The sequence below is a fragment of the Roseateles chitinivorans genome, assembly GCF_002761755.1.
Taxonomy (GTDB): Bacteria; Pseudomonadota; Gammaproteobacteria; order Burkholderiales; family Burkholderiaceae_C; genus Roseateles; species Roseateles chitinivorans.
Genome location: NZ_PEOG01000027.1, coordinates 1 through 55,857 on the forward strand (window position 1 = coordinate 1; position 55,857 = coordinate 55,857).

53 protein-coding genes and 1 riboswitch (1 of these 54 only partly in view) are annotated in these 55,857 nt (G+C 69.9%); of the genes, 24 read left to right on the plus strand and 29 right to left on the minus strand.

Annotation, left to right across the window (positions count from 1 at the left end; all coding sequences use genetic code 11):
- Positions 1–261 precede the first annotated feature (261 nt).
- Together CS062_RS11610 and yhbY are read left to right on the plus strand one after the other, a co-directional pair.
- Positions 262–5,001, plus strand: a complete 4,740-nt coding sequence (locus tag CS062_RS11610; protein WP_143742317.1) for a hypothetical protein — start codon at positions 262–264, stop codon at positions 4,999–5,001.
- Positions 5,002–5,089: 88 nt separating this feature from the next.
- On the plus strand, positions 5,090–5,566 hold the full coding sequence (gene yhbY / locus CS062_RS11615; RefSeq protein WP_099861797.1) for a ribosome assembly RNA-binding protein YhbY: 477 nt from the start codon (positions 5,090–5,092) through the stop codon (positions 5,564–5,566).
- Between the two features lie 102 nt (positions 5,567–5,668).
- On the opposite strand, the gene CS062_RS11620 is transcribed toward yhbY, so the two are convergent.
- The 5 genes from CS062_RS11620 to CS062_RS11640 all read right to left on the minus strand — a co-directional run bounded on the left by CS062_RS11620 (position 5,669) and on the right by CS062_RS11640 (position 11,976).
- Complete coding sequence (locus tag CS062_RS11620; protein ID WP_099861798.1) at positions 5,669–6,106, minus strand: DUF4149 domain-containing protein; 438 nt, start codon at positions 6,104–6,106, stop codon at positions 5,669–5,671.
- Positions 6,107–6,117: 11 nt separating this feature from the next.
- Positions 6,118–6,597 (minus strand): transcription elongation factor GreA, encoded by a 480-nt coding sequence (greA, locus tag CS062_RS11625; RefSeq protein ID WP_091733466.1) that lies wholly within the window; start codon positions 6,595–6,597, stop codon positions 6,118–6,120.
- 83 nt (positions 6,598–6,680) lie between these two features.
- Positions 6,681–9,947: a carbamoyl-phosphate synthase large subunit gene (gene carB, locus CS062_RS11630; protein ID WP_099861799.1), complete on the minus strand. Its 3,267-nt coding sequence runs from the start codon at positions 9,945–9,947 to the stop codon at positions 6,681–6,683.
- A gap of 18 nt (positions 9,948–9,965) precedes the next feature.
- A complete protein-coding gene (gene carA / locus CS062_RS11635) occupies positions 9,966–11,126 on the minus strand; it encodes a glutamine-hydrolyzing carbamoyl-phosphate synthase small subunit (protein ID WP_099861800.1) in 1,161 nt (386 codons plus the stop codon).
- A 448-nt stretch (positions 11,127–11,574) separates the two neighbouring features.
- Positions 11,575–11,976, minus strand: a complete 402-nt coding sequence (locus tag CS062_RS11640) for a GlcG/HbpS family heme-binding protein (protein ID WP_099861801.1) — start codon at positions 11,974–11,976, stop codon at positions 11,575–11,577.
- A 105-nt stretch (positions 11,977–12,081) separates the two neighbouring features.
- Between CS062_RS11640 and CS062_RS11645 the strand changes: the two genes are divergently transcribed.
- Complete coding sequence (locus tag CS062_RS11645) at positions 12,082–12,777, plus strand: Bax inhibitor-1/YccA family protein (RefSeq protein ID WP_099861802.1); 696 nt, start codon at positions 12,082–12,084, stop codon at positions 12,775–12,777.
- Between the two features lie 75 nt (positions 12,778–12,852).
- Here CS062_RS11645 and CS062_RS11650 read toward each other — a convergent pair whose 3' ends face one another.
- Both CS062_RS11650 and CS062_RS27190 read right to left on the minus strand, forming a co-directional pair.
- Complete coding sequence (locus CS062_RS11650) at positions 12,853–13,266, minus strand: hypothetical protein (RefSeq protein WP_099861803.1); 414 nt, start codon at positions 13,264–13,266, stop codon at positions 12,853–12,855.
- Positions 13,263–13,385: a hypothetical protein gene (locus CS062_RS27190; protein ID WP_259373107.1), complete on the minus strand. Its 123-nt coding sequence runs from the start codon at positions 13,383–13,385 to the stop codon at positions 13,263–13,265. The genes CS062_RS11650 and CS062_RS27190 overlap by 4 nt, the downstream gene beginning before the upstream one ends.
- 374 nt (positions 13,386–13,759) lie before the next feature.
- Here CS062_RS27190 and CS062_RS11655 point away from each other — a divergent pair, with 374 nt between their 5' ends.
- Positions 13,760–13,984 (plus strand): hypothetical protein, encoded by a 225-nt coding sequence (locus CS062_RS11655; RefSeq protein WP_099861804.1) that lies wholly within the window; start codon positions 13,760–13,762, stop codon positions 13,982–13,984.
- A gap of 90 nt (positions 13,985–14,074) precedes the next feature.
- The gene (locus CS062_RS11660) at positions 14,075–14,290 is read left to right on the plus strand and encodes a CsbD family protein (protein WP_091733455.1); all 216 of its coding nucleotides are present in this window, start codon (positions 14,075–14,077) and stop codon (positions 14,288–14,290) included.
- A gap of 173 nt (positions 14,291–14,463) precedes the next feature.
- On the opposite strand, the gene CS062_RS11665 is transcribed toward CS062_RS11660, so the two are convergent.
- On the minus strand, positions 14,464–15,762 hold the full coding sequence (locus tag CS062_RS11665) for an MFS transporter (RefSeq protein WP_233218027.1): 1,299 nt from the start codon (positions 15,760–15,762) through the stop codon (positions 14,464–14,466).
- 158 nt (positions 15,763–15,920) lie between these two features.
- Between CS062_RS11665 and CS062_RS11670 the strand changes: the two genes are divergently transcribed.
- A complete protein-coding gene (locus tag CS062_RS11670) occupies positions 15,921–16,400 on the plus strand; it encodes a carboxymuconolactone decarboxylase family protein (RefSeq protein WP_099861805.1) in 480 nt (159 codons plus the stop codon).
- Between the two features lie 178 nt (positions 16,401–16,578).
- On the opposite strand, the gene CS062_RS11675 is transcribed toward CS062_RS11670, so the two are convergent.
- The 11 genes from CS062_RS11675 to mltG form a co-directional block, all read right to left on the minus strand.
- Positions 16,579–17,127, minus strand: a complete 549-nt coding sequence (locus tag CS062_RS11675; RefSeq protein ID WP_099861806.1) for a hypothetical protein — start codon at positions 17,125–17,127, stop codon at positions 16,579–16,581.
- A 55-nt stretch (positions 17,128–17,182) separates the two neighbouring features.
- Positions 17,183–17,344, minus strand: a complete 162-nt coding sequence (locus CS062_RS11680) for a DUF1328 domain-containing protein (protein ID WP_091733447.1) — start codon at positions 17,342–17,344, stop codon at positions 17,183–17,185.
- Positions 17,345–17,612: 268 nt separating this feature from the next.
- Complete coding sequence (locus CS062_RS11685) at positions 17,613–18,317, minus strand: hypothetical protein (RefSeq protein ID WP_099861807.1); 705 nt, start codon at positions 18,315–18,317, stop codon at positions 17,613–17,615.
- A 27-nt stretch (positions 18,318–18,344) separates the two neighbouring features.
- Positions 18,345–19,010 carry an OmpA family protein gene (locus tag CS062_RS11690; RefSeq protein WP_099861808.1) on the minus strand — a complete coding sequence of 222 codons (666 nt, stop codon included), beginning with the start codon at positions 19,008–19,010 and terminating at the stop codon, positions 18,345–18,347.
- Positions 19,011–19,183: 173 nt separating this feature from the next.
- Positions 19,184–19,450, minus strand: a complete 267-nt coding sequence (locus CS062_RS11695) for a hypothetical protein (protein WP_143742318.1) — start codon at positions 19,448–19,450, stop codon at positions 19,184–19,186.
- A 279-nt stretch (positions 19,451–19,729) separates the two neighbouring features.
- Positions 19,730–20,509: an ankyrin repeat domain-containing protein gene (locus CS062_RS11700; protein WP_158238760.1), complete on the minus strand. Its 780-nt coding sequence runs from the start codon at positions 20,507–20,509 to the stop codon at positions 19,730–19,732.
- A 1-nt stretch (position 20,510) separates the two neighbouring features.
- Positions 20,511–21,296 carry a TatD family hydrolase gene (locus tag CS062_RS11705; RefSeq protein WP_099861811.1) on the minus strand — a complete coding sequence of 262 codons (786 nt, stop codon included), beginning with the start codon at positions 21,294–21,296 and terminating at the stop codon, positions 20,511–20,513.
- Positions 21,297–21,432: 136 nt separating this feature from the next.
- Positions 21,433–21,822, minus strand: a complete 390-nt coding sequence (locus tag CS062_RS11710; RefSeq protein ID WP_091733888.1) for a PilZ domain-containing protein — start codon at positions 21,820–21,822, stop codon at positions 21,433–21,435.
- A 65-nt stretch (positions 21,823–21,887) separates the two neighbouring features.
- A complete protein-coding gene (locus tag CS062_RS11715) occupies positions 21,888–22,940 on the minus strand; it encodes a DNA polymerase III delta subunit-related protein (protein ID WP_099861812.1) in 1,053 nt (350 codons plus the stop codon).
- Positions 22,934–23,545 carry a dTMP kinase gene (tmk, locus tag CS062_RS11720; protein WP_099861813.1) on the minus strand — a complete coding sequence of 204 codons (612 nt, stop codon included), beginning with the start codon at positions 23,543–23,545 and terminating at the stop codon, positions 22,934–22,936. Before tmk ends, CS062_RS11715 begins: the two co-directional genes overlap by 7 nt.
- 39 nt (positions 23,546–23,584) lie before the next feature.
- On the minus strand, positions 23,585–24,580 hold the full coding sequence (mltG, locus tag CS062_RS11725; protein ID WP_303645155.1) for an endolytic transglycosylase MltG: 996 nt from the start codon (positions 24,578–24,580) through the stop codon (positions 23,585–23,587).
- 110 nt (positions 24,581–24,690) lie between these two features.
- Here mltG and ygfZ point away from each other — a divergent pair, with 110 nt between their 5' ends.
- From ygfZ to CS062_RS11780, 11 genes are all read left to right on the plus strand, one after another.
- Entirely contained in the window at positions 24,691–25,668 is a 978-nt protein-coding gene (gene ygfZ / locus CS062_RS11730) for a CAF17-like 4Fe-4S cluster assembly/insertion protein YgfZ (protein ID WP_099861814.1), read from the plus strand.
- A complete protein-coding gene (locus CS062_RS11735) occupies positions 25,665–26,000 on the plus strand; it encodes a DUF4936 family protein (protein WP_099861815.1) in 336 nt (111 codons plus the stop codon). Before ygfZ ends, CS062_RS11735 begins: the two co-directional genes overlap by 4 nt.
- Positions 26,000–27,733, plus strand: coding sequence for a cation:proton antiporter domain-containing protein (locus tag CS062_RS11740; RefSeq protein WP_099861816.1), 1,734 nt, complete (start codon positions 26,000–26,002; stop codon positions 27,731–27,733). The genes CS062_RS11735 and CS062_RS11740 overlap by 1 nt, the downstream gene beginning before the upstream one ends.
- 137 nt (positions 27,734–27,870) lie before the next feature.
- Complete coding sequence (locus tag CS062_RS11745; RefSeq protein ID WP_099861817.1) at positions 27,871–29,118, plus strand: alpha/beta hydrolase family protein; 1,248 nt, start codon at positions 27,871–27,873, stop codon at positions 29,116–29,118.
- Positions 29,119–29,186: 68 nt separating this feature from the next.
- Entirely contained in the window at positions 29,187–29,717 is a 531-nt protein-coding gene (locus CS062_RS11750) for a GbsR/MarR family transcriptional regulator (RefSeq protein ID WP_099861818.1), read from the plus strand.
- 71 nt (positions 29,718–29,788) lie between these two features.
- Positions 29,789–30,373, plus strand: coding sequence for a thiol-disulfide oxidoreductase DCC family protein (locus CS062_RS11755; RefSeq protein ID WP_233218028.1), 585 nt, complete (start codon positions 29,789–29,791; stop codon positions 30,371–30,373).
- Positions 30,370–31,251 (plus strand): NAD-dependent epimerase/dehydratase family protein, encoded by an 882-nt coding sequence (locus CS062_RS11760; protein ID WP_099861819.1) that lies wholly within the window; start codon positions 30,370–30,372, stop codon positions 31,249–31,251. Before CS062_RS11755 ends, CS062_RS11760 begins: the two co-directional genes overlap by 4 nt.
- On the plus strand, positions 31,233–31,622 hold the full coding sequence (locus tag CS062_RS11765) for a DoxX-like family protein (protein WP_099861820.1): 390 nt from the start codon (positions 31,233–31,235) through the stop codon (positions 31,620–31,622). Before CS062_RS11760 ends, CS062_RS11765 begins: the two co-directional genes overlap by 19 nt.
- Before the next feature lie 66 nt (positions 31,623–31,688).
- Positions 31,689–32,165: a DUF2269 family protein gene (locus CS062_RS11770; RefSeq protein WP_099861821.1), complete on the plus strand. Its 477-nt coding sequence runs from the start codon at positions 31,689–31,691 to the stop codon at positions 32,163–32,165.
- A gap of 73 nt (positions 32,166–32,238) precedes the next feature.
- Positions 32,239–32,754 (plus strand): GAF domain-containing protein, encoded by a 516-nt coding sequence (locus CS062_RS11775; RefSeq protein ID WP_438270473.1) that lies wholly within the window; start codon positions 32,239–32,241, stop codon positions 32,752–32,754.
- A gap of 5 nt (positions 32,755–32,759) precedes the next feature.
- A complete protein-coding gene (locus CS062_RS11780; protein WP_199174226.1) occupies positions 32,760–34,718 on the plus strand; it encodes a bifunctional 2',3'-cyclic-nucleotide 2'-phosphodiesterase/3'-nucleotidase in 1,959 nt (652 codons plus the stop codon).
- Between the two features lie 83 nt (positions 34,719–34,801).
- Here CS062_RS11780 and CS062_RS11785 read toward each other — a convergent pair whose 3' ends face one another.
- The 3 genes from CS062_RS11785 to sbcB all read right to left on the minus strand — a co-directional run bounded on the left by CS062_RS11785 (position 34,802) and on the right by sbcB (position 37,775).
- Positions 34,802–35,107: a flagellar basal body protein gene (locus tag CS062_RS11785; protein ID WP_099861822.1), complete on the minus strand. Its 306-nt coding sequence runs from the start codon at positions 35,105–35,107 to the stop codon at positions 34,802–34,804.
- Positions 35,108–35,296: 189 nt separating this feature from the next.
- Entirely contained in the window at positions 35,297–36,226 is a 930-nt protein-coding gene (locus tag CS062_RS11790; protein ID WP_099861823.1) for a GGDEF domain-containing protein, read from the minus strand.
- Between the two features lie 91 nt (positions 36,227–36,317).
- Positions 36,318–37,775 carry an exodeoxyribonuclease I gene (gene sbcB / locus CS062_RS11795; RefSeq protein WP_099861824.1) on the minus strand — a complete coding sequence of 486 codons (1,458 nt, stop codon included), beginning with the start codon at positions 37,773–37,775 and terminating at the stop codon, positions 36,318–36,320.
- Positions 37,776–37,858: 83 nt separating this feature from the next.
- Between sbcB and CS062_RS11800 the strand changes: the two genes are divergently transcribed.
- The 4 genes from CS062_RS11800 to CS062_RS11815 all read left to right on the plus strand — a co-directional run bounded on the left by CS062_RS11800 (position 37,859) and on the right by CS062_RS11815 (position 43,434).
- Positions 37,859–38,725, plus strand: a complete 867-nt coding sequence (locus CS062_RS11800; protein ID WP_099861825.1) for a CPBP family intramembrane glutamic endopeptidase — start codon at positions 37,859–37,861, stop codon at positions 38,723–38,725.
- A 195-nt stretch (positions 38,726–38,920) separates the two neighbouring features.
- Positions 38,921–41,386 (plus strand): penicillin-binding protein 1A, encoded by a 2,466-nt coding sequence (locus tag CS062_RS11805; protein WP_099861826.1) that lies wholly within the window; start codon positions 38,921–38,923, stop codon positions 41,384–41,386.
- Between the two features lie 151 nt (positions 41,387–41,537).
- Positions 41,538–42,323 (plus strand): transporter, encoded by a 786-nt coding sequence (locus tag CS062_RS11810; RefSeq protein ID WP_158238761.1) that lies wholly within the window; start codon positions 41,538–41,540, stop codon positions 42,321–42,323.
- Between the two features lie 94 nt (positions 42,324–42,417).
- Complete coding sequence (locus CS062_RS11815; protein ID WP_099861828.1) at positions 42,418–43,434, plus strand: ribonuclease T2 family protein; 1,017 nt, start codon at positions 42,418–42,420, stop codon at positions 43,432–43,434.
- A 58-nt stretch (positions 43,435–43,492) separates the two neighbouring features.
- Here CS062_RS11815 and CS062_RS11820 read toward each other — a convergent pair whose 3' ends face one another.
- Positions 43,493–44,614 carry a beta-ketoacyl-ACP synthase III gene (locus tag CS062_RS11820; protein ID WP_099861829.1) on the minus strand — a complete coding sequence of 374 codons (1,122 nt, stop codon included), beginning with the start codon at positions 44,612–44,614 and terminating at the stop codon, positions 43,493–43,495.
- A gap of 246 nt (positions 44,615–44,860) precedes the next feature.
- On the opposite strand from CS062_RS11820, the gene CS062_RS11825 reads away from it, so the two are divergent.
- Positions 44,861–45,838: a GMP reductase gene (locus CS062_RS11825; RefSeq protein WP_099861830.1), complete on the plus strand. Its 978-nt coding sequence runs from the start codon at positions 44,861–44,863 to the stop codon at positions 45,836–45,838.
- A gap of 35 nt (positions 45,839–45,873) precedes the next feature.
- On the opposite strand, the gene metE is transcribed toward CS062_RS11825, so the two are convergent.
- Positions 45,874–48,279 carry a 5-methyltetrahydropteroyltriglutamate--homocysteine S-methyltransferase gene (metE, locus tag CS062_RS11830; protein WP_199174227.1) on the minus strand — a complete coding sequence of 802 codons (2,406 nt, stop codon included), beginning with the start codon at positions 48,277–48,279 and terminating at the stop codon, positions 45,874–45,876.
- A gap of 96 nt (positions 48,280–48,375) precedes the next feature.
- Here metE and CS062_RS11835 point away from each other — a divergent pair, with 96 nt between their 5' ends.
- Together CS062_RS11835 and CS062_RS11840 are read left to right on the plus strand one after the other, a co-directional pair.
- Positions 48,376–49,299, plus strand: a complete 924-nt coding sequence (locus CS062_RS11835; protein ID WP_099861832.1) for a LysR substrate-binding domain-containing protein — start codon at positions 48,376–48,378, stop codon at positions 49,297–49,299.
- 29 nt (positions 49,300–49,328) lie between these two features.
- Positions 49,329–49,605, plus strand: a riboswitch (cobalamin riboswitch).
- 70 nt (positions 49,606–49,675) lie between these two features.
- Positions 49,676–51,568, plus strand: a complete 1,893-nt coding sequence (locus tag CS062_RS11840; protein WP_099861833.1) for a TonB-dependent receptor domain-containing protein — start codon at positions 49,676–49,678, stop codon at positions 51,566–51,568.
- Between the two features lie 74 nt (positions 51,569–51,642).
- Here CS062_RS11840 and CS062_RS25795 read toward each other — a convergent pair whose 3' ends face one another.
- From CS062_RS25795 to acnD, 5 genes are all read right to left on the minus strand, one after another.
- On the minus strand, positions 51,643–52,086 hold the full coding sequence (locus CS062_RS25795; RefSeq protein ID WP_143742319.1) for a hypothetical protein: 444 nt from the start codon (positions 52,084–52,086) through the stop codon (positions 51,643–51,645).
- Between the two features lie 36 nt (positions 52,087–52,122).
- Complete coding sequence (locus CS062_RS11845) at positions 52,123–52,557, minus strand: hypothetical protein (RefSeq protein WP_099861834.1); 435 nt, start codon at positions 52,555–52,557, stop codon at positions 52,123–52,125.
- A gap of 166 nt (positions 52,558–52,723) precedes the next feature.
- The gene (locus tag CS062_RS11850; protein ID WP_099861835.1) at positions 52,724–53,587 is read right to left on the minus strand and encodes an isocitrate lyase/PEP mutase family protein; all 864 of its coding nucleotides are present in this window, start codon (positions 53,585–53,587) and stop codon (positions 52,724–52,726) included.
- Positions 53,584–54,837 carry a 2-methylaconitate cis-trans isomerase PrpF gene (gene prpF / locus CS062_RS11855; protein WP_099861836.1) on the minus strand — a complete coding sequence of 418 codons (1,254 nt, stop codon included), beginning with the start codon at positions 54,835–54,837 and terminating at the stop codon, positions 53,584–53,586. The genes CS062_RS11850 and prpF overlap by 4 nt, the downstream gene beginning before the upstream one ends.
- Positions 54,834–55,857 carry the 3' portion of a Fe/S-dependent 2-methylisocitrate dehydratase AcnD gene (gene acnD, locus CS062_RS11860; protein ID WP_099861837.1) on the minus strand. Its footprint extends 1,652 nt past the window's final position, so only the last 1,024 of its 2,676 coding nucleotides appear in the window; the start codon falls outside the window, past its right edge — the gene reads right to left on this strand; it ends in the stop codon at positions 54,834–54,836. The genes prpF and acnD overlap by 4 nt, the downstream gene beginning before the upstream one ends.

Here is a 55,857-nt window from a genome sequence, read left to right on the forward strand (position 1 = left end):
CTCGACCAGGCGCGCGCGCGGCGCCCGGACGGGTCCCACACCGTCTGGTGATCGGCAAGACCCTCTCAAGCGCGTCAGCGGTTGCCCGCCCGACGGGCGCTGCTTCGCCTCCCCGCTCAGCGCTGCGCCTGCCACGCCCCCCCGGCGCGACACCGCCCTAGCCTGCGATCCAGCGCGCGAGTCCTCGCGCATCGCATCCTGGAGCGCCCCGCCATGGTCACGCTGACACCCGTCGGTCCGACACCCTCTCCGTCCCCCACCGTGGACACCACGCCCCCGTCGGGCGCCTCCAGGGGCGCCCCGCCGCGTCCCGACACCGCGGGTTCGATGCCCACCGGCTCCGGAGGCCAGGCGCTGGAGCCGAACCCGCGGGCGTCGTCGCAGTCTCTGCAGCCGCCGCCCCGCGCCGACGTGACCACGCTGGCGCAGCTGATGACGAGGAATCCGCCCTCCACCGCGGTGGCGACGGGCGCCTCGTCCAGCGCCCCGGTGGCCCAGGCCCGACCCGTCCAGCGCGTCGACCCCGTCAGCGCGCTCGAAGGGGTGCTCGCCGCGGCGCCGGCCGATCCGGCGCGGCTGGCCCAGCTCAAGACCGACTACGGCGCCACCCGCGCGGACATGACCCGCTTCCTCGGCCGCTTCGAGGCGGCGCTGGTGCCCTCCGCGTCGGCGGGCGCGCAGCTGGCGGATCTCAACGACCACAGCCACGTGCTGAAGCTCACCGGCCACGGCCCGCACGGCATGACGGTGGCCGAACGCCTGCCGGTCATCAGCCAGACGCTGCCCGGCGAGACCGAGCCGCGCTTCTTCGTCAAGGGCCATGGCGACCGGCTGATCAAGCTGGCCGACCTGGAAGCGCTCGAAGGGCGGGGCATGCTCGTCGGCCGGCCGGCGCGCGGCGGCGCCGAGCCCGACCTGGAGGCCGGCCCGCCCCGCGCGGACCGTCCCTCGCTGGCCCGCGGCGACATGGAGACCTCGCTGCGCTCCGAGATCAAGCGTCTGTCCCTGGCGTCCGAGCTTCACGCCCGGCGCTCCCATGCGGAATCGGACGACCCGATCATGCAGATGCCGCCGAACCCGAGCGCGATGCCCAAGGAAGCGCAGTGGTGGTCCAGTCCGGAGACGGCGACCCTGCCGGGCTTCGGGCCGACGCTGGCCAACGGCCTGACCGCGCTCACCCCGCATTTCTACAAGTCGGAGCGCCTGTTCCTCATCACCGCGACGGAAGGCTACGAGGAGTTCCGGGGCCGCCCCACCCCGCCGTCCGACCGACCGCCGGCCCTGCGCGCGCAGACCGCCGGGGACCTGGAGCATCCACCCTCGGCGGTGAACGTCGGCGGGCCGGTGCTGGCCAAGATCCGGGGCATCAAGCAGTGGGAGGTGGTCGGCCCGACCGGGCTGACCGGCGTGAAGTCCGCCAAGGGCGCGCGCGCCTTCGAGGCGCTGATGGACGTGCTGCGCGAGTACCGCGGCCAGGCCCGCGCCGAGGGAGGTGCCGCCAAGCCCGTCGTCATCCGCTTCACCACCGACGACCAGGCCGTGCATGAGCTGACGGCGGGCACCCAGGGCGCCCGCCTGCGATTGGTCAACCCGACGCCGAGCGCCGGCCACGGCGACAGCGCCGGGATGATGCAGGCCGGCCATGGTGCCGAGGCCGACATCGACCTGTACTCCTACGAGGGCCAGTTCAACGGCCGGCGGGCCAGCAAGTCGGGCACGCCCGAACCGGCGCTGGTGCTCTCCACCGGCGAGGCGCTGCCGGCAGGTCCGCTGATCAAGCAGGCCTCGTCCGCGCCGGCCCAGGTCGCGCGGGTGGCACGCACCGCGCTGCGGCTGGTCACGTCCCAGCCGATCGTCGGCGTCGGCACGGAGCGCAGGCTGGACTGGTCGATCAACACCGCCGTCAAGGTGGCCGCCAAGACCGGCGTCGTCTATGGATTCAACATGTTGGGGCGCCTGGCCGCGGCCGGCATCGGCGTGGGCGGACTGAGCAGCCAGGGCGGCGGTGGCATCGGCTTCGACGGCCTGGCCAAGACGGTGGCCTGCATGGTGGTGGCGCAGGAGGCCACCACCTTCGCGATGGCGCAGTTCGGCAAGATGATGCCGGCGCATGTCCAGTGGCCCGAGGGCCGGCTGGGCCGGTTCGCCGTCCGCGCCATGCTGCCCGGTGCCGAGGAGATGCTGCGGCTGAGCCTCAACATGAAGCTGCAGCAGGCCATGGGACTGAACCGCGGCAACGCGGTCGACGTGATGACGCTGGCCTCGGCCTCGGTCGCCAAGGGCGGCGTCGAGTGGATGAAGTCGCGCGCCGGCGATCCCGCGCACCATGCCGCCGCCCACCTGTCGCTGACCCTGCTCTACAACACGATGTACAACGTCGCGCGCGGGGTCTCCAATGCCTTCACCCTGCCCGGCGGCGACGGGCATCCGTCGGCGCGCACCGTCGGCGCGACCCTGGCCGCGCGCTTCATCGGCCGGCTCGACACGATGTACGAGCCGATGCTGACCACGATGCTCAACAGCGCCGGCATCGTCGGCGAGAACGCCAGCGCCTACGACCACCAGATGAGCCGCGAGACGCACGGCATGGACAACCCGATCTCGATGATCGACCGGGCCATCACCGAGGTGTCCAACGCCGCCACCGGGCTGGCGGGGCGCAAGCTCGCCGAGAACCAGACCGCGCTGATGATGCTGCTGAGCGTGCGGGAAGGCATGGAGGGCACGCGGCAGTACCTGAGCCGCTTTCCGCTGGCCCATGAGGCCGGCCGCTTCAGCGAGATCGGTGCCGAGCTGGTGGCGGTCAACGCCTCGATCCAGCACGCCTCCCAGCCCCTGGATCCCGCGCGCGAGCGCGAGATGGACCAGCGCCTGCAGGAGAAGCTGGATGCGCTGATCGACGCCGTGGACGGCGGCGCGGCGACGAGCGAGGCCGCGCCGCTGCGCTACGACGTCGAGCTGCTGGACCCGAAGGACCGCGAGGCCTTCGAGCGCCAGAGCCGCGCCGCCCGGGAGCAGTGGTCCGCGCGGGGCCATTCGCCGCAGACCAGCCAGTTCCACGAGGTCGTCAACGACTACAGCAGCCGCGGCCGGCCGGTCGACGCGCGACCGAAGCTGCTGCTCGATTCGGCGGAGATCCCCCGTGACGTCACCACCTGGACGCGGCGCGGCCAGATGGCGGCCTGGCCCACCACCGACCGGATGGCGCGCGCGCCCGGCATCCACACGCCGCGCACCGACACCGGCCTGCCGCCGATGTCCGAGCTGCTGCAGAAGCGCGCCACCGAGTCGGCCTTCCTCTACACGGTCGAGTCCGGCATGTTCCACCTGCCGCTGCGCTTCGACTACGTCGGCCAGCTGCAGTACCAGCCGGTGCGGCCGGGCAGCCGCATCAGCGTGCCGCACATGGTGCTCACCGCCTCGGGCCACAAGCCCGATGGCGGCGACGGCCTGGTCGACCCGAGCGCCATCCTGGACGTCAACCTGGCGGCGCGCTATGCGCCGAAGTTCCCCGCCAACCTGGACCGCGCCGCGGTCACCGAGGCGTCCTACATCGCGCCCGGCGGGCAGACCCGCTTCGGACAGCCGGTGGAAGCCGGCAGGTCGCCCAACAAGACCGTCACCGAGGGCGAGGTGGTGGCCCTCACCGAGATGTACTCGGCCACCACCTCCAGCCGCATGGCGGCCTACTTCGGCGCCGGCATCAATGCCGGGGCGACGCGCGACCGCAGTTTGCGCATCCATGCCAAGCTCCTCAGCGGCGTCAACTTCGCCAAGGTCAGCGACCTGGCGCAGGGCGAAGTGGTCGCCGTGCCCGGCGTGCTGATGCGGGTCCGCAAGATCGACGCCGACGCGGGCAAGGGTCCGGCGGTGGACGCGCCCGGCAAGCAGGTGCAGGACCTGGGCCAGGTGGTCTATTTCGAGCAGGTCAACACCTACGAGCTGGAGCAGCGCTTCCATGCGATGAAGGGACAGCCGCGTGGCGAGCTGACGGAGGGCGCGGAGGCGATGGAGCCGCGCTCCGGCCATCTGCTGAAGGTCACCCGCCAGCCGGCGCCGGACGCCTGGGTGTTCGACCTCGGCGAGGACCGGTTCCGCCGCCTGGACGCGGTGAAGGACGCGGGCCAGCCGGTGCTCGAGTGGTCCAACAACAAGAGCTATTTCCTCGGCCGCGGGCTGGAGGACATGGATCGCGCCGGTGAACAGGGACCGCCCGAACGCGCGCGCTGGCTCCATCCGTACAGCGGCGACCAGTCGATGCGGGCCATCAAGGAGGCCACCCATGCGCTGATCCTGGGCAAGGACCCGCTGGTGACCGAGAAGCTGCTGGACCTGGCGACGGAGAACGTCCATCACGCCCACTTCCGCGAGGCCGGCGGCTATGCCGCCACCCCGGCGGCCCGCGAGGCCGCCGAGCGGCGGGAGGCCCTGCGGACGCAAGCGGGCGCGGTGGCGGCCGCCATCGGCGAGAAGGCGCTGTCCAGCCCGGTGTCGACGCAGGATGCCGCGTCCTTCAGCTGGCTCATGACCAGCCTGTTGCGCAAGCGGATCGAGCTGGTGGTGCTCGACGCGGCCGGCCAGGCCGAGCACACCCCCTTCGACATGACCTACGACAAGATCGACCTGAAGCGGGAAGCCGCGCTCAGCGACCTGTCGGACAAGCGCCACGAGCCGGCGCACCTGATCGTCGTGGCGCCCGATGGCGTGTTCACGCCGCAGGTGCGTGGCGGGCGGCGGGAGATGGTCCGGATGGACGAGGCCGGGACCGGCCCGACGCTGGGCGGCCTGGTGCATGCGCTGATCCGGCAGGCCTATCCGGAGGCCGGCCACTACGCCGAGGACGCCAGCGGCGGGCTGCGGCCCGACAAGGCGGCCCAGCGCAGCGCCCAGGACATCCTCGACACGATGAAGGACGCGGCACGCGCCGACTATCTGCCGCTGCAGGAGGCCCTGGTGAAGCAGTTCGGCGTGCCGCCGACGCCGGCAGAGCCGCCGCGGTGAGTCCGGCCGGCGGCCGCCGCGGCCCGCGATTTCCCGGGAAACCCGAGGCGGAGCGCCAGGGAGCGGTCCGCTCACGGATAATGCGCGGATGCCTGCTATTCAACTGACCCCCGCCCAGCGCAAGGAAAAGCGCGCCGACGCCCACCATCTCGACCCGGTCGTGATGATCGGCGCCGATGGCCTGACGGCCGCCGTCACCAAGGAGGTCGACGCCGCGCTCAAGGCCCATGGCCTGATCAAGGTCCGCGTGATGTCGGACGACCGCCAGGGCCGCGAGGAGATCCTGGCCACGCTGGCCGAGCAGCTCGACGCCGCCCCGATCCAGCACATCGGCAAGCTGCTGGTGCTGTGGCGCCCGGTGCCGGAGAAGGAAAAGGCGGTCAAGGAAGACGCCCGCTCCGCGCCCAAGGTCGTGAAGATCGTGAAGTTCTCGAAGAGCGGCAACAACCGTCCGCAGATCAAGAAGGTCACCGTGCTGGGCAACCAGCGCGTCACCCAGGGCGGCGAGGTCAAGCGCGCGAAGAAGCCACGTCAGACCAGCCTCAAGAAGTCCAGCCAGGGCTGAACCCAGCGCCGCGCCGCATCCGGCGGCGAATGTCGGCACCAACGAAAAGACGGCCCGCGGGCCGTCTTTGCATTGGCGCGAACGCGCTGGTCGCGCGCCAGTTCAAACGCCGCGCTGAGCGCCGACTCGCCACGCCAGCGCAACGACCGCCAGAGTCCGCAAGCCGAAACAGACCAGCGACACCGCATGCAGCTGCAAAAAGGTCCAGTTGCCCTGCCCTTGCCGCGCGGCGTCCATCATCGGCTGCAGCGCGTAATAGCCGGCCGCTGTGAAGCCGATCGCCAGCAGCGGCAGCCAGAAGCCGGGATTCATCGCCGATCCGCCGACCACGCCATCCCGATGCAGGCGGCGTTCCATCAGGATCAACAGCACGCCCGCGGCAAGCGCGAAGCGGGCATCCATCTCGAACAGCCGCGCGACATACTTGCCGGCCACCGCGCGGTCCAGCGTCGCGAACGCATTCGGCGCGGCCAGCAGCGCCACCGCCAGCAGCTCGCCGGCCCACAAGGCGGCCAGCAGGGCGCGGATCCGGAGCAGCATCGGCGAGCGCCTCAGATGTAGCGGACCTCGACGATCTCGTAGCGCTTGATGCCGCCGGGCGCCACCACCTCGGCGACGTCGCCGGCTTCCTTGCCGATCAGCGCGCGGGCGATCGGGGAGCTGATCGAGATCAGGCCCTGCTTCAGGTCGGCCTCGTCGTCGCCGACGATCTGGTAGGTGACCTCGTTGCCGGACTCTTCTTCCTCGAGGTCGACCGTCGTTCCGAACACGACCTTGCCGCCCGCGTCGACCGATGCCGGGTCGATCACCTGGGCCGACGACAGCTTGCCCTCGATCTCCAGGATGCGGCCCTCGATGAAGCCCTGCTTGTCCTTGGCGGCCTCGTACTCGGCGTTCTCCGACAGGTCGCCCTGAGCGCGCGCCTCGGCGATGGCGTTGATCACGGCATGCCGCTCGACCGTCTTGAGCCGATGCAGTTCTTCCTTGAGCTTCTCAGCGCCGCGCTTGGTCAATGGAATCGTCGTGGCCATGTCTCTAGAACCTTGAAAAACAAAACAAACCGCCGCTGCCGCTCAGGGTCGCTGAGCAGCGGCGGCGGAATGGATGGGGCAGTTTAATGCAGTTCGGCGTGCAGTTCCTGCAGCGATTGCACCAGCAGCCCATCCTTGTGCTTCATGCCCTCGACGGCGGCTTCGCAGCCGGCCATCGTCGTGTAGTACGTCACCCGGTTGGCCAGCGCCGCCTGGCGGATGTGACGGCTGTCGGCAATTGCCGTGCGCGTCTCGTCCACGGTGGTGAACACGAGCTGGATGTCCCCGCCCTTGATCATGTCGACGATGTGCGGGCGGCCATCCTTGACCTTGTTGACGACGCGCACCGGCACGCCGGCGGCCTCGATCGCCGCGGCCGTGCCCTTGGTCGCCACCACGCCGAAGCCCAGCGCGGCCAGGTCGCGCGCCAGCGCGACGGCCCGGTCCTTGTCGTTGTTCTTGACGGTGATCAGCACATTGCCTTGGCGCGGCAGGCGCGAACCGGCGCCCAGCTGGCTCTTGAGCATCGCCTCGCCGAAGGTCCGGCCAGCGCCCATGACCTCACCGGTCGAACGCATTTCCGGGCTGAGGATCGGGTCCACGCCGGGGAACTTGTTGAACGGGAAGACGGCTTCCTTGACGCTGAAGTACGGCGGCTGGATCTCGACCGGCGGCTTGCCGCCGGCGGCCTTCTGGTCCTTGAGCTTGACGCCGGCCATGCAGCGCGCGGCGATCTTAGCCAGCGGCTGGCTGGTCGCCTTCGACACGAACGGCACGGTCCGGGAGGCGCGCGGATTCACTTCGAGCACGTACACCGTGTTCTCGGCCAGGCCCTTGGTGACATCGCCCTGGATCGCGAACTGCACGTTCATCAGGCCGACCACTTTGAGCGCATGCGCCATCGCGGCGGTCTGGCGGCGCAGCTCGTCCTGCAGCTCCTTGGAGAGCGTGTACGGCGGCAGCGAGCAAGCCGAGTCGCCCGAGTGGATGCCGGCCGCCTCGATGTGCTCCATGATCCCGCCGATCATCGTGTCGGTGCCGTCGCAGATGCAGTCGACGTCGACCTCGACCGCATCCTCCAGGAAGCGGTCCAGCAGCACCGGCGACTTCTCGCTGACGCGCACCGCCTCGCGCATGTAGCGCTCGAGGTCCTTGTCGCCGTGCACGATCTCCATCGCGCGGCCGCCGAGCACGTAGCTCGGACGCACGACCAGCGGGTAGCCGATCTCGTTGGCCAGCGCGACGGCCTGGTCCTCGTTGCGCGCGGTGCGGTTGGGCGGCTGCTTCAGGCCCAGCTCGTGCAACAGCTTCTGGAAGCGCTCGCGGTCTTCAGCGACGTCGATGGAATCCGGCGTCGTGCCGATGATGGGCACGCCGTTGGCCTCGAGGTCGAGCGCCAGCTTCAGCGGCGTCTGGCCGCCGTACTGCACGATCACGCCGACCGGCTTCTCCTTGGCCACGATCTCCAGCACGTCCTCGAGCGTCACCGGCTCGAAGTACAGGCGGTCGGAGGTGTCGTAGTCGGTCGAGACGGTCTCCGGATTGCAGTTGACCATGATGGTCTCGTAGCCGTCCTCGCGCATCGCCAGCGCCGCGTGCACGCAGCAGTAGTCGAACTCGATGCCCTGGCCGATCCGGTTCGGGCCGCCGCCCAGCACCATGATCTTCTTCTTGTCGGACGGGTTGGCCTCGCACTCCTCGTCGTAGGTCGAGTACATGTAGGCCGTCTGCGTCGCGAATTCGGCGGCGCAGGTGTCGACCCGCTTGTAGACCGGACGCACATTCAGCGCATGGCGCGTCTTGCGCACCTCGTGCTGGTTCGTGCCGAGCAGCTTGGCCAGGCGCTTGTCCGAGAAGCCCTTCTTCTTCAGCAGGCGCAGTTCGTCGGCGCTGAGCGAGGCCAGCGTGCGGCCGCCCAGCGATTGCTCGATCTTGATCAGCTGCTCGATCTGGGCCAGGAACCACGGATCGATCTTGGTCTCCTCGAAGACCTCTTCCAGCGTCATGCCGATGCGGAAGGCGTCGCCCAGGAACAGGATGCGCGACGGACCAGGCTCGCCGATCTCCTGCACGATCTCCTCGCGATCGGTGCTCACCTCGCTGAGGCCGTCGATGCCGGTCTCCAGGCCGCGCAGCGCCTTCTGGAACGACTCCTGGAAGCTGCGGCCCATCGCCATCACTTCGCCGACCGATTTCATCTGCGTCGTCAGGCGCGAGTCCGCCATCGGGAACTTCTCGAACGCGAAGCGCGGGATCTTGGTGACGACATAGTCGATGCTCGGCTCGAACGAGGCCGGCGTGATGCCGCCGGTGATGTCGTTCTTGAGCTCGTCCAGCGTGTAGCCGACGGCCAGCTTCGCCGCGATCTTCGCGATCGGGAAGCCGGTGGCCTTCGAGGCCAGCGCCGACGAACGCGACACGCGCGGGTTCATCTCGATGACGATCATCCGGCCGTTGTCCGGATTGATCGAGAACTGCACGTTCGAGCCGCCGGTGTCGACGCCGATCTCGCGCAGGATCGCGATCGAGGCGTTGCGCAGCAGCTGGTATTCCTTGTCGGTCAGCGTCTGCGCGGGCGCCACGGTGATCGAGTCGCCGGTGTGGATGCCCATCGGATCCAGGTTCTCGATCGAGCACACGATGATGCAGTTGTCCGCCTTGTCGCGGACCACTTCCATCTCGTACTCCTTCCAGCCGATCAGCGATTCCTCGATCAGCAGCTCGTTGGTCGGCGACAGGTCGAGGCCGCGCTTGCAGATCTCCTCGAACTCCTCAGGGTTGTAGGCGATGCCGCCACCGGTGCCACCCAGCGTGAAGCTGGGGCGGATCACCATCGGGAAGCCGCTGCCGCCGATCTCCGCGTGGATGCGCTTCTGCACCGACCACGCCTCTTCCAGCGAGTGCGCGATGCCGGACTTGGCCGAATCCAGGCCGATCTTGGTCATCGCGTCCTTGAACTTCAGGCGGTCCTCGGCCTTCTCGATCGCCTTCTCGTTCGCGCCGATCATCTCGACGTCGTACTTCTCCAGCACACCGTGCTTGTGCAGGTCGAGCGCGCAGTTCAGCGCGGTCTGGCCGCCCATCGTCGGCAGGATCGCGTCGGGGCGCTCCTTGGCGATGATCTTCTCGACCACCTGCCAGGTGATCGGCTCGATGTAGGTGACGTCCGCGGTGTCCGGGTCCGTCATGATCGTCGCCGGGTTGCTGTTCACCAGGATGACCTTGTAGCCCTCCTCGCGCAGCGCCTTGCAGGCCTGGGCGCCCGAGTAGTCGAACTCGCAGGCCTGGCCGATGATGATCGGGCCGGCGCCGATGATGAGGATGCTTTTGATATCAGAACGCTTGGGCATAACTCGTCTCCCCCTTCATCAGGCCTTGGACATCAGACCGATGAAGCGGTCGAACAGATACGAAATGTCGTGCGGGCCGGGGCTCGCTTCCGGGTGACCCTGGAAGCAGAAGGCCGGCTTGTCGGTGCGGGCCAGGCCCTGCAGCGTGCCGTCGAACAGGCTGACGTGCGTGGCGCGCAGGTTGGAGGGCAGCGTGTCCGGATCGACGGCGAAGCCGTGGTTCTGGCTGGTGATGCTGACGCGGCCGTTGTCCAGGTCCTTCACCGGATGATTCGCGCCGTGATGGCCGAACTTCATCTTGAAGGTCTTCGCGCCCGAGGCCAGCGCCATGATCTGGTGGCCCAGGCAGATGCCGAAGGTCGGGATGCCGGCTTCGATCAGTTGCGCCGTCGCCTTGATCGCGTAGTCGCAGGGCTCCGGATCGCCGGGGCCGTTGGACAGGAACACGCCGTCGGGCTCGAGGTCGAAGACTTCCGAGGCCGGCGTCTGGGCCGGCACGACGGTGATGCGGCAGCCGCGCGAGGCCAGCATGCGCAGGATGTTGCTCTTGACGCCGAAGTCGTAGGCGACGACGTGGAACTTCGGGGCGGTCTGCTCGCCGTAGCCCTTGCCGAGCGTCCACTCGGTTTCGGTCCAGCTCTGTCGTTCGGTGCGGCTGACGACCTTGGCCAGGTCCAGGCCGGCCATGCTCGGCGCGCCCTTGGCGGCGGCGATGGCCTCGTCGATGTGGGCCTGGGTGATCTGCTCGCCGGCATTCAGCGCCAGGATGCAACCGTTCTGGGCGCCCTTCTCCCGCAGCACGCGCGTCAGGCGGCGCGTGTCCAGGTCGGCGATGGCGACGGTGCCTTCATCCTTCAGGTACTGGCGCAGCGTGCGGCCCTTGCGGAAGTTCGAATCGAGGACCGGCGCCTCCTTGATGATCAGGCCAGCGGCAAAGATCTTCGACGCCTCGACGTCCTCATCGTTCACGCCATAGTTGCCGATGTGGGGATACGTCAGGGTGACGATCTGGCGGCAATAGCTGGGATCGGTAAGGATTTCTTGGTAGCCGGTGAGCGAGGTGTTGAACACCACTTCACCAATGGTCCGGCCGGCGGCGCCGAGCGCGGAACCCTTGAAGACCGTGCCGTCTGCCAGGGCAAGAATCGCGGGGGGAGCGGAAAGCAGATCGGGCAGCACGGGGAACTCCGTTGTTGTGCGCGCGCCCGGCTCTGCTTCAGGGCCCTGGACCGCCGCCGGCACGCGCCGTGGACGGCTGGCGCGCGGGTGCGACCGGGTCTCCTGGGAGGGAGTCGATCCGTGTGGGATCCGATGCGATCGGGGGTGAAGTGTGCGGGACGCGGTAGGTTGCGGGTAAACCTGCTGAGTATAACCCGTCGGGGTATCTACGGAGAAGATTTGCGCAAACCGATCCTTCTGGGAAAGCTGGACTGCCGGCTTCGGAGCGCTTGGCCGCCAAGGCATGAGGCCCCGGCGGCAAGCGCCGAAACCTCACGCCTTGCCGTCCCTGACCCACCGAGGACTGCAAAACTGCAGACCGAGGACTGCAGACCGAGGACTGCGGACCAAGGGCTTCGTACCGGGGACTGCGGACCGAGACTGCGATGGCAGTTCGGTCGGTCGGAATTCAGCCGAGGGCGGCGATGCCTGCCTTCGCCACTTGCGCATCCTCGTTGGACTTCACGCCGCTGACGCCGACTGCGCCGACGCAGAAGCCCTCGACCATCACCGGCACGCCGCCCTCGAGCATCCCTTCCAGCGGCACGCTGAGGAAGGCATTGCGGCCGTTGTTGACGATGTCCTCGTAGACCTTCGACTCGCGACGGCCGAGCGCCGCCGTGCGGGCCTTGGCCGGCGCGATCACGGCCGAGGTCGCGGCGGCATTGTCCAGGCGCTGAAGCCACAGCAGGTGACCACCGTCATCGACGATCGCGATCGTCACCGGCCAGTTGTTCTTGAGGGCTTCGGCCTCGGCCGCGGCGGCGATGCGCTTGACATCGTCCAGGGTCAGGAAGGGCTTCTGTTTCATCTGCGGCCTCGTGGCGGTCATTGAAGGAAAGACGATCACTTTAACGAAGGCTTAAGGGCCGTGCCTACAATCGACGCCAACTCTCACTTCATGGGGCGCACGCACATGAACGACCGCATCATCGACCTCAACTCGGGCAGCTACGGCTCGTCGCTGTCCGCCGACCGCCAGCGCGTCCTGCGCAACACCTACGCGTTGCTCGCGCTCTCCCTGATCCCCACCGTCCTGGGCGCCTGGATCGGCGTGGCCACCGGCTTCATGGCCGCGATGGGCACCGGCGCCAGCATGATCCTGTTCTTCGTCGGTGCCTTCGGGCTGATGTTCCTGGTCGAGAAGACCAAGCATTCCGCCGTCGGCGTCGCCGCGCTGCTGGGCTTCACCTTCTTCATGGGGCTGATGCTGTCGCGCCTGCTCGCGGCGATCCTCGGCTTCAAGAACGGCGGCACGCTGATCATGACCGCCTTCGGCGGCACCGCCGCGATCTTCTTCGCGATGGCATCGCTGGCCACGGTGGTCAAGCGCGACCTGTCCGGCCTGCAGAAGTTCCTGTTCGTCGGCGCCGTGATCGCGATGATCGCCGGCATCGCCAACGTGTTCCTGCAGTCGACGGGCGTCCACTTGGCGCTGCTGGTGGCGGTGCTGGGCATCTTCTCGGCCTTCATGCTGGTGGACGTCAAGCGCGTCATCGACGGCGGCGAGACCAACTACATCAGCGCCACGCTGAACATCTACCTGGACCTGTACAACGTGTTCACCGCGCTGCTGCAGCTGCTGGGCATCTTCGGCGGCGACCGCGACTGACCGGGCACCCACCCAATGAAAAACGCCTCGGAATTCCGAGGCGTTTTTTCTTGTCCGGTCGCTGGCCGTGCGGCATCAGTGCGGCGTCTTGCCCTGGGCCTTGTCCAGTTCCGGCTGGGTACTGGCGGCAGCGCCGCCGCTTGCGCCTTCGTCCGCGCCTTCCCCGGACGCGTCGGGACGATGCACGACGACCGGCTTGATGGCGCCGCTGCCGATGAAGCGGGCGTACTCGCTGCGCGGCATGACGGCGCTCAGCCGGGCATCGCCATCCTGCCAGCCGATGGTCACGTCGATCTCGTTGATCTCCACGGCCACGGGTCCAGGGCGGATCGCGATCAGCGGGCCATCGCCGGTGCGGTACGAGACCTCACCGCAGACGAAGGCCTGCTGGCTCAGCGGATGCTCGTTGAGCGCCTGGCGTTCAGAGGACGCATCGCCCATCGAGGTGTCGGCGGGATGTTCGGGCGGCAGTGGGGGTCGGGCACTCATGGCAGGTCCTCCTGGGAATCGTCCCGCGCCAGTTCATCGAGCCACTGCCACAGGCGCAGCGCCAACGCGGTGCCGGTGCAGGTGGCCAGGGTCATCAGCATCAGCATGTTGTCATCCATGATGGGCCTCGAACCGGAGCGGGATCAGGTTGCGATGAACGCATCCTCGCCGCGGTCGCGACCGGGGCGAAGCAGCGGGCACCGCGAGGCGCTGTAGGTGCTGTCCCACAGCGGGCGCGACGCGCCTCGGCGCGTCCCCACAGCCATGGAGCAAGGCGCTCGCCAGCCCTGGCGCAAAGCTCTGTGAAGCTCGGCGCGGACACCGCGCGCACCGTCAACGTCGATGAAACGCCTTCCGTTGAGCCCACACGCTGTAGGACGACGCCGGACACGGGCCACCGTCCGGCACCGACATCGCGCACCGAGTTGCGCTTATGGGAAGGTCGATGGCCAGCGCCGATAGTGAAATCAAAGGAACTCACCAGGAGAACGACATGAGCCTCCTCCAGATTGCCGCCGACGCCGCCGCTCCGCAGTTCGAAGTGCGCTTCGAATCGATCTTCGACGCCGGCCGCGCGATGTCCTTCCCGTGCGACCCCCAAGGGCATGTCGACCTCGACAGCCTCCCGGCCCGCGCCCGCAACAACTACCTGTTCGCCCGCGCCATGGTCGGCAAGGATTACCTTCCGCCGGCCGTGCGGGGTCGCACCAACCACTGATCGGGCCCGTCGGGCGCGGCGCCGGTCGGGCACCGGGCCCGGCAATTGCCAAGTCCAGTCATCACCTACTCGCTTCTGAAAGGAGTTCGTATGAATTGGGATCGCATCGAAGGCAACTGGACCCAACTCAAGGGCAAGGTCCGCGAGCAGTGGGGCAAGCTGACCGACGACGACATCGACGTCATCGCCGGCAAGCGCGACCAGCTCTCCGGCAAGATCCAGGAGCGCTATGGCATCGCGAAGGACGAGGCCGACAAGCAGCTCGACGACTGGCAGACCCGCGCGGACGATCGCTGGCTGAGCTGATCGTCATCGCGACGTGACGACGCCGGCACGGTCCGGCAAGACGCTCGAAGCCCCAGGCTCCGAGCGTCCCACTGATTGACTGCATCCTCCCTGTTGCCGCGCTGCACCTCCCGGTCGGCGCGGCTTTTTTCGTCCGCCGCTCGCATCGCGACGGCGGCCCGTGGGCTCTCCGCTCAGCGGGTGACGGCGGGCGTCGCTTCCTCGAACCGGTCGACGGTGCGCAGCGGCTTGAACAAGGCCGCCCAGCCGGCGACGACACCCAGCGTGCAGATCGCGCCGGTCACCGCAGCGGGCACCGCGCCCAATGCCGCAGCGGCGCTGCCGGCGCGGAACTCGCCCAGTTCGTTGGACGAGCCGATGAACAGCATGTTCACCGCGTTCACCCGCCCGCGCATCTCGTCCGGCGTCGAGAACTGCACCAGCGCGCCACGGATGTAGACGCTGACCATGTCCGCCGCGCCGGCAATCGCCAGTGCTCCAAACGACAGCCAGAAGGCGGTGGACAGCGCAAAGACCAGGTTCGCCACGCCGAACACGGCAACCGCCGCGAACATCGTCTTCCCGACATGGCGGTTGAAGGGACGCAGGCTGAGATAGAAGCCGGCCGTGACCTCGCCGACGGCCATCGCGCTGCGCAGCGCACCCAGGCCCTCGGGCCCGGCATGGAGCACCTCGTGCGCATAGATCGGCAGCAGCGCCACCACGCCACCCAGCAGCACTGCGAACAGGTCCAGCGAGATCGTGCCGAGGATGATCGGCCGCGAGCGGATGAAATGAATGCCGGCGCCGAAGCGCTGCCAGATGGTCCCGCCGGCGGGCGACGGCGGCGCGGCGAAGCGCACCGGCACCGCGCCGATCAGCAGCGCGGTCCCCAGGGCGAAGCAGATCAGGCAGACCAGATAGGTGAGCCCTGCCCCACCGAAGCCGTACAGCAGGCCGCCGAGGAAAGGCCCGCCGATGCTGGCGACCCGAAGCAGCATGCTGTTCGCGGCGATCGCCTGCGCGAGCTGCTCACGCGGCACGATCTGCGGCAACAGGCTCTGCAAGGCGGGACCGGAGAAGGCCCGCGCGCAACCGAAGACCACCAGGACGGCATTGATGCCGGCCACGCCGGCATGGCCGTGCCCCGCCAGCCACCACAGCGCCAGGCTGCAGGACGCGCTGACGCCCCAGCTGATCGCCAGGATCGGCTTCCGGCTGAAGCGGTCGATCAGGTCGCCGGCGGGCAACAGCAACAGCAGCATCGGGATGAACTGCGCCAGGCCGACATAGGCCAGCGCGAGCGGCTGGCGCGTCAGGTCGTAGACCTGCCAGGCGACGACCACCGCCTGGATCTGGCCGGCGAACACGGCGGCGAGGCGGCACACCAGAAAGGCGGTGAATCCGGGATGCCGGAACACGCTGACGTGGGGAGCGGGCAAGGCGCCGGACGACACGGCGGCATCGGGGGAGGAAGCAGGCGGAGCGGTCACGGCGAAGGGGTTCGGCGGCAGGTGTTCGAGGCCTTCTTGGGCGGGCACCGGCCAGTTTAGCCACCCGGTCCGCAGACCTGGGCGCTTGGCGATGTCACACGTGCGCGGGCTGTTTCGTCTTGTCGTTACCAACCTTCTTTTTCACCCCGGAGCCCACGATGAGCCAACGCTTCAACTACATGCAACAGTCTGCCCCCGCCTTCAAGAAGCTGGTGGAGCTGTCCATGGGCCTCAAGGAAAGCGGCCTGGAAACCGGCCTGCAGTACCTGGTCGAGATCCGCGCTTCGCAGCTCAACGGCTGCGCCTTCTGCCTGGACATGCACGTCAAGCAGGCGGTGCTGGCCGGCGAACGCGCCTTGCGCCTGCACCACGTCGCCATCTGGCACGAGTCGCCGCTGTTCTCCGCGCGCGAACGTGCCGCGCTGCGCTGGACCGAGGCGCTCACCCGCATTCCGGAAGGCGGCATCTCCGACGCCGTCTATGCCGAGGTGCGCGAGCAGTTCAGCGAAAAGGAACTGTCGGACCTGACCTGGGTCGTGTCTTCGATCAACACGTGGAACCGCCTGAACGTCGCCGTCCAGAGCGTGCCCGGCTCGCAGGACAAGGCCTTCGGATTGGACAAGGCCGGCCTGGCCTGACGCGCCGAGGCCCGTTCCGACAAAAGAAAGCGGCGCCCGAACGGGCGCCGTTTCAACAGGTGTCGACAGGGGGATCCGGGCGATGTTCGAGTTGTTGGCCCGGATCCGCCGGTTCAACGACAGCGCGTTCTGGCATAGCCGGATCGCGCCCCCACTGGGGTTGTCTGGTGGAGCGAGATCAGCGCTGGCTGTAGCGGGCCTTGGCCGAATTCACGCACACGTCCTTGGCATCGCCCGACAAGGTGTTGCACTTCTCGGAAGCCAGCTTGTAGTCGGCCTTGACGCGGGTTTCCTCGGCGTCATCGACGGCCGCCGCGACCTTCTTGTTCATCTTGAGCTCGGCCTTCGCCTTCTCGTAGGCGGTCTTGGCCTCGCGCTGGCAGACATCCTTGGCCTCGCCCGTGCGATCGTCGCAGCGCTCCTTGGCCACTTCGTAGCGCGCCTCGTAGCGGGTCTCGATCAGCTTCGCCTCGTCCTTGGCGTTGCCGCTGTAGTTGTATTCCAACTGGGCCAGCGCCACGTCCTCGCGGCCCTTGGCCTCCTTGACGCAGATGTCCTTGGCATTGCCGGACAGCTTGTCGCACGCATCCTTGTCGACCTTGTAGGTCTTCTTGATGTCGTCCTTCGCGCCGTCGTAGACCGACTTGGAGAAATTGGCGGCTTGCGCCACGCCGGCGCACAGGCTCAGCGCGGCGGCGATGAGGGCAGCGGTAGCGGGCTTGTTCATGGCGATCCTTTCTTTGTTGTGAAGGGGTCAGCAGTTCAAGGGATGACGGGGATCGTCACTTTCGCAACAGGCTCATCACGAAGGTCGCGACGGCCATGATCACGAACACGAAGAACAGGATCTTCGCGATGCCGGCGGCGCCGGCGGCGATGCCACCGAAACCGAACAGCGCGGCGATCAAGGCAATGACGAAGAAGACGACGGCGTAGTGCAGCATCTTGGCTCTCCTGCGCGGCACCGTGCCGCGATGGAATGACTGTAGGGACTGGGCCGGCCGCCGCGGGCAGTCCCGCACCGCGACCCCGCGTCGGAGTCCCAACCGCCGTGCTGTAGGAGAGGACCTACCGCGCCAGACCGTTCCGCCAGCGTGAGCGCCCGACCGGGGCGCCAATGAAAAAGCCGGCTGACGCCGGCTTTTTGGAGGGAAGGAAATGCGGTGGTCCGACGGTTCGGCGCCAACGCAAGGGCGTCGCGCCCGCCGCGCGTCACCAGATCTTCTGGAAGGTCACCCCCACGCGACCGCCCCGCGGCCGGAAGGTCAGCGAGGACTGCCCGCTGAGCTCCATGCGGAAGCCCTTGCGCAGGTCCGCATAGGGCTTGCGGGTAGTGAAGACCATGCCGACGCGCACCTGGCGCTGCTCCCGGTTGTTGATGCCGGGGACGGTGAGGTCATCGATCTGCGCGCGTTGCGCGTCGACGAGCGGCGTCTGGACATAGGCATGCGACCGCGGCCCGGTCGGCAGCGCCAGGCCGACCAGCACGCCGGCGTCACCGGCCGCGCCCGGCCTCGAGTTCTGATACGGCGTCGAATACAAGCCGCCGCCGATCGCGGCGCCGCGCTGTTCCACGCCCACGCCCACCCTCAATCCACTGGCGGACCAGGGCCGGGCCCAGAGCATGGTCTGCGTGGCCTGCGGCGCCCGGCCATACCAGGCAGCGGCGCCGGCGGGCTGGTTCGCGGTCGCCAGCGGCTCGGCCGCATGCTGAGTCACGGTGTAGCGGGCGCTCGACGCGCCACTTCGGCTGGCCGCCGCCTGCCTCGTCCGCTCGGACAGGCTCCGGCCGGTCAGTTCGACACGATCGTCCAGGGAAGTCGGCGACATCTCGCTGGCAGGCGCGGCCTGCGCGAAGGTCAAGGCGGCCGGGGCCAGCGCGGCCATCAGCAGAAGGCGGGGGCAGCAGCGGTTCATGACTCAACTCCCGTACTCGATGACAACTTAGGACGCGGGTTGCGACAGGAAAATCTCGATCCGACGATTGGCGGCCCTGCCGGCCTCGGTGGCATTGCTGGCCACCGGCTGGCGTCCGCCGCGGCCCTCCACCAGCAACCGGCCTCGCCGGACACCATGGTGGACCAGGTATTCACGCACCGTCTCCGCCCGATCCAGCGACAAGGGCCCATTCACCGCATCGCCGGCCGAGCTGTCGGTGTGACCGACGATGGTGATACGGACGTTCTCGTCGAGGTTGCGACTGGCTTCATCCAAGGCGGGGCGCACCGCCGGCTTGAGCTCGGAACGGCCCAGGTCGAAAGCCGCCTCCATGGGCAGGGTCAGCTTGAGCTGGTTGTCCGCGGTGCGGACCACGGCGATGCCGGAGCCGCCGCTGGCCTGGACGACCGCCTGACGGCGCTCCTCCATGCGGGAAGACCAGAGATTCCCCCCGATGACGGAAGCTGCGGGGGTGGTCGGCGTGACGGCGCCCGACGGCGCGGGCGTGGCGCTGCCCGAGGGTCCGCTCATCGAGGTGCAGCCGGCCAGCGTCATCAGGACCAGCGCCAGGACCGGGAGGCTGCTCGCCGCGATCCCCAGCCAGCGCGGTCCGGCGAAGACGCCCGAGGCGGCATCGGCGGCGGAACGGGAAAGGACTGGGGGGCGGCGCATGACAGTCTCCAGGCGGGCTGTGGGCTCGGTCACACGATAGAGGGACCTTGGTTGAGCGTCATGCTAGGGAGATCGCGGGGGGCCAGGTGTAGTCGGCCGGCGGAAGCGGGGGTCAGACAGGACCGACAAGCGCAGCGGCTGACGATTCCCGACCCTTGCCTCGGCAGCGATCCTCAGGCGCTCAGTTCGGTGGCGCTGGACGGCTGGTCGTCCAGCGGCAGCAGTTCGGCCTCGGACAGTTCGGCGGCATCGACTTCCTCGTCGTAGGCGGCCTGGTCGCCCGCGTCGCGGTGCGCGATCAGCGGCTTGTCCAGCGGGCGGTAGATGCGGCTGCGCAGGCGGGCCAGGCGTTCGGAGCCGGCCACTTCCAGGGCGACGCGTTCGGGATCCAGCAGCATCGCGAACGGGTTGGCGGCGAAGTCTTGGGTCGTGGTCAGCATCTCGGTCTCCGGCGCCGACACCGTGTCGGCATGGAATGAACTGTAGAGACCGACCCGGTCCGCCAACAGTGGGCGGGCCGCCAAACCGCGTGTCAGACGGATTCCTAGGGGAATGCCAGCAGGTGCCTCACCGCGCCGTACGGCCCGTGACGGATGCCTCGGAAATGCATGGGCGGCGTCGCCATGCAGGACGTGGGCGCCGGTTCAGCGACCGTGCGCGCGGCTGCCGTGCCGTCGTGCCGTCGTGCCGTCGTGCTGCCGTGCCGCTGCCCGATGCGCCTACGGTGCCGACGTCGCGGCGGCCTTCGGACGCGCCCGGGCGAGCTTGTCCAGCTTGTCGGCCATCTCGTCCTGCCCGGCGCGGCGGGCGAAGTCGGCGGCGCTCAGCTGATGGTCGTTCCGCAGCGTGACATCCGCACCGGCGGCGAGCAGCACCTCGGCACCGCTCAGGCCGCCGTAGCCGGCCGCCATCATCAGCGGCGTCGTCCCGTTGGGCGACCGTGCATCGATCTGGGCGCCCTGCCCGATCAGCCAACGCACGAGATGCTCGTTCGGCCCGGCGGCCGCGTAATGCAGCGCGGACCATCCCGGCTCGTTGACCAGCGCGCCGCGCTTGACGAGCTCCCGCGCCATGTCCAGGTTGCCCTTGATCGCGGCGAGCATCAGCGGCGTTTCGCCGGCCTGGTTGATGGCGTTGACATCGGTGCCGGGGCTCTTCAGCAGCGCCTCGACCGCCTTGCCGGAGTCCTCCCGGATCGCCACGTGCAGGGCCGTGTTGCGCTGCGCATCGCGGACGTTGGGATCGGTCCCCGCCAGCAGCAGCTTCATGACCGTGGCGGCATGGTCGTTCCGCGCGGCGACATGCAGTTCGGGCGGTGCGACGGCGGCCTCCGCCGACGCGGCCGCCGCCACCGGCGCCTGGGCGTCGAACCGCCCCTGTGCCCACGCGGGCGCGAGCGTCGTCGCGGCCAGCGTCAAGCCGCCCAGCACCGCCCACACCGCCCGCACCGCCGGCGATTGCCGCTGACCGCCACGCGGCCCGCTCGTCCGCCCGGCCATGTCAGGCCGCCTCCGGCAGCTGGAACAGCCGCCGGGTGTTGGCCGTGCACTGCGCCGCCAGCTCCTCGACCGGCACGCCCCGGACCTCGGCCACCAGCTTGGCCACATGCGGCACATAGGCCGGCTGGTTGAGCTTGCCGCGGAACGGGACCGGGGCCAGGTAGGGGCTGTCGGTCTCGATCAGCAGGCGGTCGGCAGGCACGATCCTGGCGACCTCGCGCAAATCGGCCGCGTTCTTGAAGGTCACGATCCCCGAGAACGATATGTGGAAACCCAGGTCCAGCGCCGCCTTGGCGACCTCCATCGTCTCGGTGAAGCAGTGCACGACGCCGCCCGGCTGGCCGGCATCCTCCTCGCGCATCAGCCGCAGCGTGTCCTCGGCGGCCGAGCGGGTGTGGATCACCAGCGGCTTCCCGGTCCGCTTCGCGGCGCGGATGTGGTTGCGGAAGCGCTCGCGCTGCCATTCCATCTGCTCGACGGTCCGGCCGTTGAGGCGGTAGTAGTCCAGCCCCGTCTCGCCGATGGCGACGACCTTCGCCCGCGCCGCGCCGGCGACGAGCTCCTCGACGCTGGGCTCATGGACCTCGTCGCTGTCCGGATGGACGCCGACCGTCGCGAACAGCGGCGCATGTGCCGTCGCGAGGGCCAGCACCTCGGGGAACTCCTCCATCGTCGTGCAGATGCAGATGGCCTGGGTCACCCGGGCCGCGTCCATCGCGGCCAGCAGGTCGGGGAGCTGGGACTGGAGCTCGGGGAAGCTCAGGTGGCAGTGGGAATCGATGTACATCGCGGGAACTCTGGGCCGGATCGTCGCGTGGCGCAGCGCCCGGCGGGAAATGTCCTTGGCAGGAGCAGGCTCGCGGATCGGCCGGGCGGGGCTGCGCCGGAGGCCATCCGCCTGGCTTGAACGGCGGTCGCGGCGGTCAGATCGTCTGTGTCGGCTTGGCCGAGGAGATCGCCGTGCCCAGCAGCTCCTCGATCTTCAGCTTGATCAGCCGGGTCTTCTCGTCACCCGGGAAGCGAACGCCGACGCCCTGGGTGCGACCGCCCGACGCATTGGCCGGCGTCAGCCAGGCGACCTTGCCGGCGACCGGATAGCGGTTGGGATCCTCGGGCAGGGTCATCAGCAGGTAGATGTCCTCGCCCAACTTGTATTCGCGGGTCGTCGGCACGAACACGCCGCCTTCCGAAAAGATCGGGATGTAGGCGGCGTAGAGCGCGCCCTTTTCCTTGAACACCAGCTGGATCACGCTGGGTCGGGCACCGCCGGCGGGGGCCGGAACGGGGGCGGACGCGGGCGGAGTGGTGCTCATCGGTTTCAGGCTGAGTTCGCTCATGGGCGCCGAGTCTACTCGCCACGCCCATGGGTCGGATTCGGTTACCGCGCCGGCCGCATCGCCTGTTGCCCCTGGGCCACCAGCGATTCCATCAGCAGGCCGGCATTGAGCGGATGGTCCGCATGCCGCGCCGCCTGCTGCAGCGTCCGGGCCCACTGGTCGAGCGCCGCGCGCACCGCCGGCAGCTTGGGCAGCGCGTCGCGCGGGAAGTAGGCCGGTCCGGCGCCATGGGCGATGCGCATCAGGTCATGCACCAGGCGCTGCATCGCGGCGATCGCGCGCGGCACCGGCCAGTCGGTCAGCGCGCTGGCCTCGCCCCGCGCGATCCGGCGCGGCAACTCCAGCCAGGTCCTGGCGCCGATGCCCTCCTCGCTCCACTGCAGCGCTTCCTGCGGACGGCCGCCGGTGGCGTCCAGCAGGACGCCGGGCTGGTCGACACCCTGCGCGGTCAGCCAGGCGAGCGCCGCCTCGCGTCCGGGCAGCGCCATCTGCAACGGCTGGCAGCGGCTGCGGATCGTCGGCAGCAGCTGCTGCGGCGCCGCGCTCGCCAGCACGAAGCGCAGCAGCCCGGCCGGCTCCTCCAGGGTCTTGAGCAGCGCATTGGCCGCGATGGTGTTCAGCGCCTCCGCCGGGTAGACGACGACCACCTTGGCCCGGCCGCGCGCCGCGCTGACCTGCGCGAAGGCGAGCATCTGCCGCACCGCCTCGATCTTGATTTCCTTGCTGGGCTTGGCCTTGGCCGCCTTGGCCGTGCCGCCGCCCTCGCCGTCCGCATCCATCGCGCCGAAGCCCAGCGGCTCGCGCAGCGCGTCGGGCAGCAGCACCTGGAAGTCGGGATGGGAGCGCGAACGCAGCAGGTGGCAGCTCGCGCAGCGGCCGCAACCCGGCTGCTCCGGCCGGGACCGGGACTCGCAGAGCCAGGCCTGGGCCAGCAGCAGCGCCAGGTCGAACTGGCCGACCCCGGCCGGCCCCTGCAGCAGCAGCGCATGGCTGCGCCCCTGGGTCAAGGCCTGGTGCAGCGGCTCGGCCAGCCATGGCAGCGGCAGCTGGCCGCCCTCGGCCAAGGCGGTGGTGCCGTCGGCCTCGTTCACCATCCGCGGCGCTCCAGTTCGGCGCGGATCTGCGCGGCGACGCCCTCGATCGTGTCACCGGCGTCGATGCGCACGATGCGTCCGGGCGCCGACTCGGCCCGGCGCTGGTAGCCGGCCCGCACCCGCTCGAAGAAGTCCAGGTCCAGCTGCTCGAGCCGGTCGGCATCGCGGGCCTGGGCGCGACGCGCGGCCGCGACCGCGGGTTCGACATCGAACCAGAAGGTCAGGTCCGGCTCGCGGCCCTGCTGCACCCACTGCGCCAGCGTCGCGAGCACCTGCAGGTCCATGCCGCGCCCGCCCCCCTGGTAGGCGAAGCTGGCGTCGGTGAAGCGGTCGCACAGCACCGTGCGGCCCTGCGCCAGCGCGGGCGCGATCACCCGTTGCACATGGTCGCGACGCGCGGCGAAGACCAGCAGCGCCTCGGTCAGCCCATCCATATCCTGGTGCAGGAACAGGCCGCGCAGCGACTCGGCCAGCGGCGTGCCGCCCGGCTCGCGGGTCTGGATCAGCTCGGCGCCGCGCTGGCGAAGGTGCTGGGCGACGGACTCGACATGGGTGGACTTGCCCGCCCCGTCGATGCCCTCGAAGGTGATGAATCGGCCGCTCACGCGTGGATGCTCTCTCGGAAAAAAGCGCAGCGCGGGCGCTCAGCGGCCGCGCTGGTACTTGTTGACGGCGCGATTATGCGCGGCCAGGTCCTCGCTGAACTGGCTGGTGCCGTCGCCCCGCGACACGAAGTACAGCGCCTTGGAGGGGGTCGGATGCAGCGTGGCCTGCAGCGCCGCCAGGCCGGGCATCGCGATCGGCGTCGGCGGCAGCCCGCCACGGGTGTAGGTGTTGAACGGGGTGTCCGTCTGCAGGTGGATGCGGCGCAGGTTGCCGTCGAAATCGGTGCCCAGTCCGTAGATCACCGTCGGATCGGTCTGCAGCGGCATGCCGGCCTTGAGCCGGTTGATGAACACGGCGGCCACCAGGCCGCGGTCGGCGGCGGCGCCGGTTTCCTTCTCGACGATGGACGCCAGGATCAGCGCCTCGTCCGCGCTCTTGAGCGGCAGGCCGTCGGAGCGGCCGGACCAGGCGCTCTCCAGGCGCTTCTGCATCAGCGCATGCGCCCGCTTGAGCACCGTCAGGTCGCTGACGCCGCGGCTGTACGCGTACGTGTCGGGGAAGAAGCGGCCTTCCGGCGCCTGGCCGGGCGCGCCGAGCGCTTCCATGATCTGCGCGTCGGTCATGCCGGCCGTCGTCTGCTTGAGCGCCGGCGCGGCGGCGATCGCGGCGCGCAGCTGACGGAAGTTCCAGCCCTCGATCAGGCGGAGCTGCTCCAGCACCTGGTCGCCGCGGACCATCTTGTCCAGCAGCTCGCGCGGCGTCACGCCGGCGTGGATCTCATAGCTGCCGGCGCGGATCTTGCGCGCCTGGCCGGAATAGCGGAACCAGGCGTACAGCAGCCGCGGATCGGTCTGCACGCCGGCCGACACCCAGGCCTGCGCCACCTGCTGCGGCGCGGTGCCGGGCTCGATCGACAGCTCGACACCCGGCTTGTCCAGCACCAGCGGCGATTGCAGCCACCACCAGACCGCCCCGGCGACGCCCCCGGCCAGCACCGCGACCGCCACCAGCGTGGACAGCAGCCAGCGCCCGATCCGGCCGGCCTGCTTCTTCGGTTTCCTCGCTGCGTGGCGAGCGTTGTTCTTCGCGCGTGACAAGACCCGGAGCCCTTCGTGAAATGCGGGGGCTGATGATAATCGGCCCCATGATCGAAGACCTCCACCATGCCCCGCCGCCCGTGCCGTCCTCGGCGCTGGGTGCCGTCCGTCTCGCCGACTGGGGAGTCATCCGCGCCCAGGGCGAGGAAGCCGCCAAGTTCCTGCACACGCAGCTGACGCAAGACCTGGCCCTGCAGACGCCGGTCCAGGCCCGCCTGGCGGGCTATTGCTCGGCCAAGGGGCGCTTGCTGGCGACCATGCTGGCCGTCAAGCCGGACGAGCAATCTGTGCTCCTGGCCCTGCCCGCCGAGGTGCTGCCGGCGACGGTCAAGCGGCTGTCCATGTTCGTGCTGCGGGCCAAGTGCAAGCTCAGCGACGACAGCGCCGCCTGGTCGGTCTGGGGACTCTCCGGCGCCCAGGCGCGCGACTGGCTGGGCAGCGCCGCGCCGGCCGAGGTCTGGACAGTGGGCCGGCTGGCGCTGGCCGATGGCCGCGAGGCGCTCGCCACCCGCCTGCCCGACGACGGCCTCACCCCGCGTTTCCTGTTGCTGCAGCCCGCCGATGCCAGCGCACCGGCGCTGCCCGCGATCGACCCCGAGGAGTGGCAGGGGCTGGACGTGACCGCCGGTCTGGCGTGGATCCGCCAGGCCACGGTGGAACAGTTCGTGCCGCAGATGCTCAACCTGGAGCTGCTGGGCGGCGTGAACTTCCAGAAGGGCTGCTACCCCGGCCAGGAAGTCGTCGCGCGCAGCCAGTACCGCGGAACGATCAAGCGCCGCACCCACCTGTTCGCGATGGACGGCAGCGATGCCGACGCCACGCCCGGCCAGGAGATCTTCCACAGCGCCGATCCGGAGCAGCCCGCCGGCATGGTCGCCGGATTCGGGCGCCTGGAAGGACGCCCGCTGCTGCTGGCCGAGGTCAAGCTGGCCGCGCTCGATTCCGGCACGCTGCACCTGGGCAGCGCCCAGGGCGCCGTGCTCACGCCCCGCCCGCTGCCCTACGCCATCGGAGAGCCGCAATGACCGCGTCGCCGCCGACGCGGGCCCAGGCCCATCCGCCCGATCGCCCGGCCGCCGCGCCGGTCGAGCTCTACGTCTACTACCGCGTCCACTCGGACGATCTGGCGGCCGCCCTGGCCGCCTTCGAGCAGGCGCGCGGGGACCAGCCGGTGCGGCTGCTCCAGCGCCATGACAACGATCCGGTCTTCCAGACCTGGATGGAGATCTACGGCCCCGCACTGCCCGACGCGGCGGACGCGGAGCGCCGGATCGCCGCCGCCCTGGGCGCATTCGCGCAGGGCCCCCGCCACCGCGAGGCCTTCGCCGCCGTCGCCGGTCCGGGAGCGGCGCGCTGATGGAACACAACGTCTCCCTCATCTCGACGCTGGCGGCGGGCTTCGGCCTGGCGCTGATCCTCGGATTCGTCGCCGAGCGGCTGCGGCTGCCGGCGCTGGTGGGCTACCTGCTCGCGGGCATCGCGATCGGCCCGGCCACGCCGGGCTTCGTCGCCGACGTGGGCATCGCCGCTCAGCTGTCGGAGATCGGCGTGATGCTGCTGATGTTCGGCGTCGGCCTGCACTTCTCGCTGAAGGACCTGATGGCGGTCAAGCGCATCGCGTTGCCGGGCGCGGTCGTGCAGATGGGAGCGGCCACGCTGCTGGGGCTGGGCCTGGCGATGTGGTGGGGCTGGAGCGCCGGCGCGGCGCTGGTGTTCGGGCTGTCGCTGTCCTGCGCCAGCACGGTGGTGCTGCTCAAGGCGCTGGAGGCGCGCGGGACGCTGGAGTCGGTCAACGGCCGCATCGCGGTGGGCTGGCTGGTGGTCGAGGACCTGGCGACGGTGCTCATCCTGGTGCTGCTGCCGCCGCTGGCGCCGGTGCTGGGCGGCGCCACGCAGGCGGGCAGCGCCGACGTGCCGCTGTGGCGCACCATCGCCGAGACGCTGGCGCAGATGGCGGCCTTCGTCGTGCTGATGCTGGTGGTGGGCCGGCGCGTGCTGCCCTGGCTGCTGTGGCAGGTGGCGCGGACCGGCTCGCGGGAGCTGTTCACGCTGATGGTGATCGCGGTGGCGATCGGCATCGCCTACGGTGCCGGCGTGCTCTTCCACGTGTCCTTCGCGCTGGGCGCGTTCTTCGCCGGCATGGTGATGCGCGAGTCCGAATACAGCCACCGCGCCGCGCAGGAGTCGCTGCCGCTGCGGGATTCGTTCTCGGTGCTGTTCTTCGTCTCGGTGGGCATGCTGTTCGATCCGATGACGCTGGTGGACCAGCCGCTGCACCTGCTGGGCGTGGTGGCGATCGTGATGCTGGGCAAGGCGATCGCGGCGACCGCCATCGTGCTGCTGTTCCGCTATCCGCTGAACACCGCGATGACGGTGTCGGCCAGCCTGGCGCAGATCGGCGAGTTCAGCTTCATCCTGGCCGGCCTGGGCCTGCAGCTGGAACTGCTGCCCAAGGCCGGCATGAACCTGGTGCTGGCCGCGGCGCTGGTGTCGATCGCGCTGAACCCGGTGATGTTCGCGATGATCCAGCCGCTGCAGCGCTGGGTGCTGAGCCGCTCGGCCTTCGCGCGCAAGCTCGAGGCCCGGGACGATCCCCTGGCCGAGCTGCCGCAGACCACCGAGCGCCAGTACCTGGAAGGCCAAGTGGTGCTGGTGGGCTTCGGCCGCGTGGGCCGGCGCATCGCCCAGGCGCTGACCGAGCGCGACATCCCCTTCGTCGTCGCCGACCAGAGCCGCGAGACCGTCGAGGCGCTGCGCAAGCGCGGCATGGCGGCGGTCAGCGGCGACGCGAGCGACCCGATGGTGCTGGTCCAGGCCCACATCGCCAATGCCGCGATGCTGGTGGTGGCGATCCCCGACTCGATGCGGGCGCGGCAGATGGCCGACACGGCCCGCCAGCTGAATCCGGGCATCGAGATCGTGCTGCGCACCCATGGCGAGGAGGAGTCCGCGCTGCTGCGCAAGGAGCAGCTGGGCACCGTGTTCTACGGCGAGGAGGAGCTCGCCAAGGGCATGAGCCGGCATGTGCTGCAGCGCTTCAACGCCGACATCCCGGAGAACCTCTCGCCCGTGGCCACGCCGGCGCATTGAGCGCCGGTCTGTCCCGGCGAGGCACGGCCTGCCGGGGATTCGCTTGCTGAAGTCGGCCTCGCCCGCCTCCATCCGGGCCTAGCGATGCCGCCCCTCAGCAATCGCCGCTTTACATCGTCCGCTTAGCGTCGCCGCCCATGATCGACCTGCCCCTTGACCGCCCGACGCCCTCGCGGTCGTTTCGAGCCCGCCTCGGCGCGAGGCTTCTCGCCCGGGCTGTTGTCGCCGGGCTCGCCGGCGCGCTGCTGCTCAGCGGCTGCGGCGGTGGACCGCCGAAGGCGCGGCTCGAGGAGCAGCAGCAACAGCGCGAGTTCGCCGCCCGCGGCTACGCGCCTTCCGGCGAAGCGGTCACGGTGCAGTCGCTCGCCTGGCGGCTGCGGGGCGACGACGTGCGCCTGAGCCTGGTGCTGCCGGCCGGCGCCGGCGATGGCTCGGCACCGCGTCCCGTCGTGCTGTACCTGCCGGGCCTGGGCGAGTCCGAGCAGGCCGGCCTGGTCTGGCGCCGCGCCTGGGCCGCCGCCGGCTACGCAGTGCTGTCGGTGCAGCCGCTGGACGACGACGCGACGGCGTGGTCGTCCGACCTGGCCCGCTCGGCCGAATTCACCGAACTGGGCCGCCGCCACTACGCGGACGCCCAGATGCGACGCCGGCTCGCGCGGCTCGACGAACTGCTCGCCGAGGCCCAGCGGCTCGGCCGCCAGGGCGAGGCGCCGTGGCGTGCGCTCGACTGGTCCCGCACCGCGGTCGCCGGTTATGAGCTCGGCGCCCAGCTGGCGATGGCACTGGCGGGCGAGCGGCAGGCGGATGGCACGGTGCTCGCGCTCAAAACCGTCCGGCCGGTTGCCGCGATCGTGATCAGCCCGCAGCTGTTCGCAACGCCCGATCCCGCGCGCTACCGGGACGTCAGCGTGCCGGTGCTCGGCCTGACGGGTCCGGACGACAGCGACGTGCTGCAACTGGTGCGCGACCTGGCTTGGCGACAGGCGCCCTTCGCCGCAATGCCGCCGGGACGCGGTTGGCTGCTGAGCGCCAACGAGGTCCGCCATGCCGCGTTCGGTGGCAACGAGCCGCGGCCAGAAGATGCCGAGCGCGAGCGCAAGCGGATCCAGGCGGCGGAGGACCAGGCGCAGTCCCAGCCGCAGGGCCGCCGCGGCGGGGGACGTGGTCAGCGGGGACAGGAAGCGCCGGTGCGGATGGCGCCGGTGCCGCCGATTCCGGATTACCGTCAGCGCCACGCGCAGCAGCTGGGCCTGATCGCCGCGCAGCAGGTGAGCATCGCCTTCCTTGACCGGGAAATGAAGCGCTCCGAAAACGCCCGCGGCTGGCTCGCCGGCCCCGCTCAGAACTGGATGAAGCAGACGGCGACGCTGACACCGCCGCGTTGATCCGGCCGGCCGCACCGCCGAATAATTTCTGTATTGACAGAAACTTCTGTCTCGATACAGTCGCGACCATGGAACTCAGCAACACCGCCCGCCGCTTCGTCCTGCACTGGGGCGAAATGGGCAGCGCCTGGGGCGTCAACCGCACCGTCGCCCAGATCCACGCCCTGCTCTACTTCCACGGCCGCCCGCTCAATGCGGAGGAACTGGCCGAGACCCTGTCGGTGGCCCGCTCCAACGTCAGCACCAGCCTCAAGGAACTGCAGAGCTGGAACCTGATCCGCGTCACCCATGTGCTGGGCGACCGACGCGATTACTTCGAGACGACCGCCGATGTCTGGGAACTGCTGCGGACCATCGTGCGGGAGCGCAAGCACCGCGAGTTCGATCCGACGGTGCGGATGTTGTCGGAGCTGGTGGCCGAGGACAGCTTCCAAAACGAGTCGCCGGATGCCCAGGACCGCGTGCGCGAGTGCCTGCGGCTGATGCAGACGCTGGGCGCCTGGTCGGAGGAAATGATGCGGCTGTCGCCGTCGACGCTGGAGAAAGTGCTCAAGCTCGGCGCCAGCGTGCAGCGCTTCGTGCGCGGGGACGGATCCTGATCCGCCCTTTTTTTGGCGATGAGTTTCTTTTTTTACTGAAATATCGAGCATTCAGAACAAAGGAGGATGCGATGCGCTTCACCACCGATTCCGGCCGATCCGCGATCCAGCGCGATCCCGGCGCCTATCCGCTGACGCTCTACTTCGACGGGGCCTGCCCGATCTGCAACGGCGAGATGCGCAACCTGATGCTCCGTGACACGGCGGGCCTGCTGCGCTTCGTGGACATTGCCGCGCCGGGCTTTGCGGCCTTCCCGTCCGGCACCGACATGGCGGCGCTGATGGGAAGCCTCCACGGCCTGCGGGCGGACGGGCGTCTGTCGACGGGCTCGGAGGTGCTGCGCCTGGCCTACCGCGCCGTCCAGCTCGACGGACTGGTCCGCTTCACCGAGCTGCCCGGCCTGCGCTGGCTCTTCGATCGCGCTTATCCGGTCGTCGCGCGCCATCGCTACCTGGTGCCGAAGCCGCTGGCCCGGCTGGTGCTCGAAACCGCGCTGCGCCGTGCCGCCGAACGCCGTGCCGGCGCCTCGGCCTGCCGCGCCGGTGCCTGTTCGATCGAGGCCCGGCATGACGCTTCGACCTCGCCGGGCGACCCCGCTCGTCCGTCCGCCAGCACGTCGTCCGCGGCAACGGTTCCCACCGGGGACGCATCATGAGCGCCGCCCCGATCCGCTCGGTACTGGTCTGCGGCGCCAGCGGCTTCGTCGGCCGGCGCATCGTGCGCACGCTCCGCGAGGCAGGCCTGGCGGTGACCGCCGGCGATTCGCGCACGCAGGACTTCCAGCGCGACCTCAGTCCCGAGATCTGGTTGCCTCGCGTGACCGGCTTCGATGCCGTCGTGAATGCGGTCGGCCTGCTGCGGGACACGCCGCGCCGTCGGCTCGAGGCCATCCACCACGAGGCGCCGGTCGCGCTCTTCGAGGCTTGCGCCCGGGCTGGCGTCGCGCGGGTGGTCCAGATTTCCGCCAATGGCGTGGCGCAGAGCGCCACCCGCTACGCCACCACCAAGCGCGCCGCCGACGAGGCCCTGCTGCGCCTGCGCGCCGGGGGCCGCCTCGACGCCACCGTGCTGCGACCGAGCATCGTCTTCGGCCGGGGCGGCGCGAGCGCGGCGCTGTTCATGACCCTGGCCCGGCTGCCGCTGCTGGTGTTGCCGCGGGCGGCGGTCCAGGCACGCGTCCAGCCGGTCGCGGTGCAGGATGTCGCGCAGGCGGTGCTGCGGCTGTTGCAGGACGGCGGGCCCGAGCTGGTCACCGCCGTCGGTCCGCGCGCGCTCAGCCTGTCCGCCTTCATCGGCGAGCTGCGCCGCCAGAACGGGCATGCGCCGGCGCGGGTGCTGCCCTTGCCGGATGCACCGAGCCGCTGGAGCGCCCGGCTGGGTGATCTGGTCAGCGCGCAGCCTTGGAGCAGTGAGAGCCTGGCGCTGCTGGAGCAGGACAACATCGGCGACGCCGCTGCCTTCGAGCGTGTGCTCGGACGCCCGGCCGTTCCGGTCGAACGTTTCGTGGAGGCCGCATGGGCATCGGGCGTGTGAATTTCCGCCACCGCCGCACCCGGGTGGTGGCGCGTGCCGGGCTGATCGCGCTGTGGCTCGCCACCGGCGTGGTCAGCCTGATCGAGCTCGACGGCCAGAGCCGCGCGCTGATGGTGTCCGCCGGCACGCCCGAGGCCTGGATCGCGCCGGTGATCGTGGCAGGCGCGCTGGTGGACCTGATGATCGGCCTGGCGATGTGGCGCTGGCACCGCCGCTGGGTCTACCGGTTGGCCGGCGCGGTGATGCTGCTGATGACCGCGGTGGCGACGGTGATCCTGCCGACGCTGTGGCTGGATCCCCTGGGCAGCCTGACCAAGAACCTGCCGATCGCGATCCTGCTGCTGATCCTCGACGAGGATGCGCCGGCCTGAGACCCGGCCATCGCCCGGCGGCAGATTTCGGAACCTGACAACAACACCTCCAGGGAGGAACCCACCATGAACACCTATCTCGTCGTCAAGTGGCTGCACATCGTCTCGAGCGTGCTGCTGGCCGGCACCGGCTTCGGCTCGGCCTTCTACCTGTTCTTCGCCAACCGCAGCGGCTCGATCGCGGCGCAGGCGGTGGTCGCGCGGCTGGTCAAGCGCGCGGACTACTGGTTCACCACGCCGGCGGTGATCGTGCAGCCGGTCACCGGCGTGTGGCTGGCGATGCAGGCGGGCTGGACGCTGGACACGCCCTGGCTGGCCCTGTCGATCGGGCTCTACCTGCTGGCCGGCGCCTGCTGGCTGCCGGTGGTGTGGCTGCAGATCCAGCTCTCGAAGATGGCGGACGCCGCGCTGGCCAGCGGCCAGCCGCTGCCGGCGCGCTACTGGCGCTACGCCCGCTGGTGGGAGGGCCTGGGCTATCCGGCCTTCATCGCGGTGCTGGTGGTCTTCTACCTCATGGTGAACAAGCCGGCGCTCTGGGGGTGAGGCCCGGGTGGCGAGGCCGGGGATCGCCCCGACGCGGCAGCGGGATCGGCGACTCCCGCCACAATCCCGCCCCATGAGCTTCGAACCCACCCCGCTGCTGGACATGGCCAGCCCCGAGGCCAAGCGGGCCTCCTACGACACCCTGGTCGCGCAGACGCAGGCCCTGCTGCACGGCGAGCGCGACTGGATCGCCAACCTCGCCCAGTTCTCGGCGCTGGTGTTCAACGCCGTGCCGACGCTGAACTGGGCCGGCTTCTACCTGGTGAATCCGAAGGACGACCAGGAGCTGGTGCTCGGTCCGTTCCAGGGCAAGGTCGCCTGCGTGCGCATTCCCTTCAGCCGCGGCGTGTGCGGCGCCTGCGCCCGCACGCGCGAGCTTCAGTTGGTCGAGGACGTCCACGCCTTCCCCGGCCACATCGCCTGCGACGCGGCCTCGCGCTCGGAACTGGTGCTGCCGGTGATCGCCGGCGGCGTGCTGCGCGCGGTCTTCGACCTGGACAGCCCCGAGCCCGCCCGCTTCGACACCCTCGACGCCGCCGGCTTCCAGCGTGCGCTGGAGGTGCTGGTCGCCGGCACCGACTGGGCCTGAGCCGCATGCGCACGCGCACGATGCGCGCCCTCGCGGCGCTGGGCCTGGTCGCCGCCTCGGCCCTGTCGGTCGTGTCGATGCCGCTGTCGGCCGCGGAGCTCCGGCTCCGCGTGCTGGAGACCAGCGACATCCATATGAACCTGCTGAGCTACGACTACTACCAGGACCGCCCGGTCCAGGAGTTCGGCCTGGCCCGCACGATCACCCTGATCCATCGCGCCCGCGCCGAGGCGCCCAACAGCCTGCTCTTCGACAACGGCGACCTGCTCCAGGGCAATCCGCTGGGCGATGTCGTGGCCCGGGTCCGGCCGCTCGCGCCCGACCAGGTCCATCCGGCCTACAAGGTCCTGAACCTGCTGGACGTGGATGCCGCCAACCTCGGCAACCACGAGTTCAACTACGGCCTGCCCTTCCTGCGCCAGGCCATCGCCGGCGCCGCCTTCCCGTCTCTGAACGCCAACGTGATGGAGGCCGATGGGCGCCACCACGCCTTCACGCCCAGCGTGATGCTCGAGCGCGAGATGCGCGACGAGGCGGGCCAGACCCATGCGCTCAAGATCGGCGTGGTCGGCGTCACGCCGCCGCAGATCCTGGAATGGGACCGCCAGCACCTGGCCGGCAAGGTGCAGGTGCGCGACATGGTCGAGGCCGCCACCGAGCAGGTGAGCGCGCTGCGCCGGCGCGGCGCCGACCTGGTGGTCGTCATTGCCCACACCGGCATCGACAAGACCGAGCTGCCGCGGCTGTCCGAGAACATGGCCGCCCAGCTCGCCCGCGTGAAGGGCGTGGATGTGCTGCTGCTGGGCCATGCGCATACCGAGTTCCCCGGCCCGGGCTTTGCCGGTTACCCCGGCGTGGACCTGGCCAAAGGCCGGCTGTACGGCACGCCGGCGGTGATGCCGGGCCGCTGGGGCGACCACCTGGGCATCGTCGACCTGACGCTGCGGTCCACCGGCCAGGCCGCCGCCGGCGCCCGCTGGCGGGTGGCCGACAGCCAGTCCAGCCTGCGCCCGATCTTCGATCGCGCCACGCGCCGGTCCCTGGCGGACGCCGACCCGATGCCGGCGGTCGTCATCGCCCGGGAGCACCAGGCGACGCTGGACTACGTCCGCAGCCAGGTCGCCGTCGCCGACCGGCCGATCCACAGCTACTTCTCGCAGGTGCTGGACGGCAGCGCGGTGCGGCTGGTCGCGCAGGCGCAGCTGGCCTATGCCCGCAAGGCCGTCCAGGGCACGGCGCTGGAGAAGCTGCCGATGCTCAGCGCCGCGGCGCCGTTCAAGTCCGGCGGCCGCCAGGGCTGGACGCAGTACACCGACATCCCAGCCGGCCCGGTCGCGATCAAGCATGTCGCCGACCTGTATGTCTACCCGAACACGATCAAGGTGGTGAAGCTCACCGGCGCCCAGGTGCGGGACTGGCTGGAGATGTCCGCCGGCCAGTTCCGCCGCATCGACCCGCAGGGGCCGGCGCGGCAGGAGGTCGTCGACACCGGCTATCCGAGCTTCAACTTCGACATGATGCTCGGCCAGGACGACGCGCTGCGTTACGAACTGGACCTGACCCAGCCGGCGCGCTTCGACAAGGACGGCCAGCGCCAGGGCGAGGGGCGCCGCGTCGTCAACCTGACCTGGCGCGGCCAGCCGCTGGACGAGCGGGCCGACTTCCTGGTCGTGACGAACAACTACCGCGCCTACGGCGGCGGCCACTTCCCGGCATTGGCCGCCGACAAGGTCGTCGTCGACGCCCCGGACGAGACCCGCGAGGCGGTCGCCCATTTCCTGGCCGCGCAGCCCTCGCTGAGCGCGGCGGTGGCGGCGCCGTCCTGGCGGATCCGGCCGGTGCCCGGCGTGGCGATGCAGTTCGTCTCGGGCAACGGGGCCATCGCCCACCTGAAGGAGACGCCGCAGGTACGTCAGGTGAAGGACAACGGGGACGGCTCGTCGCTGTTCGAGCTCGCGCCCTGATCGGCTTCGCGCCCGCCGCAGGGCGCTCCGGAAACGACAACGGCCGCTCGACGCGGCCGTTGTTCATGGCTCAGGCACCTGGCTCAGACATGGATGTCCAGCAGCGCGCCTTCCGCCCGGATCTGCGTCTGCAAGACGCGCAGGTTGGCCACGTACGCGTACGTGGCCGACTTCTGCTCGACGATGTCCGTCGCCAGGTCCTCGCCCGGGGCGGGCAGCTTTTCGACCCGGGTCGTCACGCCATTGCCGTCGGCGGCGGTCTCGGCCTCGATGCGCTCGCGGCGATAGCCCGGCGTCGCGACATTGGCGATGTTGTTCGCGGACGCCCGCAGCCGTTCATTGGCGGCGGACATCCCGGACAAGGCGGTCGACAGGCTGACGGTGGACATGGGTTTCTTTCCAGTGACCCGGCCTCAAGCGCACGGGCATGTCGCCGTCATCGGCAGATTCCGGAGGATCTTTAGAAAAGAAATGGCTTTCCCCGCCATTTCTTTGGATCGTCGATCCGCTATTCGCCCAAATCACCCAAATGACCCAAAGCGCCCGGATCACCGGGGCGCCGCCGAGGGGTCGGGGCCTCAGGCGCCCGCCAGTTCCTCGAAGCTCCCGCTCGAGATGAACACCCGGACCGAGTCGCCGCCGGAGGCCTTGGCCTCGGTGCAGGCCAGTTGGCCGGCGCCCAGCACCGCGTCGACGGTGTCCAGCGAGGGCTGCAGCTGCACGACGCCCAGGCTGGCCTTCACCCGGGCGCGGTGCAGGCCCCAGCGCAGCCGGAAGCTGGCGATGGACGAGCGGATCTTCTCGGCCACGATCTGGGCGTAATGCTGGTCGCAATCGGGCAGCAGCACCACGAAATGATCGTTCTCCAGCCGCGCGACGGTGTCGGACGCCCGCACCTTGGTGATCAGCATCTGGCCCAGGCCGTACAGGAAATGGTCGGCGACTTCGGCGCCCATGCCCTGGATGACCTCGGTGAAGCGGTCGATGTCGACGAACAGCACCGACACCGGTTCATGGCGGCGGCTGCCGACATGCTCGGCCAGGCGGCGCTCCATCTCCCGGCGGTTGGCGAGCTCGGTCACCTCGTCGTGCTTGGCGGACCAGGTCGGCTGCAGCCGCTGCTGACGGGCGGCGGTGACGTCCTCGACGATCCACATCGCCTCGCCGGCGGGTTGCTCCCAGTGCACCGGGGTGGCCTGGAGCCGGCCCCAGAAGCGCGAACCGTCGCGGCGGACGAACTCGACCTCCTCGTCCAGCGGCCGCCCGCCGCCGAAGGCGGTGCCCATGCGGGTTTGCAGCGCCTGGTGGGCGGCATCGGACACGACCGAGCCGCGCTGGTCGGTGCCGCTCAGGTCGGTGTCGTCCCCATGTCCGAACAGGTGGTTGAAATGCTCGCTGACCACCTCGAAACGGCCGGCGGCCACGAAGGCCACGGCCAGCGGCGCCCGCACCAGCAGCGCCCGCATGCGGGCGGCGATCGGGTCGGCGGCGTCGTGTTGGGATTGCATGTCGTCTCCTGGCGTATGGCGAAGGTGTACCTGTTTTGATCAGGCCTGGGAACCCCGGACAGGCCCCCGTTCCGGCGCCCGGACGGCTGCCTCAGGGCGGCGGCGGTGCGATCTGTTCCGCCCAGTCGTACAGGGCCGACAGGATGTCCCCGGCGCGTTCGTCTTCCGACTCCTCCGCCGCCTGGGCCAGCGTGTCGATGCGCTCGAAGAAGGCTTCCAGCGTCTGCGCCCCGCCCTCGCCCGCGTGCAGCCGCGCGGCGCGGTGGTGCTCCCAGCGTGCCACCTCGTCGCCGCTCAGGCTGTCCGGGAAGTTGCGGGCGCGGTAGCGGAACAGGAGCTCCTCCAGCCGCCCGTCCTCGAACGCGACCTTGCCCTGCGCGACGCGATCGGCCAGCGCCTCGGGCGACAGCCCTCGCAGCCGCTCGAGCGCACGCCGGTCGTCGTTGGAGACGAAGCCGCCGTACAGGTCCTCGTCGACATCGACGCCGCCCTCGCCGGTCGGGCGCTGGAACACCCGCGACCAGACCTGGGCCAGTTCCCCGCCGCGGGTGGCCAGCGTGTCCGCGTGCGCCAGGCCCCGGGCGATGTCCAGGCCCCAGCGCGCGGCCATCTCCGGCGACAGGATCTTGAGCGCCGAGATCACGATCGGCGACTTGTTCAGATGGATGGTCTTGATCGGCAGCCGCGTCACGCCGTCAGGCAGCTCATCCTGCTTGGTGTAGAGGCGCAGCCGGATCGCCTCGGCGTCCAGCCCGAGCAGCTCCGCCGGATCGCTGGCCAGGTCCCAGACGATCAGTTCGTTCTTGTTGGTCGGATGCGGCGCCAGCGGCCACACCAGGGCGATGCAGCCCCGGTCCGGGCCATACATGCCCGACACATGCAGGAAGGGCCGGTTCGTGCCGATCTCGGCCCAGACGGCGTCCTTGCGGCGCAGCTTCAGGCAGAAGTCCCACAGCCGCGGCTGCGCCTGCCGGACCCGTCGGGCCAGCGCGATGGTGGCGCGCACGTCGGACAGCGCGTCGTGCGCCGCCTCGTGGGCCAGGCCGTTGGCGGCGGTCAGGTGCTCCAGCTTGAAGGACGGCCGGCCGTCCTCGTGCCTCGGCCACTGGATGCCCTCGGGCCGCAGCGCATAAGCGCAGCGCACGACGTCCAGCAGGTCCCAGCGACCGCAGTCGTTCTGCCACTCGCGGCCATAGGGATCGATCAGGTTGCGCCAAAAGAGGAAGCGGGTGACCTCGTCGTCGAAGCGGATGGTGTTGTAGCCCAGGCCCACCGTGCCCGGGCGCGACAGCTCGGCATGGATGGCGGCGGCGAAACGGTGCTCGGGCAGGCCCTGCTCGGCGCAGGTCTGCGGCAGGATGCCGGTCAGCAGGCAGGACTCGGGATCGGGCAGCGTGTCGGTGGGCGGCTGGCAATAGACCATCAGCGGCTCGCCGATCTCGTTCAGCTCGGCATCGGTGCGGATGCCGGCGAACTGGGCCGGGCGATCGCGGCGCGGCACGCGCCCGAAGGTCTCGTAGTCGTGCCAGTAGAAAGTCATCTCATGCATGGGGCGGCACGATACCTCAGCCTCATGGATACTTCGGCGCCCCGCGCGGTCCTTCCGCCAACCTGACGCCTATCCCTCCGAAGATGCCGCTCAGTCACCTGCTCCTGTGCTTGTCGATCGTCGCCGCGCTGCTGCCGGTCCGGGCGCCGTGGCCCTGGTTGTCCCTACTGATCATGGCGGTCACCGCCGGACAGATCCATGGTCAGCTGACGGTCGCCGCCCTCGTGCCGGTGGCCGCGATGGCGGCACTGGCCTGGATGGCGATCGCCGCGCGTCACCGGCCACGGCGCGAGGCGGTGCTGATGGCACTGATGCTGGTCGTCGGCCTGGCGCTGGCGCTGCATCTGCTGCCGGGCTTCCTGAATCCGACCTACCTGGTGGCGGCCTCCGACGCGCGGCCGCCGACGTTGCGTCATCTGAACTTCGACAAGGGCGTGGCCGGGATGCTGATGCTGGTGGTGCTGGCTTCGCAGCAGCGGCGCCGCGCCGAGGGCCTCTCATTGGCCCCCGCCCCCGGCCTGCCGTCCGCCGCGCTCTGGGCAACGGTCGCCGCGACGCTGGCACTGCCCTGGCTGCTGGCGGTGGTCGGCGGCCTCGGGCGCCCCACGCTGCGCTGGCCGGACAACGCCGGGCTGTTCCTGGCGTCCAACCTCTTCCTGACCTGCGTCGCCGAGGAAGCCGCCTTCCGCGGCGTGATCCAGGGACTGCTGGCGCGGCGCCTGGGCACCGACCTGCGGACCGTCAACGGCTGGCTGCCGGTGCTGCTGGCGGCGGTGCTCTTCGGCATGGCGCACGCGGCCGGCGGGCCGCTTTACGTCGGGTTGGCGATGCTGGCCGGGCTCGGCTACGGCTTGGCCTATGCGCTGAGCGCCCGCATCGAGGTCGCCATCGGCCTGCATTTCGCGCTCAACGCGCTGGTGTTCCTGACGCTGGACCTGCGCATCGGCTGACGCCGGATGGACGCCCCGGGGTGCGGCGGTTGCGCGGGCATGGCGCCTGCCGCAAGCCGGTCCAGGGCCACCGCCGGCGGGGTGCCGTAGGCGGTTCGTGTGTCTCCCGTGTACGGATTGTTGCCGTCGGCATGCTGGCCGGGACAGGCCAGCTTGTCTGACGATAATCCGCCGACCTGAACTCGTGCGCCCCGCATGCAGCAGCTCGCTCAATTCGCTCGCACCCTCGCCACCGCCGTGGCCGGTTTCTTCCAGGCGCTGTGGCGCCGCACCGCGCCGATGCGGGCCTCGCTGCGCACGCTCCCGGCGTGGAAGCGCATCGCCGTGTGGTCGGGCGCCAGCGTGCTGGCCTTGGCCCTGCTGCTCGCGGGCGCGGCGGCGGTCGTGTGGCCGGGCCTGCCCGACCTGGACCGGCTGACCGACTACAACCCCAAGCAGCCGTTGCGGGTCTACACCGAGGACGGCCAGCTGCTGGCCGAATTCGGCGCCGAGCGCCGCAGCTATCTGCCGCTGGACCGCATTCCCAAGCAGATGCAGCAGGCGCTGCTGGCGGTCGAGGACGCCAGCTTCTACGAGCACCAGGGCGTCTCGTTCACCGGCATCTTCCGGGCGGCGCTGGCCAACCTGTTCTCGTCCCGCAGCCAGGGCGCCTCGACCATCACCCAGCAGCTGGCGCGCGACCTGTACCTGACCAAGAAGAAGCTCTACACCCGCAAGTTCGTCGAGATCCTGCTGGCCTTCAAGATCGAGAGCCAGCTGTCCAAGGACAAGATCCTCGAGGTCTACATGAACCAGATCTACCTGGGTCAGCGGGCCTACGGCTTCGAGGCGGCGGCCCACGCGTACTACGGCAAGCCGCTGAAGGAACTGTCGATCGGCGAGACCGCGATGCTGGCGGGCCTGCCGCAGAACCCCTATTACGCGAATCCGATCATGAACCTGCCGCGCGCGCAGCGTCGCCAGGCGGTGGTGCTGCAGCGGATGGTGGACGTCGGGATGATCACGCCAGAGCAGGCGCAGGAGGCGCGCGACGAGCCGGTCAAGCTGCGCAGCGCGCAGGAGCAGCGGCTGCCCTATGGCCAGTACGCCGCGGAGATGGTGCGGCAGGTGGTCCATGCCCAGTACGGCGACGAGGCCTACAGCCGCGGCCTGCGGGTGACGACGACGCTACGCATGGACGACCAGGTCGCCGCGTACAAGGCGCTGCGCCGCACGCTGATGGACTACGAGCGCCGCAAGGCCTGGCGCGGTCCGGAGGGCGAGGTCGACCTGCCCGAGGGCATGGACGCGCAGGACCAGGACACCGCGATCGCGCAGGCGCTCAACGAGCATCCCGACAACGACGACCTGCGCGCCGCGGTGGTGACGCAGGTCGCGTCCAACCGGATCCAGGCGACGCTGGCCGACGGCGAGGACATCGAGATCAAGGGCGACGGCCTGCGCTCGGTGCAGTCGGCGCTGTCGGCCAAGGCCAAGCCCGAGTTGCGCATCCATCGCGGCGCCATCGTCCGGGTGCTGCGCGGCAACCCGACCAAGGAGTTCCCCAAGGGCGCCTGGGCGGTGACGCAGTCGCCTGAAGCCGAGGGCGCGCTGGTCTCGGTCGAGCCCGACAGCGGCAAGATCCTGGCGCTGGTGGGCGGCTTCGACTTCAACCGCAACCAGTTCAACCACGCGACACAGGCCTGGCGCCAGCCGGGTTCCAGCTTCAAGCCCTTCATCTACTCGGCGGCGATGGAGAACGGCGCCAGCCCGGCGACCCTGGTCGACGACGCGCCGATCTCGGTGGGCGACTGGAGTCCGCGCAACTCGGACGGCAACTTCGATGGCCCGATGACGCTGCGCCAGGCCCTGGCGAAGTCCAAGAACATGGTCACGATCCGGGTGCTGGAGCAACTGACCCCGGCCCGCGGCCGCGCCTGGGCCGGCAAGTTCGGCCTGGACCTCGACAAGCAGCCGGAGAACCTGACGCTGGCGCTGGGGTCGGGCTCGGTGACCCCGCTGCAGATGGCCAGTGCGTATTCGGTCTTTGCCAACGGCGGCTACCTGCTCAAGCCGCTGCTGGTGACAAAGATCGTCGACGCGCAGAACCAGGTGCTGTTCGAGGCCGAACCGGAAAAGCTCACCGACGAGCGCCGCGCGATCAGCGAGCGCAATGCGTTCATCACCGGCTCGCTGCTGCGCGAGGTGGCGATCCGCGGCACGGCCTACCGCGCCAGCCAGTCGCTCAAGCGCTACGACCTGTATGGCAAGACCGGCACGACCAATGACGCGGTGGATGCCTGGTTCGCCGGCTTCCAGCGCCGTGTGGCGACGGTCGTCTGGATCGGCTACGACCAGCCGCGCAGCCTGGGCGCCAGCGAGACCGGCGGCGGCATCGCGCTGCCGGCGTGGATCGACTACATGGCCGTGGCGCTGCGGGACGTCAAGCCGTCGGAGATCGAGCCGCCCAAGGACGGCGGCCTGGTGCAGGAGGAAGGGCCGTATGGACCCGACTGGGTGTACAGCGAGTTCGCCGGCGACGCCGGGCTGAAGACCATCGGACCGATGCCGCCGCCCCTGCCGGCGTCCGATGCGGCCTCCGGCGCCTTCCCGGGAGCGCCCGGCGCATCCGGCGTACCGCCGTCCTGGTGGATGGGCGGCGAGCGCAGCGGCGGACAGTGAGGCCCTCCACCGCAGGCCGCCGCGGCGGCGACGAGGCCGGCACCCGGACGGATCACCGGGCAGGAATCAGCAGCGGAGGAGTCCTCGCATGTGCCCATCGTTGAAGCCCGCTCCGGGCCGGTTCCTGAAACGACCCGGGGGCCTCGCGGGCATGCTGGCGACGCTCGCGCTTGCCGTGTCGGCGGTCCCGGCCCGGGCCGCGGACACCGATGCCGACGCCATCGAACCCGACCAGCCCGGCATCGTCGAATCGAGCAGCACCGTCGGCCAGGGCCGTGCGCTGCTGGAGACCGGGATCGGCTACCAGCGCGACCGGAGCGACGGCGTGCGCAGCCGGCTGTGGTCCACGCCGACGCTGCTGCGCTTCGGTTTCGCCGAGGACTGGGAGTTCCGCGTCGAGACCGACGGCTACCAGCGCCTGCGCGCGACGGGCGCCGACGGCACGACGCGCGCGAGCGGCTGGGCCGACACGGCGCTCGGCGTGAAGTGGCACCTGCAGGACAGCGACGGCGAGCGCGGCAAGCCTGGCCTGGCCTGGCTGCTGCACCTGGACATGGACAGCGGCTCGGCGACCTTCCGGGGTCAGGGTTTGCGCCCGTCGCTGCGGCTGACGGCGGAATGGGACCTGCCGCGCGACTGGTCGGCGGGGCTCATCGGCGGGCTTTATCGCGACAGCCGCGACGATGGCCGGCACTTCGTGGGCGGCATCCTCGGCGCGTCGCTGGGCTGGCCGATCGCCGAGCGCTGGAAGGGCTATGTCGAGGTCGCTGGCGACCAGCTCGCGTCGACCCGCAACGGCGGCCGCAGCATCTCGGCCGGCACCGGTGTCACCTGGCTGGTCGACCGCCGCGTGCAGCTCGATGCGTCGGTCAACCGCGGCCTGACGAAGCAGACGCCGGACTGGGTGCTGGGCCTGGGCGTGTCGATCGGCTTCTGAGCCACACAGCGCGCGCCTCCCCTCGCTGGATGATTCCCGGCGCCGGCGGGATGTCGTACAAAGCCGGCTGTTCTTCAGCCGCTGTGTCTTCTTCATGCTGCTCCCCCTCCGCTCCCTCGCCCTTGCCGGCGCGCTCGCCGCGCTGACCGCCCTGCCCGCCGCCTGGGCGGCCCCGGCCAGCGGCACCTTCACCGCTGCACGCTCCTGCGAGGCGCTGCAGTCCTTCCGCAAGGGCACGAATCCCGACGGCGCGAAGCTGTCACCAGGGACCGGCTACGCGATCCTGGAGACGCACGACGCCGGCTGGACCCGCGTGCAGGTGCCGGGCGCGCGTCCGCCGGAACGCTGGGTGCAGAACGACTGCGGCAGCGCGGGCGGCGGCGCCGCGACCCCGACGCCAGCGCGGTCCGACCGCGCGCCGGGCGACGGGCCGTCGATGTCGGGCCGCGGCGGCATGTGCGCCACGGCCAACGAGTACGACAGCTTCGTGCTGGCGATGTCGTGGCAGCCCGGCTTTTGCGAATGGACGGCAGGCGGCAAGCGCGGCAAGCCGGAATGCGAGGCGATGGAGAGCGGCAAGCTCAAGGTCAGCAACCTGACGCTGCACGGGTTGTGGCCCAACCGCCAGCAGTGCGGCATCAGCTACGGCAACTGCAGCGCCGCGCCGATGACGCTGTCGAAGGAGACGATCGCCTACATCGGGCCGTGGATGCCGAACTTCCTGTACGAGAAGGACTTCGGCGAGCATGAATGGCGCAAGCACGGCACCTGCCAGGCGATGAATCCGGACGCGTACTTCCGCCGGGCGGTGGATCTGGTGAAGCAGTTCAACGATTCGGGCGTCGGGCAGTACATCCGTCAGAACATCGGCGGATCGATCTCGCGGCGCACGTTCTACGACAAGCTGAAGGCCGAGACCGGCAGCGACGCGTATCGGGACAGCGTGAAGCTGATGTGCTCGGGGCAATACCTGACGGAGATCCAGGTGAAGCTGCCGCGGGACTATCGCGCTGGCGGCTCGCTCAAGGACCTGATGGGCGACCAGCCCGGCGGCAGCGGCGGCGGCACCTGCCGCGGGGACGAGATCCGGATCGAGGCGAGCGGGCGCTGAGCATGCGGGTCGCCGCGGCCGTCGATGCAGCCCCGTCCGGCGTCGCGCCGGTGCGGTCTCAGCGCTTCCTGACGACCACGCTGCCGACCGAGTACCCCGCGCCGAACGAGCAGATCACGCCCAGGTCGCCCTGCTTCAGGTTGGCGCGATGTTCGTGGAAGGCGATCACCGAGCCGGCCGAGGCGGTGTTGGCATAGGTGTCCAGGATCAGCGGCGCGATGTCCGCGCCGGCCTCGCCGCCGACCAGCTTCTTGATCACCAGCTGGTTCATGCCCAGGTTGGCCTGGTGCAGCCAGTAGCGGCTGACGTCGGTCGGCTGGATGTGCAGCGCCGCCAGGTGGCTCTCGATGTGGGCCGCGGCGATCGGCACCACTTCCTTGAAGACCTTGCGACCCTCCTGGCGGAAGGTCTTGTCGCGCGCCTCGGGATCGCTGTCCTCGGCCTTGTTCATGAAGCCGAAGTTGTTGCGGATGTTGTTGGAGAACTGCGTCGCCAGCTTGGTGCCCAGGATCTCCCACTGTTCCGGCGCCACCGCCAGGTCGGCGCGCTCGACCACGATCGCCGTGCACACGTCGCCGAAGATGAAGTGGCAGTCGCGGTCCTTCCATTCCAGGTGGGCCGAGGTGATCTCCGGATTCACGATCAGCACGCACTTCGACGCGCCCGAGCGCACCGCGTTGTAGGCCTGCTCCAGCGCGAAGGTGGCCGACGAGCAGGCCACGTTCATGTCAAAGCCGTAGCCGCCCGCGCCCAGCGCCTGCTGGATCTCCACCGCCATCGCCGGATACGCCCGCTGCATGTTGGCGGCCGAGCAGAAGACCGCGTCGACGTCCTCCGGCTGGCGGCCCGCCGCGGCCAGCGCCTTGCGGGCGGCGTCGACGGCGATCTCGGCCATCAGCGACAGCTGGTCGTCGGCGCGCTCCTGGAAGCGCGGGTACATGCGCGTCGGGTCCAGCACGCCTTCCTTCTCGATCACATAGCGCTGCTTGATGCCGGAGGCCTTCTCGATGAACTCGACGCTCGAATGCACCAGCGGCTCGAGCGTGCCGGCGGCGATGGCCTCGGCGTGCTCGGCGTTCTGCAGGTCCACGTAGCGGTTGAAGGCATCCACCAGCTCGGCGTTGGTGATGACGTGCGGCGGCTGGTACAGGCCGGTGCCGCTGATGACGACGGAATGCATGGGGCGGGTCTTCTGAGGTCGCCCCGTTGCGGGGCCAAGGGGCGAAGTTTAGCGAACTGCGCTCAAAAGCCCCCGATCCGTGCATGCTGCACCGCAACGCGGCGCGAACTGCCGCCGGCATGCGTAGAATGAGCCACCGGGCCCAAATTTTGGGACCCGGTTTTTTTTTGGCCGGGTCCCAAGTCAAGCGCTCGCAGCCCAGGGCATGCACTGCATCAACGCAGCCCGACATTGCGACTTTGGACCATGGAAATCTTTGACTACGACAACATCCTGCTGCTGCCCCGCAAGTGCCGCGTGACCAGCCGCAGCGAGTGCGACACCGCCGTCGACTTCGGACCCCGCCGCTTCAAGCTGCCGGTGGTGCCGGCCAACATGAAGACGGTCGTGGACGAGCCCATCACCGAATGGCTGGCCGCCAACGGCTACTTCTACGTGATGCACCGCTTCGACCTGGACGCGGTCGCCTTCGCCCGCACGATGCGGGACAAGGGCCTGCTGGTCTCCCTCAGCGCCGGCGTCAAGGACGCCGACTACACCCTCGTCGACCGCCTCGCGGCCGAAGGCCTGGGCGCCGACTACATCACCATCGACATCGCCCACGGCCACGCCGACGCGGTGCAGCGGATGATCGCCCACATCAAGCACCGGCTGCCCGACACCTTCGTCATCGCCGGCAACGTGGGCACGCCCGAGGGCGTGATCGACCTCGAGAATTGGGGCGCGGACGCGACCAAGGTCGGCATCGGCCCGGGCAAGGTCTGCATCACGCGGCTCAAGACCGGCTTCGGCACCGGCGGCTGGCAGCTGTCGGCGCTGAAGTGGTGCGCCCGGGTCGCGACCAAGCCCATCATTGCCGACGGCGGCATCCGCCATCACGGCGACATCGCCAAGAGCGTGCGCTTCGGCGCGGCGATGGTGATGATCGGCTCGCTCTTCGCCGGCCATGAGGAGTCGCCGGGCAACACCGTCGAGGTCGACGGCAAGCGCTACAAGGAGTACTACGGCTCCGCGTCCGACTTCAACAAGGGCGAGTACAAGCATGTGGAGGGCAAGCGCATCCTCGAGCCGGTGAAGGGCAAGCTCGGCGACACGCTGCGCGAGATGCAGGAGGACCTGCAGAGCTCGATCTCCTACGCCGGCGGCCGCGCCCTCGGCGACCTGCGCAAGGTGAACTACGTGGTCCTGGGCGGCGAGAACGCCGGCGAGCACCTGTTCATGTGAAGCCGCCCGCCGCGCGCCCGACGGCGCGCGGTCCTTCAGCCGGCGATCGCGCCGCTTTCAGCGGCGCCGGTGGCCCGGGGCGATCCCCGGCCGAGCTCCGCCCGCAGCACCTGTGCCGCGGCCACCATGTGCCGCAGCGCCGCCTCGGTCTCCGGCCAGGCCCGTGTCTTCAGCCCGCAGTCCGGATTGACCCACAGCTGCCGCGCCGGAATGACGGTCGCGGCCTTGCGCAGCAGGCGCAGCATCTCGTCGCTCCCCGGCACGCGGGGCGAGTGGATGTCGTAGACGCCGGGGCCGATCTCGTTGGGATAGTGGAAGCCGCCCCCCTCACCGCCGAAACCGCGCAGCAGCTCCATGTCCGAGCGGCTGGTCTCGATGGTGATGACATCGGCATCCATCGCGGCGATCTCCGGGAGGATGTCGTTGAACTCCGAATAGCACATGTGCGTGTGGATCTGCGTCGCATCGCCGACCGATGAGGCGGCGACGCGGAAGGCCCGCGTCGCCCACGCGAGGTAGTCCGCACGCTCCGCCTGGCGCAGCGGCAATCCTTCGCGGATCGCCGGCTCGTCGATCTGGATGATGGCGATGCCGGCGGCCTCCAGGTCGGCGACCTCGTCCCGGATCGCCAGCGCGATCTGCAGCGCGGTGTCGGCGCGCGGCTGGTCGTCGCGCACGAAGGACCATTGCAGGATCGTGATCGGCCCGGTGAGCATGCCCTTCATCGGCCGATCGGTCAGGCCCTGCGCGAAGCGGGTCCACTCGACCGTCATCGGCGCCGGCCGCGCGACATCGCCGAACAGCACCGGCGGCTTCACGCAGCGCGAGCCATAGGACTGCACCCAGCCGTTGGCGGTGAACGCGAAACCGTCGAGCTGCTCGCCGAAGTACTCGACCATGTCGTTGCGCTCCGCCTCCCCGTGCACCAGCACATCCAGTCCCAAGACCTCCTGACGCCGCACCGCCTGCTCGATCTCGTCGCGCATCGCGGCGCGGTAGGTCTCGGCATCCAGCTCGCCGCGCTTGAATGCCGCGCGTGCCGCGCGGATCGCGGGCGTCTGCGGGAAGGAGCCGATCGTCGTCGTCGGGAAGGCCGGCAGCCGCAACCGCTCACGCTGCGCGGCCTGACGCCGCGGGAACGCGGAAGCGCGCCGGTCGGCATCCGCGGGCAAGGCCGCGACGCGACGGGCGATGTCGAGCCGGCGCACCCGCGGACTCGCCGCTCGCGCAGCGCGCGCCTGGCGCGCCTCGACCAGGGCATCGGCCACCGCCGCCTCGTCGCCCCACAGCGCGCGCTTGAGCACGCGCAGCTCCTCCAGCTTCTCGACCGCACCCGCCAGCCAGGGCCGCACATCGGCTTCGACCACCGGGTCGTCGCGCAAGCTCATCGGCACATGCAGCAGCGAGCAGGAGGCCGCCAGCCACAGCCGTCCGCCGCGCAGCTCGCGGACCTCGCGCAAGGTCGCGAGCGCCGCGTCCAGGTCGGCGCGCCAGACATTGCGGCCGTCGACGATGCCGACCGACAACTCCCGACCCAGCGGCAGCGTCCGCGCGACATCGAGCAGTTCGTCGGCGGCACGCACCGCGTCCACATGCAGTCCGGCCACCGGCAGCTCACAGGCGAGCGCCAGGTTCCCCGCCAGCGGCGAGAAGTAGCTCGCCAGCAGCACCTGCTGGTCGACCTGGCCCAGCCGGGCATAAGCACGGCGCAGCGCGTCCTGCCATGCCGGCGGCAGGTCCAGCCCGAGGACGGGTTCATCGAGCTGCACCCAGGTCACGCCGCGTGCGGCGAGCTTCACCAGCAGTTGCTCGTACACCGGCAGCAGGCGGTCCAGCAGCGCGAGGCGATCGAAGCCCTCCTCCTTGCTCTTGCCCAGGAACAGGAAGCTCACCGGCCCGAGCAAGGCCGCCTTCGGGCTCGCCGGGAGCGCGATCGCCTCGTCGACCTCGGCCAGCAACCGGTCGGCGTGCAGGCTGAAGGCGGTGGCGCTGTCGAACTCGGGGACCAGGTAGTGGTAGTTCGTGTCGAACCACTTGGTCATCTCCAGCGCCGGGGCGCCTTCGCGCGTGCCGTCCGCCTTGCCGCCATCCGCCGCGGCGCCACAGCCGCAACCGGGCCCATGCGCATGCACCGCCACGCCGCGCGCCATGGCGAAGTAGCGTCGCAGCGGCGATTCCTCGCCGGTGAAGCCGAAGCGTGCCGGCTCACAGCCGAAGAGCTGGATCAGGTCGGCGACCTGGTCGTAGAGCGCGAAGTCGCCGACGGTGACGTGATCGAGCCCGGCGCCGACCTGCAGACGCCAATGGCGCGTTCGCAATTCCGCAGCCACCGCCTGAAGCGCCGCCTCGTCGATCTCACCGCGCCAATGGCGTTCCAGGGCGAACTTCAGCTCGCGGTTGGCGCCAATGCGGGGAAAGCCCAGCACATGAGTCCGAATCATGATGTTCTCGTCGAAATTGAATGGGATTCGGCATGTTCGCCTTCTCCCATCTATGATTCAAACGAAAGTTTTTCGGCTTTGTCATTAAACCGATTCATGTACACGCCTTTGGAACTGCGTCACCTGCGCACCCTGCTGGCCCTGCGGGAGGCCGGTAACCTCTCGCGCGCCGCCCAACTGCTCAACCTCACGCAGTCGGCCCTGTCGCACCAGCTCAAGGGGCTGGAGGACCATTACGGCGCCGAACTCTTCGAGCGCAAGTCCTCGCCGCTGAGCTTCGGCGTGGCCGGGCAGCGGCTGCTCCAGCTCGCCGAGCTGATCCTGCCGCAGATCGACGAGGCGGACCGCGACGTGCGCCGGCTGGTCGAGGGATCGGCCGGACAACTGCGGATCGCCGTCGAGTGCCACACCTGCTTCGACTGGCTGATGCCGGCGATGGATGCCTTCCGGGAGCGCTGGCCGGAGGTCGAGCTCGACATCGTGTCGGGCTTCCAGGCCGATCCGGTCGGGCTGCTGCACCAGGACCGCGCCGAACTGGCGATCGTCTCGGACGTGGATGCGGAGGAAGCGGGCGTCGCGGTGCATCCGCTGTTCAGCTTCGAGATCGTGGCACTGCTCCCGAAGGGACATCCGCTGCTGGCCAAGCCCTGGCTGGAGGCGGAGGACTTCGCCGGGCAGGCCTACATCCATTACCCAGTGCCCGACGAGATGCTGGACCTGGTGCGCAGCGTGCTGAAGCCGGCCGGCGTGACGCCGCCACGCCGCACCAGCGAGTTGACGGTGGCGATGCTGCAACTGGTGGCCAGCGGTCGCGGCTTCGCGGCGCTGCCGCTGTGGGCGGTCGAGGGCTACCTGGCGCGCGGTTATGTGGCGCGCCAGCGCATCGGGCCGTCGGGCCTGACCGGCCGGCTCTACGCGGTGAGCACCGGCCAGCTGGCGGCCAAGCCCTTCCTGGCGGATTTCGTGCGGATCATGCGCGAGACCTCGCTGGTGAACCTGGGCGGCGTGAGCCTGCTGTGAATGTGCGGCATCGGCGCCACGGACCCGCCGCTATGATGCCGCCCGTTGGTGCTCGCGCCCGGCCCTCCGCCGGCGCAGTTCAACGGGAATCAGGAAGGGCCGCCCGTCCACGGCCGCGGCCCCAACCTGAGCTGCCCCCGCAACGGTAAGCGGAAGGCGCGCCCGGCCGACGCCGTCCACATGCGATGGCATCGGGCCAGAAGCGGCGCGCGACTCGTGGCTGGATCCACTGGACGGTTGTCCGGGAAGGCACCACGGGTTCGTTCTTCCGACAGCCCGGATACCGGCCAACAGGCGGACCCGTCGCCCGGCGACGCGTCCATTCCGCATGCGGCCGCGGGGAAGCGGCCGTCTGCCGCCGCTTTGTGAATCCGACATGCAAGCCTCCCGTCCCCGCGCCGCGCTGCGCGCCGTCGCCCGTGCCGCGCTGGTCGCCGCCCCGGTCCTGTCCACCGTTCCGTCCGTCGCCATCGCGCAGTCCTCGCTCGACCCGGTCATCGTCATCGGCACCCGCGAGGCCCAGCCGCTGAGCCGCAGCGTCGCGGACGTCGTGCTCATCGATGCCGACACCCTGCGCGACAGCGGCGCGGGCAGCGTCGCCGACGTGCTGCGCCGCTACGCCGGCCTCCAGCTCGCCGCCAACGGCGGCCCCGGCCAGACCACGGGCTACTTCCTGCGGGGCGCCAACACCAGCGCCACGGTCGTGATGATCGACGGCGTGCGCGTCGGCTCCGCGACGCTGGGCCAGGCGTCCTTCGAGGCGATGAGCCTGGCCAACATCGAGCGCATTGAGGTGCTGCGCGGCCCGGCCTCCGGCCTGTATGGCGCCGATGCGGTCGGCGGGGTCATCCAGATCGTCACCCGGCAGGGCCAGGGCCCGCTGAACCTGCGCGCCGGTGCGTCCGTGGGCGAATACGGCTCGCGCCAGGGCGACGTGTCGGTCAGCGGTGCGCAGGCCGGCTTCGACTACGCGGCCAGCCTCAGCCGCGACACCAGCGACGGCACGACCGCGATCCGCGGCGACCGCGGCAACAGTTCCTACAACCCGGACAAGGACGGCTTCACCCGCACGGTGGCGTCAGCTCGACTGGGCTTCACGCCGGCCCAGGGCCATCGCATCGGCATCAGCGCGACGCAGAGCCGGCTGAACGCGCAGTACGACAGCGCCACCTTCGATGACCAGTTCATCGCCCATCCGGAAGGCGACTTCCGCAACCGGCTGAAGACGCGGCAGGCGGCACTCGACTACCGCGGCACCCTCTCGCCGATCTGGACGACGACGCTGCAGTTCGCGCGCGGCACCGACGACTCGGTCAGCGGCCTGGCCGATGCGACGCGCTTCAAGACCACCCGCGATCAGGCGACCTGGCAGAACGCGCTGCGGCTGGCGCCCGACCAGCAACTGGTGCTGGCCTACGAGCACCTGCAGGAGCAGGCCGACGGCGTCACCAGCGGCACGCTCAAGCGCACCAACAATGCCTACATCGCCGGCTATAGCGGGCTGTTCGGTCCGGCCGCGCTGGAGGCCAACCTGCGCCGCGACACCAACTCGGTCTACGGCGACAACACGACCGGCAGCCTGGGCGGCAGCTTCGCGCTGAGCCCGACGCTGAAGCTGCGGGCGCTGGCCGGCAAGACCTTCCGCGCGCCGACCTTCAACGACACCGACTTCCCGTTCTACGGCCACCGCGACATCCGTCCCGAGCAGGGTCGCAGCGCGGAGATCGGCCTGAACTGGCGCTCCGGCGCGAGCAGCGCGTCGGCGACGGTCTATCGCAACAAGGTCAAGGACCTGATCATCTACAACCCGGATCCGGCGCTGTGCCCGCCGGCGCCGGACTTCGCCTTCGGCTGCGCGGCCAACGTCGGCCGGGCCCGGCTCACCGGCGCGACGCTGACCGGCGCTCACCGGATCGGCAACTGGAACCTTGCCGCCAACGTCGACTTCCTCGATGCGAAGGACACCGACACCGGCGCGCGGCTGATCCGCCGCGCGGCGCATCAGGAAAGCGTCTCGGTCGATTACGACACCGGCGTGTGGAGCGCCGGTGCGACGCTGACCGACGTCGGCAAGCGCCCGGACACCGGCGCCACGCTGGGCGGCTATGCGCTGCTGGACCTGCGCGCGACCTGGCGCTTCCTGCCGCAATGGCGCCTGGAAGCCAAGATCCTCAACGCGGCGGACCGCGACGTCGAGCCGGTCTACGCCTACCAGGGCCTCGGCCGCCAGGCCTGGGTCGGCGTGCGGTATGACATGAAGGGGTTGTGAGGGCCATCGCCTCTACTCGCGCGGCATCGGAAGACGCCGCACAGCCGATATGGCGTACCCGCTGCTCGCGCGCATCAGCGCTCGGCGGCGGGCGCCGGACGGCGCCGACGAGACGATGACCCGGCTCGCGGCCCCCGCCCAGCACACTCCGTAAAGACGAGTTCGGCGAGGGCCAACTGACGTTGGAGCATCCGCGCAGTGACATCACGATCGATCTTGTAGTCGGCCTTGACCCGCAAGGCCCGCTGCAGAGCGAGATGCTCACCGATGCGGCGTGAACGACTGGCCATGTCCGGCGGACACGCGCGGTCCGGGTTCAACAATCGGTGGATCAGACGCTCATGCACGCCGAGGCGACCTTGGTCATCGCCTCGCCTGGGCAGATGCCACTCCCAGAGGCGTGAGCGGTGATAGGACGCGTAATAGGCGCGACTGGCCGAGGCACGCCACCAAGCCTCCCCATCCTTGGACATCAAGGCTTGCGAAACCTGCAGAAAACTTTCGGCGCTCACGCTCATGGCGAGACCTCCGGAACATGGATCGACCGGATCGGTTCAATCTGCGGAGCGTCCGCAGAAGCTGACCATGAAGAACCCTTTCAGCAGGTCCTGATCGGCGAGTCGGGAAAGGAATCGCTCGTCCCAGATGAGCGACCTCTTCGGACTCATGTCCAGGGGCACGACATAGATGGCACCGGCTGCGACCTCGTCCACGCAGGTGATGTCGAGCCAGGGCGGCCCCGCCAGCCGCAGGGAATGACGTCGGACGAAACGCGCTGCGCGTTTCAGAATCAAGAGCATGTACTCGACCGAAGCCCGGTGATGGGCCAGGACACGCCGAAGCTCCTGCGGCACCTCATGCCAGTCGGCGTCCTCGCATCGCGCCTCGAGACCTTCGTCCGCCATCGCGCCGAAGACCGTGCGCGGGAAGCGCAGGGCCTGCGACAGTGCCTCGATGGTGGTTGGGTCGTCGTTCATCGTCGTCGTCATGAGCTGCTCCTTCTTGACAGGTCCGGGCCTGAAAGGCTGCAGTCTCCGCGCGCCCCGCGCGCTCGTCATTCCTCCGAAATGCGGTCTTGGCGGGGGAACTGATGGTCGATGGTCAGTCCCCCTATCGATACTGACCAAGGCTATTGGCGCTCAGGGCTTCATCCCCTCAGCTGTACTTTCTCTCCAGCGCATCCCACGCCGGCTTGCCCACCAGCCGCTGGCGTTCGGCGAAGGGCGCGACCAGCGACGGGTCCTCGTCGAGACGGCGCTGCGACTTCAGCACACCCAGCGCCTTCTGCATGCCGGCCACCGCGCCCTGCAGCGCCGCATTGGCGTACAGCACGATGCCATAGCCGAGCGTCTGCAACTCCTCCGCGTCGGTGATCGGCGTCTGGCCGCCGATCACCATGTTCATCAGCTGCGGCACCGGCAGGCGCCCCGGCAACGCCCGGATCTGATCCGGCGTGGTCACCGCCTCGACGAACAGCAGGTCCGCGCCCGCCTCGGCGAAGCGCAGCGCGCGCTCCACCGCCGCCTCGAAGCCCAGCGTCGCGCAGGCGTCGGTGCGGGCCATGATCATCAGGTCCGGGTCCCGCCGCGCGTCCACCGCCGCCTTGATCTTGCCCACCGCCTCCTCGGTCGAGAGGACCGCCTTGCCGCTGAAATGCCCGCAGCGCTTGGGCGCGACCTGGTCCTCCAGCTGGATGCAGTCGGCGCCGGCGCGCTCCAGCGTGCGCACCGCATGCCGCACGTTCAGCGCATTGCCGAAGCCGGTGTCGGCGTCGACGATCAGCGGCAGCTCGACAGCGTCGCGGATGCGGGCCGTGTGATCGGCGATCTCGGCCAGGCCCATGAAGCCCTGGTCGGGCAGACCGAACCACATGTTGGTCACGCCAGCGCCGGTGATGTAGAGCGCCTCGAAGCCGAGGTCCTCGATCACCCGGGCCGACAGCGCATTGAAGGCGCCCGGCACCAGCACGCCGCGGCGCGCCGCCACCAGCGCGCGCAGCGCCTTGCGGGGAGAAGTCATGGGAGTTCTTTCGAAGGAAGAAGGATTTCAGCGGGCACGCGTACGACGCCTTCCATCAGGACGCGCGCGCTGCGGCTCATCACGGCGCGCGTCACGCGCCATTGGCCATCGACGAGCGCCGCCTCGGCGCCCACGCGCAAGGTGCCCGACGGATGCCCGAAGCGCACCGACGCACGCGGCGCACCGCCGGCCGCCTCGCACACGACGGTGCCGGGGATCGCCGCCGCGGCGCCGATGGCCACCGCGGCCGTGCCCATCATCGCGTGGTGCAGCCGGCCCATCGACAGCGCCCGCACCAGCATGTCGATGTCGCCGGCCTCGACGATCCGGCCGCTCGAGGCGCGATAGCGCTGCGGCGGCGCCACGAAGGCCAGCTTGGGCGTGTGCGGGCGCGTCGCTGCCTCGTCGAGCGCGTCGATCAGCCCCATGCGCAGCGCCGCGTGGGCGCGGATCGCCTCCAGCCGACGCAAGGCCGCCGCGTCGCCGTTGACGCTCTCCTGCGCTTCGGTGCCGGTGTAGCCGAGCGCCCTCGCATCGACGAAGACCGTGGGAATGCCGGCGTTGATCAAGGTCGCGCGCAGGCGGCCGGCAGCGACCAGATCTTCGGGCAGTGCCAGTTCGTCGACGACGCGGCCGGTGGGGAACATCGCGCCCTCGCCCTGCCCGCCAGCACCAGCCCTTGCATCGGCGCCGTCGCCGTCGTCGCCCGGATCGAGGAAGGCCAGCTCGATCTCCGCGCCCGGGAAGGTCACGCCATCGAGCTCGAAATCGCCGCTCTCCAGCACCCTCCCGTCCTGCATCGGCACCCGCGCCACGATGGTCTTGCCGATGTTGGCCTGCCAGATGCGGACCGTCGCTTGTCCGTCGCGTGGCAGCGTCGCCGCGTCGATCAGTCCAGTCTCGATGGCGAAAGGCCCGACAGCGGCCGAGAGGTTGCCGCAGTTGCCGGACCAGTCCACCAACGCCCGGTCGATCGCGACCTGACCGAAGAGGTAGTCCACGTCATGACCGGGCCGCGCGCTGCGCGACGCGATCACCACCTTGCTGGTGCTGGAGGTCGCGCCGCCCAGGCCGTCGATCTGCTTGCCGTAGGCATCGGGGCTGCCGATCACCCGCAGCAGCAGCCGGTCGCGTGCGGCGCCCGGCTTGCGGCAATCGGCGGGCAGGTCCTCCAGCCGGAAGAACACGCCCTTGCTGGTGCCTCCCCGCAGCAGGACGGCGGGGATCTTCAAGACGGGCAGGAAGCTCATGTCATGGCCTCGGTCATTGGCGGCACCGCGGTCGCGAGGAAGTCCTGGGCGAAGCGCTGCAGCACCCCGCCCGCCTGGTAGATCGACAACTCCTCGGCGGTATCGAGCCGGCAGCGTACCGGCACTTCGGTGCGGACGCCGTCGCGGCGATGCAGCACCAGCGTCATCACCGTGCGCGGCGCGGCCGTGCCCAGCACATCGAAGCGCTCGGAGCCGTCGATGCCCAGCGTCCGCCGCGTCGTTCCGGGCAGGAACTCCAGCGGCAGCACGCCCATGCCGATGAGGTTGGTCCGATGGATGCGCTCGAAGCCCTCGGCGACGATCGCCTCCACGCCGGCCAGCCGCACCCCCTTCGCGGCCCAGTCGCGCGACGAGCCCTGGCCGTAGTCCGCGCCGGCGATCACGATCAGCGGCTGGCGGCGCGCCAGGTAGGTCTCGATCGCCTCCCACATGCGCATCACGGTGCCGTCCGGCTCCAGCCGCGCCAGCGAGCCGGCGATGACCTCGCCCGATGCGTCGCGGACCATCTCGTTGCGCAGCGTCGGATTGGCGAAGGTGGCCCGCTGCGCGGTCAGGTGATCGCCGCGGTGAGTCGCGTAGGAATTGAAGTCCTCCGCCGGCACGCCCATGCGCGCGAGGTACTCGCCGGCGGCCGATTCCACCTCGATCGCATTGGAGGGCGACAGGTGGTCGGTGGTGATGTTGTCGGGCAGTACCGCCAGCGCGCGCAGGCCGCGCAGCGTGCGCGCGCCGGCCAACGCCCCCTCCCAGTACGGCGGCCGCCGGATATAGGTCGAGCGCGGGCGCCAGTCGTAGAGCGGCTCGGTCGCGTCGGCCGCCGCCGGCGCGATCGCGAACATCGGGTCGTAGACGCGCCGGAACTGCGCCGGCTTCACGCAGCGGCGCACCAGCGCGTCGATCTCCTCGTCGTCCGGCCACAGGTCCTGCAGCCGGATCTCGCGCCCGTCGACGACGCCGAGCACGTCGCGCTCGATGTCGAAGCGGATCGTGCCCGCCAGC

Bases quoted from the DNA above. Each gene is read 5' to 3' on its own strand.
- yhbY (WP_099861797.1), top strand. From the start codon at position 5,090: ATGCCTGCTATTCAACTGACCCCCGCCCAGCGCAAGGAAAAGCGCGCC.
- CS062_RS11620 (WP_099861798.1), bottom strand. From the start codon at position 6,106: ATGCTGCTCCGGATCCGCGCCCTGCTGGCCGCCTTGTGGGCCGGCGAG.
- greA (WP_091733466.1), bottom strand. From the start codon at position 6,597: ATGGCCACGACGATTCCATTGACCAAGCGCGGCGCTGAGAAGCTCAAG.
- carB (WP_099861799.1), bottom strand. From the start codon at position 9,947: ATGCCCAAGCGTTCTGATATCAAAAGCATCCTCATCATCGGCGCCGGC.
- CS062_RS11640 (WP_099861801.1), bottom strand. From the start codon at position 11,976: ATGAAACAGAAGCCCTTCCTGACCCTGGACGATGTCAAGCGCATCGCC.
- CS062_RS11645 (WP_099861802.1), top strand. From the start codon at position 12,082: ATGAACGACCGCATCATCGACCTCAACTCGGGCAGCTACGGCTCGTCG.
- CS062_RS11650 (WP_099861803.1), bottom strand. From the start codon at position 13,266: ATGAGTGCCCGACCCCCACTGCCGCCCGAACATCCCGCCGACACCTCG.
- CS062_RS27190 (WP_259373107.1), bottom strand. From the start codon at position 13,385: ATGGATGACAACATGCTGATGCTGATGACCCTGGCCACCTGCACCGGC.
- CS062_RS11655 (WP_099861804.1), top strand. From the start codon at position 13,760: ATGAGCCTCCTCCAGATTGCCGCCGACGCCGCCGCTCCGCAGTTCGAA.
- CS062_RS11660 (WP_091733455.1), top strand. From the start codon at position 14,075: ATGAATTGGGATCGCATCGAAGGCAACTGGACCCAACTCAAGGGCAAG.
- CS062_RS11670 (WP_099861805.1), top strand. From the start codon at position 15,921: ATGAGCCAACGCTTCAACTACATGCAACAGTCTGCCCCCGCCTTCAAG.
- CS062_RS11675 (WP_099861806.1), bottom strand. From the start codon at position 17,127: ATGAACAAGCCCGCTACCGCTGCCCTCATCGCCGCCGCGCTGAGCCTG.
- CS062_RS11680 (WP_091733447.1), bottom strand. From the start codon at position 17,344: ATGCTGCACTACGCCGTCGTCTTCTTCGTCATTGCCTTGATCGCCGCG.
- CS062_RS11685 (WP_099861807.1), bottom strand. From the start codon at position 18,317: ATGAACCGCTGCTGCCCCCGCCTTCTGCTGATGGCCGCGCTGGCCCCG.
- CS062_RS11690 (WP_099861808.1), bottom strand. From the start codon at position 19,010: ATGCGCCGCCCCCCAGTCCTTTCCCGTTCCGCCGCCGATGCCGCCTCG.
- CS062_RS11695 (WP_143742318.1), bottom strand. From the start codon at position 19,450: ATGCTGACCACGACCCAAGACTTCGCCGCCAACCCGTTCGCGATGCTG.
- CS062_RS11700 (WP_158238760.1), bottom strand. From the start codon at position 20,509: ATGGCCGGGCGGACGAGCGGGCCGCGTGGCGGTCAGCGGCAATCGCCG.
- CS062_RS11705 (WP_099861811.1), bottom strand. From the start codon at position 21,296: ATGTACATCGATTCCCACTGCCACCTGAGCTTCCCCGAGCTCCAGTCC.
- CS062_RS11710 (WP_091733888.1), bottom strand. From the start codon at position 21,822: ATGAGCACCACTCCGCCCGCGTCCGCCCCCGTTCCGGCCCCCGCCGGC.
- CS062_RS11715 (WP_099861812.1), bottom strand. From the start codon at position 22,940: ATGGTGAACGAGGCCGACGGCACCACCGCCTTGGCCGAGGGCGGCCAG.
- ygfZ (WP_099861814.1), top strand. From the start codon at position 24,691: ATGATCGAAGACCTCCACCATGCCCCGCCGCCCGTGCCGTCCTCGGCG.
- CS062_RS11735 (WP_099861815.1), top strand. From the start codon at position 25,665: ATGACCGCGTCGCCGCCGACGCGGGCCCAGGCCCATCCGCCCGATCGC.
- CS062_RS11740 (WP_099861816.1), top strand. From the start codon at position 26,000: ATGGAACACAACGTCTCCCTCATCTCGACGCTGGCGGCGGGCTTCGGC.
- CS062_RS11745 (WP_099861817.1), top strand. From the start codon at position 27,871: ATGATCGACCTGCCCCTTGACCGCCCGACGCCCTCGCGGTCGTTTCGA.
- CS062_RS11750 (WP_099861818.1), top strand. From the start codon at position 29,187: ATGGAACTCAGCAACACCGCCCGCCGCTTCGTCCTGCACTGGGGCGAA.
- CS062_RS11755 (WP_233218028.1), top strand. From the start codon at position 29,789: ATGCGCTTCACCACCGATTCCGGCCGATCCGCGATCCAGCGCGATCCC.
- CS062_RS11760 (WP_099861819.1), top strand. From the start codon at position 30,370: ATGAGCGCCGCCCCGATCCGCTCGGTACTGGTCTGCGGCGCCAGCGGC.
- CS062_RS11765 (WP_099861820.1), top strand. From the start codon at position 31,233: ATGGGCATCGGGCGTGTGAATTTCCGCCACCGCCGCACCCGGGTGGTG.
- CS062_RS11770 (WP_099861821.1), top strand. From the start codon at position 31,689: ATGAACACCTATCTCGTCGTCAAGTGGCTGCACATCGTCTCGAGCGTG.
- CS062_RS11775 (WP_438270473.1), top strand. From the start codon at position 32,239: ATGAGCTTCGAACCCACCCCGCTGCTGGACATGGCCAGCCCCGAGGCC.
- CS062_RS11780 (WP_199174226.1), top strand. From the start codon at position 32,760: ATGCGCACGCGCACGATGCGCGCCCTCGCGGCGCTGGGCCTGGTCGCC.
- CS062_RS11785 (WP_099861822.1), bottom strand. From the start codon at position 35,107: ATGTCCACCGTCAGCCTGTCGACCGCCTTGTCCGGGATGTCCGCCGCC.
- CS062_RS11790 (WP_099861823.1), bottom strand. From the start codon at position 36,226: ATGCAATCCCAACACGACGCCGCCGACCCGATCGCCGCCCGCATGCGG.
- sbcB (WP_099861824.1), bottom strand. From the start codon at position 37,775: ATGCATGAGATGACTTTCTACTGGCACGACTACGAGACCTTCGGGCGC.
- CS062_RS11800 (WP_099861825.1), top strand. From the start codon at position 37,859: ATGCCGCTCAGTCACCTGCTCCTGTGCTTGTCGATCGTCGCCGCGCTG.
- CS062_RS11805 (WP_099861826.1), top strand. From the start codon at position 38,921: ATGCAGCAGCTCGCTCAATTCGCTCGCACCCTCGCCACCGCCGTGGCC.
- CS062_RS11810 (WP_158238761.1), top strand. From the start codon at position 41,538: ATGCTGGCGACGCTCGCGCTTGCCGTGTCGGCGGTCCCGGCCCGGGCC.
- CS062_RS11815 (WP_099861828.1), top strand. From the start codon at position 42,418: ATGCTGCTCCCCCTCCGCTCCCTCGCCCTTGCCGGCGCGCTCGCCGCG.
- CS062_RS11820 (WP_099861829.1), bottom strand. From the start codon at position 44,614: ATGCATTCCGTCGTCATCAGCGGCACCGGCCTGTACCAGCCGCCGCAC.
- CS062_RS11825 (WP_099861830.1), top strand. From the start codon at position 44,861: ATGGAAATCTTTGACTACGACAACATCCTGCTGCTGCCCCGCAAGTGC.
- metE (WP_199174227.1), bottom strand. From the start codon at position 48,279: ATGATTCGGACTCATGTGCTGGGCTTTCCCCGCATTGGCGCCAACCGC.
- CS062_RS11835 (WP_099861832.1), top strand. From the start codon at position 48,376: ATGTACACGCCTTTGGAACTGCGTCACCTGCGCACCCTGCTGGCCCTG.
- CS062_RS11840 (WP_099861833.1), top strand. From the start codon at position 49,676: ATGCAAGCCTCCCGTCCCCGCGCCGCGCTGCGCGCCGTCGCCCGTGCC.
- CS062_RS25795 (WP_143742319.1), bottom strand. From the start codon at position 52,086: ATGAGCGTGAGCGCCGAAAGTTTTCTGCAGGTTTCGCAAGCCTTGATG.
- CS062_RS11845 (WP_099861834.1), bottom strand. From the start codon at position 52,557: ATGACGACGACGATGAACGACGACCCAACCACCATCGAGGCACTGTCG.
- CS062_RS11850 (WP_099861835.1), bottom strand. From the start codon at position 53,587: ATGACTTCTCCCCGCAAGGCGCTGCGCGCGCTGGTGGCGGCGCGCCGC.
- prpF (WP_099861836.1), bottom strand. From the start codon at position 54,837: ATGAGCTTCCTGCCCGTCTTGAAGATCCCCGCCGTCCTGCTGCGGGGA.